A 41,306-nucleotide genomic window follows, 5' to 3' on the forward strand; every position below is an offset into this window, starting at 1 on the left:
CAGTTCTTCGCTTTCGCGTTTCCCTTTCCGGCGAGTCCGACTCTATCAGATCCTTTCGGGCCTGATTCCCAGTCAGCGGGGTTTGTCTTCCGGGCTGTTGGGCCGTTCCGACGCTCAAACTCTAGCGGATTCTCCCGGCGACTCATAATCGAGCCTGCGCATTGAATTCCGGGCATGCCGAAATTCTCCCCGCTGGGAGATCGTGCTGAGTTTGGTTGCCGCATTCGCGGCGGGATCGGCTGCCGCAGAACCGTACCGGCTCCGTGACAACTCGAAGAACCTTACGGAAGCGAGGGAGGCCTGTCAAGCCCCCTCCCCGCCCCGGCAGACCGTCAGTCCAGGTCGGTCAGCCGGCCGCCGGCGTCCGGCTGTTCGTGCTCCACACGGCGCAGGAGCCGGATCAGGATCTCGCCCAGTGCTCCGCGCTCGGCGCCCGAGAGGTCCTGGAGAAGGTCCTCCTCGAAGGTGGTGGCCATCCGCATCGCCTCCAGCCACTTCGTACGGCCTTCGTCGGTGAGCTCCACGATGACGCGCACCCGGTTGTTCTCGTCCCTGTCCCGCGTGACGAGGCCCTCGCCGGCCATGCGGTCGATGCGGTGGGTCATCGCGGCGGGGGTGAGGCCGAGACGCTTGGCGAGCTCACCCGGGCCCAGCCGGTACGGGGTGCCGGAGAGGACCAGGGTCTTCAGCACCTCCCACTCGGCGTTGCTGATGCCGAGGGCGGCGACCTGTCTGCCGTAGGCGACGTTCATCCGGCGGTTCAGCCTCCCCAGCGCGGAGACGATCTGCTCGACCTGTGGATCGAGGTCCCGGAACTCGCGCTGGTAGGCGGCGATCTGCTCGTCGAGGCTCGGCTCCTGGAGCTCGGGCTGCTCGGTGGTGTCAGACATGGCGGGCAGTATCGCACGCTCTCCATCCGTCGAAGTCCTTCAAGGTGAAGAGTTCAGTGTCTAACTTTAGTGTTAAAGTCTACTGGTTCGTGTTCTGGAAAATCGTGTTTTGAGGTAGGTGAGTGTGACCAGGGAGATGGGCGCAGCGCTGCGGCGGATCCAGGTGGGAAGCGCGCTGAGCGCGTTCGGCCTCGGGTTCACCGTCCCGTATCTGTACGTCTACGTGGCGCAGGTGCGGGATCTCGGTGCCGGTACGGCAGGTGTCGTGCTGGCCGTCTTCGCCATGGCGGCGCTGGCTGTGCTGCCGTTCACCGGGCGGGCCATCGACCGGCGCGGCCCCCTGCCGGTGCTGATCGTCGCCGCCGGTGCGGCCGCTGTGGGCGCATGCGCTCTGGGCATCTCGGACGGCGTGACCTCCGCCGTGCTCTCCGCCGCGGTCCTCGGCGCCGGTACCGCCGTCATGCAGCCGGCCCTCGCGACGATGCTGGTGTGGTGCTCGAGCGCCTCGACCCGTACCCGCGCCTTCGCGATGCAGTTCTTCCTGCAGAACCTCGGCCTCGGCATCGGTGGCCTGGTGGGCGGGCAGCTCGTGGACGTCGACCGCCCGTCGAGCTTCACCCTGCTCTTCCTCATCGAGGCCGCGATGTTCGTGGTGCTCGGTGTCGTCGCGGCCACGGTGCGCATGCCGCGTTCTCCCTCCCTCGTGGAAGCGACGCCCGCCGACGGCACGGCACCCAAGGCGGGGCTGCGGGTGCTGCTCTCGCACAGGGCCATGGTGCAGCTGTGCGTGCTGGGCTTCGTGATCTTCTTCGCCTGCTACGGACAGTTCGAGTCCGGTCTCGCGGCCTACGGCACCGAGGCCGCCGGGATCGACCCGTCCACCCTGGGTATCGCGCTGGCCGCCAACACCGCGGTCATCGTCGTCGCGCAGTTCGTCGTGCTCCGTCTCGTGGAACGGCGCCGCCGCAGCAGGGTCATCGCGTGGGTCGGTCTGATCTGGGCCTTCGCCTGGATCGTGGCGGGGTACGCGGGCCTCGGTCACGGCAGCCAGACCATGGCGACGGCCGCGATGATCTCGACGTACGCCCTGTTCGGGCTGGGTGAGTCGATGCTGTCGCCGACGGTGGCGCCGCTCGTCGCGGATCTGGCGCCGGAGGCCATGGTCGGTCAGTACAACTCGGCGTTCGCCCTGGTGAAGCAGCTGGCCCTGGCCGTCGGGCCCGCCGTGGGCGGGCCCATGGGGGCGGCGCTGCACGGGCCGTACATCGTGACCTTCGTACTGTTCTCCCTGGGCATCACCGTGCTGGCCCTCAAGCTGGGCCGTCAGCTCACGCCCGTACAGGACAAGCCGTCGCTCTCGGCGGTGCCGTCCCGGGTGGTCGCCGTGTCGCTGCCGGAGAGCGAGCCGGCCAGCGCGCCCACCGTCGCGCGCTGAGGCGGGTCAGTCCGGGAGCGCGAATTCGCACCAGACGGCCTTGCCGCCTCCGGGGGTGCGACGGCTGCCCCAGGACGTGGCGATGGTCGCCACGATGGAGATGCCGCGTCCCGCCTCGTCGGCCGGTTCGGCGCGGCGGCGGCGCGGCAGGTGGTCGTCCCCGTCCGTCACCTCGATGATCAGGCGGCGGTCCGTCCGGCGCAGGCCCAGGCGCATCGGCGGGGTGCCGTGCTGGAGGGAGTTGGCCACGAGCTCACTCGCGGCGAGGACCCCCAGGTCGCAGAGGGCCACCGGAAAGCGCCAGGAGGTCAGGACGCCTGTCGCGAAGGCGCGGGCTCTGGGGGCGGCCTCGATGCCGCCGTGCAGTTCGAGCGAGGCGTTGTGGAAGAGCTCCGCGCTCGCGCCCGTACGAGCGGGGTGCTGGACGACGAGGACCGCCACGTCGTCGTCGTGCTCCGCGGTGACGCCCAGGGACCGGATGAGCCGGTCGCAGACCACCTGGGGCGACCCCTTGGCGCCCGACAGGGCGCGCTCCAGGGCGGCCACACCCTCGTCGATGTCCTCGCTACGGCGTTCGACCAGGCCGTCCGTGTAGAGCACCGCCGTGGAGCCGGGCGGCAGAGGAATCGTCCCTGAGGTGTGGACCCAGCCGCCGGTGCCGAGCGGCGGCCCTGTCGGGTCCTCGGCGCGGTGGACCGTGCCGTCCTCGTCGCACACGAGGATCGGGAGGTGTCCGGCGGAGGCGTACACGAGGTGGCCCTCGTTGGGGTCGTGGACGGCGTAGGCGCAGGTGGCGATCTGGCTGGCGTCGATCTCGGCGGCGAGCACGTCGAGGAGCTGGAGCACCTCGTGCGGCGGAAGGTCGAGGCGCGCGTAGGCGCGGACGGCGGTGCGCAGCTGGCCCATGACGGCGGCGGCCCGCACGCCGCGCCCCATCACGTCGCCGATGACGAGCGCGGTCCGTCCGGCGCCCAGGGTGATGACGTCGTACCAGTCACCGCCGACGGCCGCGTCCGTGCCGCCCGGCTGATACGTGGCCGCGATGCGCAGGTCGTCCGGCTGTTCGAGGTCCTGCGGGAGCAGGGAGCGCTGGAGGGTGACGGCGGTCTCACGGTGGCGGCGCTCGCTGGCGCGGAGCCTCTCCGCCGCCTCGGCGTGGTCGGTGACATCGGTGGCGTAGACGAGGACGCCCGCCTCCCCGGCAGATCCGTCCGGGTCGCCGAGGGCCACGGGGGTGCAGGTCACCGTGTACGAGCTGCCGGCCAGGACCTTGCGGGACTTGACCGTACGCGGAGTGCCGCTGCGCAGGACCTGGTCCATGAGGGGCAGCACGCCGAGTTCACCCAGCTCGGGCATGGCCTCGACCGCGGGTTCGCCGCAGGCGCGTGGGCCGAAGGCCGCCGTGTAGGCGGCGTTGACGTAGGTGATGCGGTGCTCGGGACCGTGGAGCAGCGCGACGGGGGCCGGGAGCCTGCCGAGGAGTTCGCGTGCCGGCAGGGCTTCCAGCGAGGGGCCCGGGGCGGGGTCGGGGGGTTCCGAGGTGTCCTCCGGCGGGGTGACCGGGGCCTTCGGCCGTACGGACTCGGCGCGGGCGGCGGGTACGGAACTGTGGTCGTCCCGCGCGGCGGCTCGACGCTGCGTTCCGGGAAGGCGGGCGCTCCAGCGCGTGAAGTTCACGGAATTTCTGGCCTCGTGTGTCGGTCTGGTCCGCTCGGGCGAGCTGCTTCTTCTGCTGGTCCTGTGGCCGGTGGACCCCTGTCGGCCCGCATGCCGGGCCGGGGTGCCGGGGCCTGGCTTCCGGGAACGCGCGGCCGGGCCTCTTCGTGCTGGTGGTCTTCGCTTCCGGTCACTGTAGGTGACTGCCCGCCGGGTAACTCTGCGCAGGTGCGAGCCCACCTATGGTCACACGCCCAGTGTGACCGACCGTACTGACAGTTGCCGTACGGCAGTCGGTCCATCCGCTGAATTACGTCCTTCCCCGGGGCGTTCCGGTGCGCGGGAAACCGCGGATCAGCCGGACGTGTCCGGTGGCCTGCTGTTCTTCGGCGGGATGTCTCCGGGAGGTCCCGGGTGCGCGTGTCCCCGGGCCGCGAGGGCGAACTCCGCGCGCGGGTGTTCGAGCGACCCGAGGGAGACGATCTCTCGTTTGAAGAGTCCGGCCAGGGTCCACTCGGCAAGGACGCGCGCCTTCCGGTTGAACGTGGGTACGCGACTGAGGTGGTAGACGCGGTGCATCAGCCAGGCCGGATAGCCCTTGAGCTTGCGCCCGTAGACGTGGGCGACACCTTTGTGCAGTCCGAGCGAGGCGACGGATCCGGCGTACGAGTGCCGGTAGTCCTCGGCCGGCCGGCCGGCGAGCGTCGCCAGGATGTTGTCCGCGAGGACCTTGGCCTGGCGTACCGCGTGCTGGGCGTTCGGCGCGGTGTCCGTGCCGGGCTCGGAGGAGGTGAGGTCCGGGACGGCCGCCGCGTCGCCGGCGGCCCAGGCGTGCTCGGCGCCGTCGACCGCGAGCGTGGCCGTGCAGCGGATCCGGCCGCGCTCGGTGAGCGGGAGGTCGGTGGCGCCGAGGATCGGCGCGGGTTTGACGCCCGCGGTCCACACCAGGGTGCGGGTCGGGAAGCGTGAACCGTCGCTGAGGACGGCGACCCGGCCTTCGCAGCTGTCCAGGCGGGTGTCCAGCCGTACGTCGATGTTGCGGCCCCGCAGCTCCCTGACGGCGTACCTGCCCATCGCCTCGCCGACCTCGGGCAGGATCCGCCCGGTCGCCTCGACCAGGACCCACCGCAGGTCCGAGGGCTTGATGTTGTGGTAGTACCGCGAGGTGTAGCGGGCCATGTCCTCGAGCTCCGCGAGCGCCTCCACGCCGGCGTACCCGCCGCCGACGAAGACGAAGGTGAGCGCGGCGTCGCGGATGGCGGGGTCGCGGGTGGCGGAGGCGATGTCCATCTGTTCGATCACGTGGTTCCGGAGACCGATGGCCTCCTCGACGGTCTTGAAGCCGATGCCGAAGTCGGCGAGGCCGGGGACCGGAAGGGTGCGTGACACGGATCCGGGCGCGAGGACGATCTCGTCGTACGGGATCTCGAGGGCGCCGGTGCCGTCCTCACCGGTGGCGAGCGTCGTGACCGTCACGGTGCGCTTGGCGTGGTCGACGCGTTCGGCCTCACCGATGACGATCGTGCAGTTCTTCAGGACCCGGCGCAGGGGGACGACGACATGGCGCGGCGAGATCGAACCGGCGGCGGCCTCCGGCAGGAAGGGCTGATACGTCATGTAGGGCTCGGGCGTGACCACCACGATCTCGGCCTCGCCGCTTTTCAGTCTCTGTCGCAGCTTCCGCTGGAGACGCAGCGCGGTGTACATCCCGACGTAGCCGCCGCCGACGACGAGAATGCGCACACTTGGCCGGGTGCCGGGGGGTGCCCCCCGGGAATCTGGTGCCATCACCTTCCCATGACGCAACGGAGTCCGGTGTTTGTCCACAGGCCCGGCAAATTGTGTGACCGGAGCTCTTCGATCACCGAGCGGCGCGCTGCCCCTGCCCGTTTGCGGAGTTGCGCAGGTCAGGTACGGCAAAGGGGCGGGTCCGCGGGGGGCGAATCAGGGTCCAACCGGTCCTTGCTCCGATCGGGGGGCGCTCCGTGCGGAACTACCCCCTTCTGAATTGACCCGGGCTCAACTATGTTCGTACCCCGTCGGGGTGTCGGATTCGGACGAAGGTCCACACGCCGGCTGATACGGCGGGGAAGTCTCCGGGGGGAGACGTCATAACCGGGGGAAGTTATGCACATTCAGGATTTGCATGGGCCGAGCGCTGTCACCGCTTCGAGCGCTGTCACCGCTTCTGCCGAGGACCAGGGGCGGCTGAGCCCTGTGGGAGCGGTCGGCACGGTCGCGGGGTCGGGAACGACGGGCGGCACGTCCCGTTCCGCGCCGCTCCGCGTGGACGCACAGCGCAATCTCGAACACGTCCTGCGCGCCGCGCGCGAGGTGTTCGGCGAGCTGGGCTACGGCGCGCCGATGGAGGACGTGGCGCGCCGCGCACGGGTCGGCGTCGGTACGGTCTACCGGCGCTTCCCGAGCAAGGACGTGCTGGTGCGCCGGATAGCCGAGGAGGAGACCGCGCGGCTGACCGATCAGGCGCGCTCGGCCCTGGGCCACGAGGACGAGCCGTGGTCGGCGCTCTCCCGCTTCCTGCGCACCTCGGTGGCGTCGGGCGCGGGACGGCTGCTGCCGCCACAGGTGCTGCGTGTCGGGGCGGAACACGAGGAGGCCGCGATACCGGGCTCCGGTGCGGCCGACAGCGAGACGCGCGTCCCGCATCAGCGACAGGGAGTGGCACAGCCCGGCTTCCAGCCGGCCGGCGGGCACTCCGTCGACGAGGAGGGGCTCGGCGACGACCCCGGGGCGGCCGAGCTGCTCGAGGTCGTGGGCAGGCTGGTCGACCGGGCCCGTGAGTCGGGTGAGCTGCGGGGCGATGTGACGGTGGGCGACGTCCTGCTGGTCATCGCCACGGCGGCTCCGGCTCTGCCGGACCCCGCTCACCAGGCCGCCGCTTCGGCCCGGCTGCTGGACATCCTGCTGGAGGGGCTCCGCTCCCGCCCGGCGTAGACGCTCCTGCACGCGGGTGCGCCGCGCTTCCGGCGCAGGCGCTCCCGCGCGGGTGCGCCGCGCGACCGTCCGGGCAGACGGGTGGCCGCCGCCGGGGGGCGTCGCTCCTTCCGCGTCGGGTCCATGTCACCCCCGGCCGGGGGAAGACACCCCGGACGAGTGGATACTCCCGCTCCGGCCCCGTCGCCGCATGGCTCTGTGGCACTGTTGCCCCGGTATTCGGGTCCGCAGGTGTATTACGGGGGCTTCCGCGATGAGCGGTGAAGCGCAGCAGGAAGAACCGTCCGACGGTATCGGCGCGGCGGGCATGGAGGGCGGCGGCACGGTGCTGCCCGGCCCGTGGCCGTCGGCGTCCGCCGATGACGGGGCGCCGTCGGAACCCGCCGCGGAGACCGGTGCCGCGTACGCCGTCCCTCTGCAGCGCGAGGGGCGCACCGGGTCGGCCGATCTCGGCCCCTCCGACGCGCAGTTGGTCCAGGGCATGCGGGCCGGCGACGACGAGGCGTACGAGGAGCTCTTCCGCAGGCACTCCGGTGCTGTGCGCCGCTACGCCCGCACGTGCTGCCGGGACGCGCACACCGCCGACGACCTGACGGCCGAGGTCTTCGCCAGGACGCTGCAGGCCGTGCGCGGCGGCAAGGGGCCGGAGGAATCCGTCCGGGCCTACCTCATGACGGCTGTCCGTCATGTCGCCGCCGCGTGGACCAGGAGCGCGAAGCGCGAGCATCTCGTCGACGACTTCGCGGTGTTCGCCGCGCAGGCCACCCGTTCCGCCGAGCTGACGGAGGCCGACACTCTCGATCTCGGCGCAGACGTGCTGGCCATGCTCGAGGCGGACCGGTCGATGGCCATGCAGGCGTTCCGCAGCCTGCCGGAGCGCTGGCAGGCCGTGCTGTGGCACACGACGGTGGAGGAGGAGTCGCCGAGCGAGGTCGCCCCCCTCTTCGGCCTGACGGCCAATGCCACCGCGGTGCTGGCAGTCCGGGCCCGTGAAGGGCTCAAGCAGGCCTATCTGCAGGCCCATGTGAGCCAGTCGCTGACAGCCGGCGGCGACTGCGCCCGGTACGCCGACCGGCTCGGCGCCCATGCCCGGGGCGGTCTCAGGACCCGGGCGGAGCGCGGGCTGCGCAAGCATCTGGACGAGTGCGCGAAGTGCCGGCTCGCCGCCGGCGAGCTGGACCGTGTCAACGCGGGCATCCCGGCGCTGCTTCCCGTCGCCGTCATCGGCTGGTTCGCCGCGGGCTTCTCGCTCAAGGCAGCCGGCGTCGTGGCGGGCGGCGCGGCCGGGGCGGCCGGCGCAGGGGCCGCCGCCGCTGCCACGGGCGGCGCGTCCTCCGGGGGAGGAACGGCGGGCGGGGCCGCCGCCTCGGAAGGGATCGGGGCTCCGTTGAAGGCGGGGATCGCGGCGGCTGTCGCCGCGGTGGCCGCCGCCGGTCTCGTATGGGCCCTGGCCGGCGAGGACCGGCCCGCGCCGGAGGAGAAACCGGTGGCCAAGCCGCCGGTCGCGGCACCAGCCGCCCCCGCTCCCCCACCGGAGCCGGCACCGATTGCCGAGCCACCGGCCCCGCCCGCCGCACCGGCGCCCGAGACACCTCCCGCCGCGGAGCCGACCTCGACCCCGACGCCGCCCCCCTCGCCGACGCCGACACCGGCACCGACCCCTTCGGAGAAGCCGGCACCGCCTCCCCCGTCCTCCCCGGCCCCGACCCCGTCCGCCCCGGCGGAACCACCGCCGCCGCCGGCGCCTGAGGTCTACCAGGTCAACCAGCTGGCGTACTCCCTCACCGGCGATCACACGGGTCCGGAGATCCTGCTCGGCCGGAGCACCGGTGTGTTCTGGCAGCGCAACGGGATGTCGATCGCCTCCACGACGTACGCCCACGGGGTGACCGCCCCCTCCACCTCCTCGGTCGCTGTGCAGCTCAACCGGGCGTGCACCCGCTACGAAGCGATGGTGGGGGTCGACGATCTGACGCTGGGGATCGGCGCCGTGCGTTTCTCCGTGCGTGACGACGACGGGACGCCACTGTGGCGGTCCCCGGTGCTGCGGGGCGGCGAGCCCGCCGTTCCGGTGAGCGTCGGCATCGCGGGGCGCCGGACCATCCGGCTCGCCGTGGAGCCGTCGGGGCCGCTCGGCGGGGTTGCGCTGGCCGACTGGGCGCAGTCCCGCATCAGCTGCGGCTGAGCCCCTCGGCGGCCTCGTCCAGAAGTCCGAGTACGTCGTCCGGTCTCAGTCCGAGCCCCAGGGCGCTCTCCTCCTCGTACCGCTGGGGGCCGAGTTCCTCGCGCAGCCGCTCCACCGCCGTGGCCACCTCGCTCTCCTCCACCGCCGAGCGGGGGCCGTTCGCCCGCCAGGTGGAGGACGCCGCGAGGATCCGGGCCGACACCGCGAAGAGGTCCAGGCGCACCAGGACGGTGCCGGCCACTTCCGCCAGGTGGGCGTTGAAGCTGTCCGCGCAGCCGGACGTCACGGCCAGCCGCAGCGCCTCGGTCACCCCGCGCAGACCCACGGCGGGCCCGCCGGACGGTTCGTGCACCCTGATACGCGCCGAGACCCCGAGGACGGCCGCTGCGAACTGTGGGGGCCGCGCGCCGTAGGACCGGCCGTCGAGCGCCGCGTCGGCGTACCCGCGTGCCTGGGGGATGTCGCCCGCCGTCAGTGCGACCGAGGCCCGCAGGAAGTCCACGTAGGCCACTGCGTCCAGCACGTGCTGACGCTCCGCCTCCGCCACGTCCAGGTCCTTCCTCGCGGTGTCCAGGTCCCCGGCGCGGTAGGAGAGTTCGGCGAGGCGGGAGAGCAGGAAAGGCGTCTCCGCAGCCGCGCGCCGCCGACGGGCAGCGCGCCGCCGTGCTCGTCGCGTGCCTCGGTGACGCCCAGGATCAGATACCGCACCTGGCCATCGTGTCCCCGGCCGGCACGGGTGACGTGCGCTCAGGGCTGCAGGGTGCGGCGGGCCGGGACGACTCCGCCCGCCACCGCCCGCTGCCGCGGGGCCGCCGTGCCGGTCCAGCAGGTGCCCCGGCGGGTGACCAGCCGGCGGAGCCAGAGTTCCGTGGACGCCAGCTCGGCCAGGCCGTCCAGGGGGAGCGGCTCACCTTCGGAGGCCGCACGCAGCGCCTTGCGTACGACGCGTGCCTCGATCAGCCCCGCGTCGGCCAGCAGCGGGGCGTCGAAGAGGGCGATCAGATCCGGGAGGGCGGCGCGCAGGCCGATGCGGCCGGCGGCGTTCGAGGTGGCCTGTGACGGCGTGCCCCAGCCGGGCGGCAGGTCGTGGATACCGGCGCCCGCCAGGACCCGGCGCAGGATCGCGGCGCGGGCGCCCGGCTGGACCCGCAGCGATTCCGGGAGGGCGCGGGCGGCCCGTACGACCTGGTTGTCGAGGTAGGGGGCGTGCAGCCGCTGGCTGCGGATCTCCGCGGCCTGTTCCAGGATCCGCTGGTCGGCCGCGTGCCGGGCCAGCGCCGCGCGGGCCCTGGCCTCCCCGGGGCGCTGGACCGAGGCGGGCCGGACGGCCGCCTCCTGGAGGCGAACCGATACTTCCGCGAGCGCCTCCCCGGTGAGCCAGCGCGCGGCCGGCCCCGGCCGTGACCAGGCGAGGGAGGCGAGCGAGGCGTCGGCGGGGGTGTCGAGGTCGGGGGCGTCACGGTTGGCCTCGGGCAGCAGGGACGCCGCCGTCTCGAGCCCGGTGCGGTAGGACGTACGGGCCAGCCTGCGGGCGGCCCGGTACACGGCCAGCGGCACGAACAGGGAGTGTGTGGAAGGCCCTTCGGCCCTGGCGAGCGCGGCGACGGGCCGCAGGAGGTGGCGTCTGCGCCGGTCCATGAGGAGGTCGGCGAGCCGCGCCGGGTGGGCGTCCAGGACCTGACGGGCGCCGTGGCCGACGAAGTGGTCCGCGCTGCCCGCGGCCAGCCGACGGCGGTGACGTTCGGCGACGACCAGGGACGGGGCGGGCTCGTCCGTGAGCGGGCCGCTCTCCAGGGAGGCGTACGGCAGGGCCTCCTCGCCCGCCGCCACGACCACATGGTGCAGACGGGGGTTGGCGGCGATGACCCGGGCGCGCTCCAGCTCGTCCTCGCGGCCCTGCGTGGACAGGTCGTTGAAGGTGACGGCGAGGAGCCGCTCACCCGCCCCCGTGCCATGGCCCAGCACGGTGCCCGGCAGCCCGGGCAGTCCCGCGGCCAGCAGGGCGAGCGTGGCGGAGGCGCTGCCGCCGGAGAGGTCCGCGCCGATGCCCGGTACGGGCGCCCCGCGGGCCGCACGGCGTTCGGCGGGCCCCATGCCGGGGACGGGCCCGGGGTCGGGCGGCATGGTCTCCGGGGCGTGGCGGGGGGCCGTGAGGCGGGCCCGTACGGCGTCGACGAGCGCGTCCCGCACGCCTTCGACGGCGCTCACCGGATCGGTCTCGGCAGCCGCCACGGCGAGCGAGGCCACCGCCTCGTACCCGGTGATCTCGCGCGAGCCCTCGCGGAGGATCAGCGCGTGGCCGGGCGGGATCCGCTTCACTCCCGCGTACGGTGTGCCGTCGCCCAGCGCCTCCGGGGTCTCGGGGCAGGCCAGCAGCGCGGCGAGGTGGCCGATGTCCAGCTGCGCCTCGATGAGGTCGGCGAGCGGGAGGGCGGCGGTGGCGTACGCGGTGCCGTTGGCCCAGGGCGTGTGGAAGACGGGGCGGGCTCCGGCGAGGTCTCCGGCGACGGTGATGCGGCGGCCGATCTGCACGACGGCCGTGTAACTGCCGGACCAGGCCGTGAGATGGCGCAGCGCTCCGCCGCGGGCGGCCAGCAGCCCGACGCGGAGCTGCTCGTCGGTGGCCCCGCAGCAGCCGAGGACGGCGAGGCGGGTGGTGGGTGCCCCCTCGGGGGTCGCGACCGTGATGACGCGGATCTCGTCAGGGCGCCAGTCGCCCACGGCCCAGAGCGGGTCCGGGTCCCCCCACAGGAGCTGGGAGCCGACCGGCTGGACGGTGCGCCCCTCCCCGGCGTGGCCGACCGCGCCCACGGTGCCGAAGCTCGCGGCGATACTGCTCCACCCCACCAACCAACGCATCGCCGCCTCCACAGGCTGTGGACGAACCGGCGTACCAGGACACGGGAACGCCGTCGCGGGACATGCTGCCACGACAACGGCGCCCTGGAGGGGGTACGGGCGGCGCACACCGGATGCGCATGCGCCCCTGGCAAGGGCCTGGCCACGGCTCCGTCCGCCCCTCCACAACGCAAGGGGGTCTCCCGGGAGTTGCGGCGTCCGGCCCCGAACGCGGTCCCCGCCTCGGCCGGGGCGCGGAACAGACGCAATCCGGCCATAGTCGGCCGACTTCGACTCGTCCCGTCCGACCGGCGCTATTCGGCCATTCTCGGATCGCGGAGGAACCGGGTGTTTCGCTCAGGGCAGTGGACCGACGGCACCCACCGCACGACCCTCCCGGGGCCGTGCGCGGGCCTCCCGGGCGTCCACGGCTCCACCCCCCGGGCAGCGCCCGAGGCGCGGCGACGTGCGGGCCGGCGCATCCCCCCGGTGCGCCGGCCCGCACGACCGCTTCTCCGTACCCCGCCCGTGCGGCGCACAGTCCGGGAGGTGTTCGTCACCTCCCGGACCGGTTCGCCGCCCGCGGGGATTGGGGCGGCGGTCTCCCCCAGCCCGCCGAGTCCAGTTCAGCGGGCCGACCCACGCAGGATCCATCGAAGCGCTTGCGCCACGGCCGGACCAGAGCGCACGGCCGGGCGCACGGCCACACATCAGGAGCACGGCGCCCACGCCCCGCACCGCACGGACAACATTCCCGCCATACGGAGGTCTGCCCCTTAACGGTGGGGATGCGGCGAACTACGCTGGGTTTACCGATGTTCTCAGCAGGGCGGCATATTCCACGGGGCCTGGCCAAATGCGTGTGCGGCCGGAGTGCCCAGGACCGTACCTGGGGAGAACACGGTACGAATGCCGCGCGCCTGACGGTGACGCGGCGGCCGTCTGTGTGTCGAGGGGTGGCGCATGTCCAGGGAGCAACGCGGGCCGAACGAGAAGCTCGGCACGGTTCTCGCCCTCGCGGGAATCAGCAACGCCGGGCTCGCCCGGCGGGTCAACGACCTCGGAGCACAGCGCGGTCTGACACTTCGCTACGACAAGACGTCGGTGGCCCGGTGGGTCGCCAAGGGCATGGTGCCGCAGGGCGCCGCGCCCCATCTCATCGCGGCGGCGATAGGGGCCAAACTCGGCCGTCCCGTCCCGCTGCACGAGATCGGGCTGGCCGACGCCGATCCTGCGCCTGAGGTGGGTCTCGCCTTCCCCCGCGACGTGGGGGAGGCGGTCCGCTCGGCGACGGATCTGTACCGGCTGGATCTGGCGGGCCGCCGGGGCGGCGGAGGAATCTGGCAGTCGCTGGCGGGTTCCTTCGCGGTGAGCGCCTATGCGACCCCCGCGTCCCGCTGGCTCATAACCCCCGCCGATCCGTCGGTCGCACGGGACCCGACCGCCGCCCAGGCCGCCATCCTCGGCACGGAGGGCGCAACCGGCGCGCTGCCCGGCGTGCCCGTCCAGCCCGGCCCGGACACCGCCGCCGACGGCGCCCTGCTGCGCGTCGGCCACAACGACGTGACCAAACTGCGCGAGGCGGCCCAGGACGCGCGCCGGTGGGACTCCAAGTACGGCGGCGGCGACTGGCGTTCCTCCATGGTCCCGGAGTGCTTACGGGTCGACGCCGCCCCGCTCCTGCTGGGCTCCTACAGCGACGAGGTGGGCAGGGCGCTCTTCGGCGCCTCCGCCGAGCTGACCAGGCTCGCCGGCTGGATGGCCTTCGACACCGGCCAGCAGGAGGCCGCCCAGCGCTACTACATCCAGGCGCTGCGCCTGGCCCGCGCCGCCGCCGACGTCCCCCTCGGCGGATACGTCCTGGCGTCGATGTCCCTGCAGGCGACCTACCGTGGCTTCGCCGACGAGGGCGTCGACCTCGCGCAGGCCGCGGTCGAGCGCAACCGCGGGCTCGCCACCGCGCGGACCATGAGCTTCTTCCGGCTCGTGGAGGCGCGCGCCCACGCGAAGGCCGGCGACGCACCGGCCGCGGGGGCCGCTCTCCGGGCCGCCGAGAGCTGGCTGGAGCGCTCCCGGGCCGGTGACTCCGACCCGGCGTGGCTCGGGTTCTACTCGTACGACAGGTTCGCCGCCGACGCCGCCGAGTGCTACCGCGACCTCAAGGCGCCCCGGCAGGTGCGGCGCTTCACCGAGCAGGCCCTGTCGAAACCCACCGACGAGTTCGTGCGCTCGCACGGGCTGCGGCTCGTCGTGTCCGCGGTCGCCGAGCTGGAGTCGGGCAACCTCGACGCCGCCTGCGCGGCGGGGACGCGGGCGGTGGAGGTGGCCGGACGCATCTCCTCGGCACGCACCACCGAGTACGTGCGCGACCTGCTGCACCGACTGGAGCCGTACGGGGACGAGCCCCGCGTGGCGGAGCTGCGGGAGCGGGCCCGTCCGCTCCTCGTCGCCCCGGCATAGGGCTGTCCGGCTCCGGGCCGCCGGTACGCCCCGGTTCCGCCGGATCTTCGCCGGATCCAGGGAAGGAACGTCACGCCACGCAGACGCCTTCCCTGGTTTGAGCCGGTTGTCAGTGGGTCAGTGCACTATCGGGGTGGGAGGTGGCGTGATGATGACGCACGCGGCGTACGACTGCGATGTGCTGGTGATCGGTGGCGGAATCGTCGGTCTGTCGACCGCGTACGCGATCACGCGCACCGCGCCCGGCACCCGGGTCACGGTGCTGGAGAAGGAGTGGGGCCCCGCCGAGCACCAGACGGGACGCAACAGCGGAGTGATCCACAGCGGCATCTACTACGCGCCGGGATCGCTCAAGGCGCGCTACGCGGTGCGGGGCGCCGCCGAGCTGGTGGACTTCTGCGCGGAGCACGGGATCGCCCATGCCGTGACGGGCAAGCTGATCGTGGCGACGCGGAGCGCCGAGCTGCCCCGGCTGCACGCCCTGGTGCAGCGCGGCCGGGCGCACGGCCTGCCGGTCCGGGAGCTCGGCCCCGCCCAGATCGCGGAGTACGAACCACGGGTGCGCGGCCTCGCCGCGATCCGGGTGGGGACGACGGGGGTGTGCGACTTCACCGCGGTCGCCGTCCGGTTCGCCGCCGAGGTGAGCGCCTCCGGAGGCCAGATCCGTTACGGCGCGGAGGTCGTCGCCGTCGACCGGCGCCCTTGGGGGGTCGCGGTGCGCACGGCCGACGGCCAGGTGGTCAGGGCCCGTGTGCTGGTCAATTGCGCGGGGCTGCACAGCGACCGGGTGGCGCGGCTCGCGGGTGACGACCCGGGCGCGCGCATCGTGCCGTTCCGCGGGGAGTACTACGAGCTGGCGAGGCCGGAGCTGGTGCGCGGGCTCGTCTATCCGGTGCCGGATCCGGCCTTCCCCTTCCTCGGGGTCCATCTGACCCGGGGCGTCGACGGCACGGTCCACATCGGCCCGAACGCCGTGCCGGCCCTCGCCCGCGAGGGATACGGCCGGGCGGTCGTCAACCCGCGTGAGCTGGCCGCCACCCTGGCGTGGCCCGGCTCCTGGCGGATCGCCCGGCGACACTGGCGGTACGGGGCGGGCGAGGTCCACAGATCCCTGTCGAAGAGTGCGTTCACCCGGGCCGTCCAGCGGCTGCTGCCGGAGGTGACGGAGGCCGATCTGCGGCCCTCCCCGGCCGGGGTCAGGGCCCAGGCGGTCCTGCGGGACGGCACGCTGGTGGACGACTTCCTGATCCGGGACGCCCCGCACACGGTGCATGTGCTGAACGCCCCGTCACCCGCCGCGACCGCGTCCCTGCCCATCGGGAGGGAGGTGGCACGCCGGGCCCTGCTGCGGGCTCGCGCGACGGGGTGGGCGCCTCCCGCCGTAGAATCGGGTCATTGTGTCTGAGCCCCTGAACCCCACCCCAGAGACGCCCGGCCCCGCCACGGAGACGCCCGGCGCCACGCCGGAGACCGGCCCCGACGCCACGCCGGACGCGGACGCCGCGGAGCGGCGGGCCGCCTCCTTCGAGCGGCAGCGCAGGCTGCGCCAGGAGCCCCGCTTCCCCGGCGGCCCGGCGGCCGACCCGGCGGGCTCGCACCACGAGCGCCGCATCCGCAGCTTCCAGCCCCGCCGCAGCCGGGTGACCGCCGGCCAGGAGGAGGCCCTCCAGCGGCTGTGGCCCACCTGGGGCCTGGACATCGACGGCAAGGGCGTCCTCGACCTGCCCACCCTGTTCGACGGTCTCCCGGTGGTCCTGGAGATCGGCTTCGGCATGGGCGAGGCCACGGCGCAGATGGCGGCCGACGACCCCGGCACCGGAATCCTGGCCGTCGACGTCCACACACCCGGCCAGGGCAACCTGCTGGGTCTCGCGGACCGGGCGGGGGTGTCCAACGTCCGTGTCGCCAACGGCGACGCGATCATCCTGCTCCGGGAGATGCTGGAGCCGGCCGCTCTGGACGGGCTCCGGGTGTATTTCCCCGATCCGTGGCCCAAGAAGCGGCACCACAAGAGGCGGCTGATCCAGCCGGAGTTCCTCGACCTGGTGGCGCGGCGGCTGAAGCCGGGCGCGCTCGTCCACTGTGCGACGGACTGGGAGCCGTACGCGGAGCAGATGCTGGAAGTCCTGACGGCCCACCCCCTGTTCGAGAACACCCAGGCGGACGGTGGCTACGCGCCGCGGCCCGCGTTCCGGCCGCTGACCCGCTTCGAGGGCCAGGGCCTGGACAAGGGCCACGTCGTGCACGACGTGCTGTTCACCCGTCGCTGATCAGCCACGGCCCGTCACCGCGGCATGGCCAGGTGTCAGTGGCCCTCGTTAGGGTCGTCGGGTGTACCAGGGGTCCGTGCAGCACCAGCAACCGGACGTCCCGGTTCTCGAGGAGCAGAAGCTCGACGAGTTCCTGGGCGCCGTCCCGGAGCGAGGCCAGTGGCGTTACCGGCCCCGCCGCGTCGGCATGGTCTGGCGCAGCAAGGCGTTCCGCGCCGGTGCGCTGATCACGGTGCTCGCGCTCTGCGGTCTGGTGATCCTGGCCCTGGTGCGCCGGCAGACGGGCACCGAGGGCTTCATGGTGGGCCTGGGTCTCGCCGTGCTGCCCGTGCCGCTGCTGATGGCGGCGTTCCGCTGGCTCGACCGGGTCGAACCGGGCCCCTGGCGGAATCTGCTCTTCGCGTTCTCCTGGGGCGCGTGCGCCGCCGCGCTCGTGGCGATCATCGCCAACTCCTTCGCGACCCGGTGGATAGCGACGGCCACCGCGGATCCGGCGAGCGCCGACACCCTCGGGGCCACGGTCGTCGCCCCGGTCGTCGAGGAGACCGCGAAGGCCGTCGCGGTCCTGCTGATCTTCCTCTTCCGCAGACGGCAGTTCGGCGGGATCGTCGACGGCATCGTGGTCGCCGGCTTCACCGCGACCGGCTTCGCCTTCACCGAGAACATCCTCTACCTGGGCAACGCCTTCGGGGAGGACCAGCAGATGGGGACCACGGGCTTCGCCTCTGTGACGGCGGGGACGTTCTTCGTCCGCGTGGTCATGTCGCCGTTCGCGCACCCCTTGTTCACCGTGCTCTCCGGCATCGGCTTCGGTATCGCGGCCCTCGGCGGCTCGCGCCACCGGGTGCGGCGGGTGGCCCTGCCCCTGCTCGGGCTCGTTCTCGCGATGGGCATGCACGCCCTGTGGAACGGCTCGTCGGCCTTCGGTCCGTACGGCTTCTACGCGGTGTACGGCGCGTTCATGGTGCCGTGCTTCGGACTGGTGACCTGGCTCGCGGTCTGGTCGCGCCAGCGGGAGCTGCGCACGCTCTCCACCGAACTGCCGGTGTACGCGGCGGCCGGCTGGCTGACCCCCGCCGAGCCGCTCGCGCTGGCCTCGATGCGGGCGCGGGGCATGGCCCGCGACATGGCGAGGCACTGGAACAGCACCCCGGACCGAGCCCGGGGCAGGGCCGCCGCCCGCGCCGTCGCGGAGTACGAGTCGTTCGCGGCGTCCCTCGCCATGCTGCGCCGCCGGGCCCGCCATGACGGCGCGGGGCAGGACTTCGCCCTCCGCGAGCAGGAGTTGCTGCACCATCTGTGGCACCGCCGGGAGATCGCGGCGCCGGCTCTGACGTACGCGGCCCACGCGACCGGGCGGCTGCGCACCTTCCGCCCGCAGGCCCCGCCGCCGTTCCCCCGTCAGTTCCCGTACGGCGGCCCGCCGCAGCACCTCCCCGCACCGCACCGGCACTACGGCGGGCCCAACCCGTACCTGGAGGAGGGCGGGCGCCCCGCCGGTCCGGCCTAGGCCGACGCCTCGGTCAGCTCCGCCAGCTCCTGGCCGGTCAGCCGGAGTTCCGACACCGCCATCAGCGCCGGCAGCTGCTCGACCGTCCGCGCGGAGGCGATGGGCGCGGCGACGGTCGGCTGCGAGGCCAGCCAGGCGAGAGCGACGGTGGCGATCTCGGCACCGTGTTCCTGGGCGATCCTGTCGAGCGCCGTGAGCACCTTGCGCCCGCGCTCGGTCTCCAGGTGCTTGGCCGCGCCCTCGGCCCTCGCGCTCTCGACCGACGCCCCCGGCCGGTACTTGCCGGTGAGGAAGCCCGAGGCGAGAGCGAAGTAGGGGACGGCGGCGAGACCGGCGGCGGCCGCCGTGTCCTGGAGCGCGCCCTCGTAGGTGTCGCGCGAGACGAGGTTGTAGTGCGGCTGAAGGGCCACGTAGCGGGCGAGGCCCTCTCGCTCGGAGAAGTCCAGGGAGGCCTGGAGCCGCTCGGGGCTGATGTTGGACGCGGCGATCTCCCGGACCGTGCCCGCCTTCACCAGCTGGTCGAGCGCGGTGATGATCTCCTCGACGGGGACGCTCTCGTCGTCGAAGTGCGTGTAGTAGAGGTCGATGTGGTCGGTGCCGAGCCGGCGCAGGGACGCCTCGGCCCCCTCCTTGATCGTGGTGGGTGAGAGCCCCTTGTACGCGGGATGGGCGCCGACCTTCGTGGCGACGACGACGTCGTCGCGGCGGGAGCGGGCCGCCAGCCACTTGCCGATGAGGGTCTCCGACTCGCCGCCCTCGTTGCCCGGGACCCAGGCGGAGTAGGAATCGGCGGTGTCGATGAAGTTGCCACCGGCCGCCACGTACGCGTCGAGAACGGCGAAGGTGCCGTCCTCGTCGGCCGTCCAGCCGAAGACGTTGCCGCCGAGGGCGAGGGGGAAGACCTGAAGGCTCGATGAACCGAGCGGGCGCAGAGAAGTCATACCCGGGGACAACGAGCCGGCTGAGGCGACTATTCCGTTTGCGCCCCGGACGGCGGCCCCGGACAGACCGGCGGCCCTGACGTCGGGGGGTTGTGCGTCAGGGCCGCCGGGGTTCCGGTGCGCCGCGTGCGGCGTCAGCGTCCGATCCGAGTCAGACCGAGAGGCCCTTGCTGCCCAGCCAGCCCATCGGGTCGATGCCGGTGCCGTCCGGGGTGTGGACCTCCAGATGGAGGTGCGGCCCGGTCACGTTGCCGGTGGCGCCGACACGGCCGATGGTCTCGCCGGTGGTGACCTTCTGTCCGGCGGTGACGTCCATCGAGGACTGGTGGCAGTACCAGATCTCCGTGCCGTCATCGAGCTCCAGGACCGTGCGGTAGCCGTACGAGCCGGACCAGCCGGCCGACTTCACGGTGCCGCTGTGCACGGCCTTGACCGGAGTGCCGGTCGGGGCCGCGAAGTCCAGCCCGGTGTGGTGACCGGACGACCACATGGAGCCGGACTGCCCGTAGGTCGAGGTGATGGTGTACGAGGAGGTCGGGATGGCGTAGCTGGCGGCGAGCTTGGCGAGGCGCTCGGCCTCGGCCTTCTTCTTCGCCGCCTCTTCGGCCGCCTTCTTCTTCGCGGCGGCCTTCGCCTCCGCCTCGCTCTGCTGCTTCGCCGCCTCGGCCGCGGCAGCCTCGGCCGCCGCCTGCTCCTGTGCCGCCTTGGCCTCGGCCTCGGCTCCGGCCTGCTGCTGCTCGGCCTGCTGGAGGATGCGCGCGCGGAGCGCCTCTCCCGCGTCGGTGGCGCCCTGCTCGGCCTCGGAGGCGGTGATGCCCGCGCTGGTCAGGGGGGCGGACGCGGCGACCGTCTCGTGGTCCGAGTCGGAGTCACCGGACATGAACGCGCCCACGCCGGGCAGGGACTTGGCGTCGGGGAGATTGTCCGCGATGGAATCGGGAAGAGAAATGGAGACCGGCGGCTTGCTCTGCGCGGTGGCCATGCCACCCGCTCCGACGGCCGCGATGACGCCGACACCGAGGACGGTGGAGCTACGGGCGAGACCGCGCTGCTTGGCTACGCGGTGCCGACCGCGTACGGGACGGATGGACTCCGCGGTGGGGTTCCATTCATCCCAAGTCCTGTCCTCATCACCGAAGCTGTCGGTCCTGAAGGATGACGGGGCCTCGGGGGCAGGCTGATTGGACGCCACGTGGGCGCACTCCTTTCCTTCCTTCTCGCCTACCGGGTTAGCTGACGGGTTCGGAGCAGGAAGGTCTCCTACGGACCCCTTCGTCTCTCGCGAGACACAGGTGTCCGATTCACCCCATGTAGGTGGTTCCCCGGTTCCCTTGCGGAATTCGGCGCTGCGCACGGTGCCGTCTCTTGCGACGGCGGGTACAACCGCGCTGCGTTATCGAACGTTAATAGACACCCGGGTCCGATTCCAAGCTGTTCCCATAGATCGGTCATCGTCCTGGCCTGGACTTTCAGGGGTCAAACGGGCGCAAACGGGCGACTTGAACACCCCTCATCCGGCCAGCACTTTCTGACGGTGCGTCAACTGTTATGCGGAGCGGGGTCCCTCGACTACCGACGGTCGCGACCGGTCATCCACGGTCCCGCCCCACGATCTTCACCGTCGTCCGCCGCTCCTGCTGGCCCCGCGCCGGACGGCCGACCGCGAGGAGCGCCAGGTCGTCCGTCGACCGGCCACCGGTGTGCAGCCGTACGTCATCGGTGAGCGCGGACAGCAGCTCCTCGGGCCCCGGGAAGAGCCGGCCGCGCAGCCGGGCCGCCGGGTCGTAGAAGACCCCCTTCGCGTCCCGCGCCTCGGAGAGCCCGTCGGTGAACGCCAGGAACATCGACCCGTCCGGCAGCGTCCACTCGTCCGCCCGGTCCGGCCACGCGTCCAGCCCCATCCCGAGCGGCAGCGCGGGCGCCTTCGGCGCCAGCACGTCGAGCGTCCCGTCCGCGTGGAGGACGATCGGCTCGGGGTGTCCGCGGTTGACGATCCGCAGGAGATCGGCGCCTGACGGGATCTCCGCGACGACGGCGGTGACGAACCCCTCCATGGAGTCGAGCCCGCCCCGTCGCGAGCCCTCACGCGCCAGCGCCCGCTCCAGCCGCTGGACGACCCCCTCCAGCGACCTCTCCTGCTCGGCGGCCTCCCGGAACGCCCCGATCACGACGGCCACCGCGGCCACCGCGTCCAGCCCCTTGCCCCGTACGTCCCCGAGGACCAGACGCACCCCGTACGGCGTGTCCGCGACGGCGAAGAGGTCGCCGCCGACGAACTCGTCCGCCTGGGCAGCCTCGTACCGCGCCGCGACCTGCAGCCCGCCGATCCGGTCCTCGGGCGTCGGGAGCACCGCGCGCATCGCGGTCTCCGCGATGACCCTCGCCGAGGCCAGCTGGTCGTTCCTGCGGCGCACGACGCGGTTGATGACGAGGGAGAGCGCGGCGACCGTGACCAGGGTGAGCAGGTCGGTGAGCGGCACGACGTCACCGAGCGCACCGTCCGAGATCCGGATGGCGAGCACCACGAGGATCGCGGTCACGCCGACCCGGACCGTGCCGGCCGGCGAGAAGAACGGAGCGGCGATCAGCGGGGCGGCGGCGAAGAGCGGAACAGCGGTGACCTCGGCCGGCGTCAGGAGGTCGAGGATCACTCCGAAGCCGATCATCAGGGCCGGAAGGACCCGCACGAAAAGCCGGGAACGTGAGTTCCCGGCAGCGCTCCCCCGCCGTCCGTCCCGCTTCCCCACCTGTGCGCTCCTGCCCGGTCCACCCACGGGTGCGGACGGTACCGCGCCCCGCCCGGGCCGGCCGGAGCCGCGCCGAACGGCGACTCGTCATCGGCCGAAGGGAGGAGCGCCCCGGAGCCCCGCCCACCGGTGGTCAGCCGGGGGACCGGTGCTGCGCGTGGATCGTCAGTGCGTCCCGTACGAAGACGGCGGTTCCGTCCCCATGGCGATCGTAGTTCCTTCCGAGACGGGGATCGGCGACGTACACCTCCCCGATGCCCGTGACATACGCACGGATGAGCTTCTGCTCGTACCCGGGTGGCCGAAGCCGTCGAACACCTCCTCGACCGAGCCCACACCTGACAGCCGAGTGACGGCATACGACTGAGGCCCGGATCCTCGAAAGGATCCGGGCCTCAGTCTTCAGTAGCGGGGACAGGATTTGAACCTGCGACCTCTGGGTTATGAGCCCAGCGAGCTACCGAGCTGCTCCACCCCGCGCCGTTGTGATTGCAACTCTACGCCATCCGGGACGGTGCTCCGACCACTTATGCACGCGACCGCCCCTCACCTCTCGCGACCGGGAGCCCCGCGCAGCCGACGCGATACGGCAACAGGGGGCGCGGCCCGGGCAGTTGCCAGGCGCAGTGACGTGCTCAAGGATGTTGCCGCACCCCCCGATCTCGCGTTTCGCCTCTCTGGAGGGCTACCGAATGTCCACACCGCACAGACCCGCCCCGGCCACGCCGTCACCGCTGCGGCTGTCGCTCGTGAGCGGAGTGATCGGCGCCTTGTTCGGCGCGGCGATCAGCGCCGCCGTCAACTACCTGGTCATCGGTGTACCCGACAGCGCCTCGGCCAACGCGCTCAATCACGGGATATCCGGCCTGTTCAGCGGGTTCGCCGCCGGATTCATCGGGCTCATGGTGCATCTGCGCAGGACAACGGCCCCCACGCGGGAGAACACCACGGCAGCTCCGTAGGGCTGAGCCCGCGCCGTGCCCCGGCCGGGACCGGGGCACGGCGCGCGATTGCGGGGTGCCCGGAGCGGCGGGACGCTGGAGGGGCAAAGCCTTTCGGTGTTCGGTCCCGTCCGCGCGGCATCCCAGGTGCCGGCGTCGGCTCAGCTGCCTCACCCGACGCAGGGGAGGCCGGGCGCACGCGTGCGCTAGGAGACGATCATGGACGGCACCCTGCTCGAAACGATGCGAACAGCTCTGCGCGGTCCGGTCATCGGCCCGGACGACCAGGAGTACGGGCGGGCGCGAGCGGTGTACAACGGCATGATCGACAAGCGGCCTGCGGCCGTGGTCCGGTGCCGCGACACGGCGGATGTCATGGCGGCCGTCGACTTCGTCCGCGAGAACGGCTTGGACGTCGCCGTCCAAGGAGGCGGGCACAGCGGTCCCGGCCTCGGCCTCCGGGACGACGCCGTGACCCTCGACCTCTCACCCATGCACGGCGTGCGGGTCGACCCGGCCACCCAGACCGCCCAGGCGGACGGCGGCGCGACGCTGGGCGACCTCGACCACGTCACCCATGCATTCGGCCTCGCCACCCCGTCGGGGATCATGTCCACCACCGGCGTCGGCGGGCTCACCCTCGGCGGCGGGCACGGCTATCTCACCCGGAAGTACGGCCTCTCGGTGGACAACCTGGTCTCCGCGGACGTGGTCCTGGCCGACGGCAGCTTCGTCGCCACGAACCCGAGCGAGCACCCCGACCTGTTCTGGGCGCTGCGTGGCGGCGGCGGCAACTTCGGCATCGTGACGTCGTTCGACTTCGGGCTGCACCCCGTCGACACCGTGGGCGTCGGCATCACCCTCTGGCCCCTGGACCTCTTCCAGGACGTCATGCGCTGGTACCGCGGCTTCCTGCCGCAGGCACCGGACGACCTGTACGGCTTCTTCGCCTCGCTGAGCGTCCCGCCGGGCCCGCCGTTCCCCGAGGAGATACACGGACAGAAGATGTGCGGGGTCATCTGGTCCTCGACGGCCGACCCGGAGGCTCTGGGCGACACCCTCGCCGTCGTGGACGAACCGGGTCCGCCCGCCTTCCACTTCACGGCGCCGATGCCCTACCCGGCGCTGCAGTCGATGTTCGACGCACTGCTGCCGTCCGGCCTCCAGTGGTACTGGCGCGGGGACTTCTTCGACCGGATCACGGACGACGCCGTCGAGGTGCACGCGGCCTTCGCCGGGAAGCTGCCCACCGGCCTGTCGACCATGCACCTGTATCCGGTCGACGGCGCGGCCGCCCGGGTCGGGCCCGACGAGACGGCCTGGGCCTACCGTGACGCGCGCTGGTCGGGCGTCATCGCCGGCATCGATCCCGACCCGGCCAACGCGGCGGCCCTGCGGGAGTGGGCCGTAAGCTACTGGGAGGCGCTGCACCCGCACTCCATGGGCGGCGGCTACGTGAACTTCCTCGGCACGGGCGAGTCCCGGGACCGGGTCCGGGCCACCTACCGCGGCCACCACGACCGGCTCGCGGAGATCAAGCGGTCCTACGACCCGCACAACCTCTTCCACGCAAACCAGAACATCGAGCCCGCCGCGCCGCACTGACCGTCACGCCGGGCTCGCAATACCGGGGGAAAGCCGTGCCGGGAGGGTTACAGTCTGCATGCACCGCATGATGTTCCGGACGCCCCCGGAGCGGCGCGGCACCGGTAGCGGCACCTCGTCGCCCTGCCGGTCAGGACCGGTCCGGCATGCACCGCAGCGATTCGGTCACGGGGCTCTCACCACACACCTACGTACAGGACACCTGAGATGACCGACATGCCTGCCCGCACGAACCGGCGCCACCCCGAGACGGCCTCAGCGGCCTCGACCGCCGACACGGGCGCCTCGGCCCCGCTGCCCACTCCGCAGTACGCGGGCCTGTTCATCGAGCCCGACCTGCCTCCGGTCGCCGACGAGCCCGAATGACCGGGCCCGCGTGACCGGCCCCGCGAGCCCTGCCCCGTGCGGCCGGCCCGAGTGACCGGTACGGCCGCACGGTCGTTGGGTGACCATGCGCATCCGTATCGGCGTGGTCGTCCTCGCAGTGGTCCTGCTGATCGCCGCGTACATCTCGAACATCCCGACAGAGGCCGAGACCGAGGCGGCCTGCCGACGGGCCCTCGACAACACGTCGACGTGGACCTTCCGGCCGGACGTCTGCCTGGACGTGTCCGCGGAGACCTACCGGACGTTCCTCCTGATGTACCAGTTGCGGGAAGAGGGCCTGGACTGAGGGAGGACGGGCCTCCCGCCCGTCAGCCCTGCTGTTCCTTCCACTCCGCCTGGGCCTCGTCGAGGTCCTCGGCGAACGCGTCCAGGAAGTCCTTGGCGCTCGTCTTGCCGAGCAGCACCTTCTGGAAGCCCGATTCGCTGTCGGCCTTGGACAGGGTGTTCCAGTCCGGCAGGTAGTAGGGCAGCTGGACGATCTTCGTGTCGCCCGAGAACAGCGCCTCGGCACCGAGCTTGGTGGTCTCGGCCTCGTCGAGCCAGGGGTCCTCGGCGGCTTCCTTGTTGGCCGGGATCAGGCCCGCGGACTCGCTGAACTTGGAGTTCGAGGCGTGGGACGCGGCGAACTCGATGAACTTCCAGGCCGCCGCCTTGTTCTCGGACGACTTGAGCAGACCGAGCCCGGAGACCGGGTTGGAGACCATCACCCGGGTGCCGTCGGCAAGTTCGGGCTGCGGGATGCCGCGGAACTTGTCGGCGCCGAGCGAGCTGACGTGGTCCTGGTAGGACCCCAGGTTGTGGTTGAGCATGGCGATGCTGCCGGAGTCGAACTGAGCGACCATCTTGGTGAAGTCGTTGTTGAGGTCGGCCTCCGGGGTGGCCTTCTTGTACAGGCCCGCGTACTTCTCCAGGGCCGCCACGTTCTTCGGGTCGTTGACCGTCGTCCTCGTCCCGGACTCGTCCCAGAACGAGTCGATGCCCGACTGCCCGTACATCGAGTCCAGCGCCTGCGCGATCGAGCCCGGGCCTCCCCGGATGGTGTAGCCGAACCGGTTCTTCTCCCGGTCCGTCAGCTTCGCGGCGGACCTGTAGAAGTCGTCCCAGGTGTCCGGCTCGCCCAGCCCCGCCTTCTTGAACAGGTCCGTGCGGTAGTAGAGGACGCCGTTGGTGGCGGAGATCGGCACCGTGTACATCTCGTCCCGGCCGGCGGCGCTCCGTACGTTCTCGATCATCGCCTCGTTGAGCTTGCCCTTGAGGGAGCTCGCCGCGACCCGGTCGTCCAGCGGCTCCAGTGCGTCCTGCGCGGTGATCCCGGCGACCATGGCGGCACCCACGCCCCCGACGTCCGGCAGACCTCCGCCCTGGATGGCGGTGTCGTACTTGGACTGGGCTTCGGTGGACGCGATTCCCACGTACTGCACGTCGATGTCCGGGTTCGCCTTCTCGAAGTCGGCGATGATCTCCTTCCAGATCGCCGTACGGACCCCGCCGTTCTCGTCCCAGAACACGATCTTCCCGGTGCCCGAGCCCTCCGCGCCTTTCGCGCCGGCGATACCGCTGCCGTCGTCACCGCAGGCGGTGGCGGTGAGGGCGAGGGCGGAGGCCAGGGATATCGCGGCGGCGAGACGGCTGTTGCGGGGTGTGATCATCGTCGGCTCTCTTCTCTGGGTGCTCACCTGCGGGGCGCTCGACAACCTGCCACCGCGACGGAGCCGTGGGGGGACGCTCGGATCTCATATCGCGTCTCATATATGACATACGAAGGCAACGCGAAGAACGTAAAGTCGGCCGGCTCCCGGGGTCAATGCCCGTGCATCAGAAAATTGCGTATTGCATCATGCATACGATGTGCCTTATGCATTTTGCCGGAACCATACGATGAAGGCAGCACGCACAACGGCACGACGAGACACCGGCCTCGCCCGGCAGGAAGCAGGAGGTGCCCGAAGCATGAACAGGGCAACGCAAGAGGTCGAGTACGAGCAGATGCTGCTCAGCCGTCACGGCCTGCTGACGCACAGAAAGGGGCGCCGCAAGGACGGCCTCCTGGAGCGGAGCGCGTACGTCCTGCTCAGCCGCATCCGCGTCCAGGGACCGATGTCCGTCGGCGAGCTCAGTGAGGCCTTCGACCTCGACGTCTCCACCCTCAACCGGCAGACCGCCGCGGTCATGCGCGCCGGCTTCGTGGAGCGCATCCCGGATCCGGACGGGGGCATGGCCCGCAAGTTCCGCATCACCGAGGAGGGCGCGAGGACCCTCGACTCGGAACGCGAGGGCATGGTCAGCTCACTGCAGCGGGTCATGGCCGACTGGCCCGAGGAGGACATCGCCGCATTCGCCGGCTATCTGCGCCGCTTCAACACCGACCTCGAACGCCTCGGCGGCCGCCCCTGGCCACGGCCCTGAGCCTCCGCACGGAGACAGGGGTTCCTACGCCTCGCCCCCTCTGCTTGCCGCCGATCGGCGACACCCCGATACCAACCCGCAGGAGCAGGCGAGGCGTAGGACTGCGAACGGTATGCCGGGGCCATTACTGGGGCGTTACACGCTGACCGGTGTGGCCCATCCGGACGTTCGAGGGGCTGTGGCGTGGGCGGTCCCGGCGGACGTTCCGGTGGCTTTCGCGCCAATGCCTGAGCCGGCGAGCCCCCGGTGATGGGGGCCCGCCGGCTCGGAGGGTGCGGGATGTCAGGCGTTGTCGATGGTCAGGGTGATGGCCGAACGGATGGCGGTGTAGGAGCCGGACACCTCGTTGCCGACGAGGCCGGCCGCGCGGTCGGTGCCGTACGCGTCGAACGGCAGGGTGACGATCTCGTCCTTGCCGTCGCCGTCGAGGTCGGCCACGAAGTGCTCGCGCGCCCCCCAGGCGTTGAAGCCGGTGACGGCCGACTGGTGGGACTCGCTGCCTGCCTTCAGGACCTCAGGGTTGTACAGCGCGACGAACGTGTCGCCGCTCCGCACGAGGATGCGGGCGCCGCCGGGGCCCGTGGCGAAGGAACCGCTGCGGATCTCGGCGATGGCACGGGCGTGGCCGTCCACGCCGTCGGCGCCGTAGGTGCGGAGCGAGGCGAGGCTGTTCTCGACCAGGCCCTCGGGACCCGTGGTCCAGTTGGCGAGGGTGGCGTAGCCGCCGGCCTCCGCCTCGTGCAGGAGCTCGCCGGTGCGGCCGTCGCGGATCTGGACCATGTTGGTCAGCTGGTTGGGCGGCAGCTGCTCGGAGTTGCCGCGCACCACGTAGGTGAAGACCACCGCGTGACCGTCGGCGTAGGGGATGCCGGACGAGGCGAACGTCCCGGCGCGCAGCGGCACACCGAGGATGTTGCCCTGGCTGGTGCTGGGTGCCTTCGGGGTGAACGACCAGGCGGCGGAGCCGTTCTTGCCGTTCAGCGCTACGCCGCCCACGGCGACGGGAGCGACGGGGCTCTGGCCGCGGGACTGGTACTGGGCGTAGACCTTGCCGTCGGCGGCCGACAGGTCGGCGAACGCCGGGGTGCCGATCTCCGCCGGGACCGCGTACTCCCACTTCAGGGAGCCGTCGCCCTCGTAGGCGCGGACCTTGTCGGTCGCCACGGTGACCTCGGCGGTGCCGTCGCCGTCGAGGTCGGAGGCGACCACGTTACGGACGTACTCGCCGGCGCCGGCCTCGATGACGGTCCGGACCTTGCCGGTGCGCGCGTCGACGATCGCGGTCGCCGTGCTCGCGGCGACGATCAGCTCGTCGCGGCCGTCACCGGTGGTGTCGGCCTTGATGACCTGGACCACGCGGCCGGGTAGCGTCGCCGTCCACAGCCGCTTCGGCTGCCCGGCGACCATCGACGTGCCGTCGTAGGCGTACAGGCCGTTGGACGAGCCACCGAGGACGACGTCGTTCTTTTTGTCGCCGTTGACGTCCGTGGCGGCGGCGGTGGTGGGAACGCCTTCCAGGGGCTGGACGGCCTTCTGCTTGCCGTTGCCCAGGTTGTAGACGCGTACGTTCTGGTCGGTGTCGACGGTCCGTATCCGCCACGAGCCGTCCTTGAACGGCTCGGTGTACAGCGGCGAGCCGATGACGCCGCTCTTCTCCCATTTCACCGCACCCTTGGCGCCGCTGAGGACGGAGATCCTGGCGTAGTGCGAGCCGTAGCGGTTCTCGGCGGCCTGCGTGTCCGTGTCGTCCAGGTAGGAGGCGACGATCTTGCCGTCGACCGCCTTCAGGCCCCAGGCGGCGGCGACATCACCGCTGTCACCCGTCCGCTTGACGGTGCGCGCCCAGAGCAGGCTCGCGTCGTCGCCGTCCAGCGCGCGGACGCTGTTGCTGTTCATGTCGGGAACCGGGCTGTACGGAGATTCGGAGAGCGTCGACTCGCTGACCGTGTACTCCGGCTCGGAGCCGCCCTGGATGTCACCGATCTCCAGCGCGAGGGGAAGCGCGTTGATCCGCTCGGTGAGGGTGGTCCGGGTGCCGTCGGCGATGTCGTACGCGGCGATCTCGTACTTCACGCCCTCGGTGTAGTCCGACTGCTCCAGCGCCACGACGCGGTCACGCTTGGCGTCCAGGCGCAGCTGCCGTACGTAGAGGCTGCCGGTCTGCGACCACTTGACGCTACCGTCCTCGGTGTCGATCACCAGGGTGTGGCCGCTGGAAGCCTGGTCGGTGGCGTAGTCGCGGTCCTGGTTCCAGGAGGCGGCGATCAGTCCGTCGCCCAGCGGCTGGAGCGAGCCCCACTGGACGCCGGCGTAGAGCTCGGCGTCGTGCGTCCAGGTCTGCTCCGGGGTGAGCTTGCCACCGGCGAAGTCGAAGCGGATGCCGGTCAGGGTGGCCTTGGAGCCGGCCGGGGAGTTCATGTTGGAGAACGCGGAGTCCGCGATCACCAGCGTCTTGCCGACCAGTTTGACGTTGTAGGCGGCCGCGTAGAGCTTCGACCACAGCGTCTTGCCGGTGGCGCCGTCCAGGACTGTGACGAAGGTGCCGTTGGGCAGCGAGGAGCCCGGTGAGGTGAACGGGCGGTACGGGAGTACGCCGTTCTCGGCGGTGAAGACGATGTCGTCCACGCCGTCGCCGGTGAGGTCGCCGGTGGTGACACCGTCGTCGCCGGCCATGGCGAACGGGCTGATCGCGTTGAAGCCCATCACCACGGCGGGCGGGTAGGGCTCCTTGCTGCCGCGGGGGGACGGGGTGATCTGCCAGTCCGCGTCCAGGGACGTCGCGTCGCGCGACCAGAGCTGCTTGCCGTCGGCGTCGACGCGCTGGATCGGGCTGAGCCCGTTGACGCTGAAGTAGTCGCCCTTCGAGCCGCCGACCGGGAAGGTGGCGGCCATGCCCTGGGCGCCCTCGATGCCGGACTTCTTGGTCAGCTTCCAGTTGCCGGCGGCATCGGTCGACGCACCGCTGTCGGCGGCGGTGGCGTCCTCGCCCGCCGCGGAGGCGGCCTTGTCGGCGGTCTCCTTGGCTGCCTCGGCGGTCTGCCGGGCATCGCCCTGGCTCCGCCCGTCGCCGTAGACGTCCGGCATGAGACGGCCGGCCATTTCCGCGGCCTGGCTGTCGGTGAGCTTCAGGATGCCGTTGCTGTCGTCGGCGTGGACCGCCGGGGCGACGCTCAGGGCGAGGCCGGAGGCAACCAGCATGGAGGCCAGGCGCAGGCCCCGTCGTTGCGGGTTTCTCATCAGATGTCCTTCGGGGAGAAGCGGAGGGCGGTGGCGTCGCTCAGGACGGTCTCGTCGAACGAGCTGCCGAGACCGTCGGTGCCGGCCTGGTTCTCGATGCCGGTGGTGGCCGAACCGCCACGCTGGGACGCGGCACTGCCGATGCCCTTGTACTGGAGGGTGACGGCGCCGGTGGCCTCGTCGAAGAGGGCCTCGAAGGAGACGCGCACCGAGGTGTCGGAGGCGAAGGCGGCGTTGTTCCACACGATGGCGAACTGACGGGAACCGGTCTTGCCGGTGACGGCGGTCTGGACGCTCGACTTCTTGTCCAGGGTCAGGTCGTCCCAGAAGGCGGCGACGACGCCGTTGGGCTGGGCGGACGCCGGCAGCGCGGTGTTGGCGTAGTCGCCCAGGCGCGGCTGGAGGAAGTTGACCAGGCCGTTGGTGGTGACGGAGGCGCTGGTGTAGCTCACGCCGTAGTGGCGCACCGGGAACGGCAGGCTGATCTTCGTGGCGTCCTCGTCACCGGTCAGGGCGATGCTCTTCGAGCCCTTGACCCAGGAGGAGGCGACGGGGGCGCAGGAGTAGGTGCCGCCCGCGTCCGTGCGGTTGGGCAGCTTGACGTCCGCCGTCTCGTCGCCGTCGACCTCGAGCGCGCCGGTGTGGACGCCGTTGCACACGACCGGGGCGGCCGGGGTGACCGACAGCGTGTAGGCGCCCTCGGCGACCTTCGGCAGGGTGTACAGGCCCTGGCTGTCGGTGGTGACCGCCGCGACGGGCGTGCCGGTCACGGAGACGGTGGCCTTCGCGAGCGGTCGGCCGGTGACGTCGAGGACCTTGCCGGTCACCTGGTGCGCGGGCACGGCGGTGAGCGCGAGGTCCTGCGTCAGGGGCTGGCCCATGGTCAGTTCGACGCCCGGGACCGTCCGGGTCACATAGCCGTAGGAGCCGGTCGAGAAGCTGTAGGTGCCCGGGAGCAGCGACAGCCGGTAGGAGCCGTCGGCACCGGTGGTCACCGAGCGGTTCGTGGTGGTGTTCGTCGCCTTGACGGTGACGCCCGACAGCGCGGCGCCGCTCGCCTTGTCCGTGATCTTCCCGGACACCGTCACCGCGGTGTGCGGGGCCTTCTCCACGGACGCGAAGATGTCGAGCTTGCCCTCGCCCCACACGTTGTTCATGCCGGCGGTGCCGCCGCAGTGCGTGTCCTCGACGTCGCGCGCGCCCTCGTTCAGGAGTGCGCGGGTGCCCTCGATGTCACCGATGAGCGAGGGGGCCGCGGACCACAGCAGCGCGACCGCGCCCGCGACGTGCGGCGTCGCCATCGACGTACCGCTGATGGTGTTGTACGTCGAGCCGGGCCAGGTGGCCGTGACGTCGACGCCCGGTGCCGAGATGTTCGGCTTCGCGAGGCCGTCGATCGGGGACGGGCCGAATCCGGAGAACTTGGCGATCTTGCCGGCGGAGTCGTACGCGCCCACGCCGTAGGACGCGACCTGCGAGCCCGGCGGGTGCGTGGTGGAGCAGGTGACACCGTCACCGTCGTTGCCGGCCGCGAACGCCTCGAAGATACCCGCGGAGTTCCAGGCCTCGACGATCTCCTTGTAGAAGGTGTTGTCGTCACCGCCCCAGGAGTTGTTGACGATGTTCGGCGCGAGGTCCGGGCGCGGGTTCTGCCCGTTCTGGTCGGTCGGCGCGAGGATCCACTGGCCGGCCTTGAGGAGGTAGTCGTCCGTGCACTTGTCGGACTCGCAGCCCTTGGCCGCGATCCACGTCGCGTCGGGGGCGACACCGATGCCGTTCTTGCCGACCATCGTGCCCATGGTGTGGGTGCCGTGGCCGTTGTTGTCGCACGGCTTGCCGGAGGTGCCGCAAGCCCCGGACGGGTCGTAGAAGTTGTAGTCGTGCGTGAACGAGCCGTCGCCGTTGTTGCCCCGGTACTGCCGCACCAGGTCCGGGTGGTCGTACTGCACGCCCGAGTCGACGTTGGCGATGACGATGCCCTCGCCGCGGTTGTCGTACTGCGACCAGACCTGGTCGGCCTTGATGTCCTTGACGCCCCACTCCGGGGTGTCGTCGCCCGTGGCGGAGGAGTCGGTCCCGGCCGCGGTGCGCGAGGCGGTGACCTTCGCGTCGGACGTCTCGATGTCGTCGAGCTCGTACGTCCGCGCCTTGACGATCCGGGCCACGTCGGACCGCTTCGCCAGCTCGTCCACCAGCGCCTGGTCGCCGGTCACCTGGACCGTGTTGGCGATCCAGTAGTCCTGGTGACCCACCTTCTTCCTGTCGAGGAAGGCGGTGAGCGAGCGCTGGCCCTTGTTCGCGGTGTCGCGCAGCGCCTTGTAGGCGGCCTGGGCCGCCTGGGCGTGGGTCGTCTTGCGCTTGGCGGCCGTGAGGTCGGCCTGGTCCTTGAGCACGACGAAGAAGCGGGCGTCCGCGCCGTTACGCACGGCGGACGCGAGTCCGGCGTCGATCTTGGCCGACGCGGGGCTCGACGGTGCGGAGTCGGCGGAGTCGGCAAGGGCGGGTACGGGGCCGGCCAGCAGCGCGGCAGCCGCGCTGAGCGCGGCCACCGTCCACACGGCGCGTCTACGCCTGGGCGATCGGGTCAGGTGCATCGAGGCACTCCTCGGGGGAAGGCATTCGGGTGCCCGGACCCTAGGAGGCCGCCGTTACTCAGCCATTACAGACCACTTGTTTTCGCCATATCCGTGCCGGCGCGACCCCCGGCAGCGCCGGCACGATCGCCCCGGGCAGCGCCCGGACCGCCCTCCCGCGAGAGCACGACGCGGCCGTCCAAGAGCCCCGGAACGACGAAGCGCCCCGACTGGATGAAGTAAGTCGAGGCGCTACGCAGCAGGTCAGAAGGATCTTTCGTCCCTGCAACAGGTAGGCCGTGTGGGACTCGAACCCACAACCAACGGATTAAGAGTCCCGACAGAGTCCTGCCGGGACTTCCGTGGGCTTCCCCGTTGGTCCGGAAGCAGTGGCTTCTGCTGTCCGATCCGCGGTTGTGCGTGCCGTGTCAGGACGTCCGCGCACGCATCGCTCACGCAGCCAGGGCTTCATCGAAAATGGCTGGGCAACATGTGCAACCCGGGGCCCGCACGGATCGCGAACGACCGACCAGCGACAGAAACGCCATTACCCAACCCGGGGTGTGCGGAGCGATCTTGGTGACACCTCCTCAACCGGGACCGGCAGAACAAGGAACAAAACGCCATGAACGCGGTCTGCCGCGTGCCCGATATTGGCCCCAGCTCGCGGGCCGCTACGAGGCCACTGTCCTCGTAGCGGCCATCAATGAATGGCTGTGACCAGCTCAACGAGGGGCGATGGATGTCTGTGGAGTTGTGGAGGTTCAGGTGTTGATGGCGTGTTCGACGAACTGGCCGCAGGCGCGGAACCCCAAGCGGCGGTACACGGGTTCGCCGTCGGCCGACGCCTGCAGGACCGCGATGTGGTGGTCTCGCTCGCGGGCAGCGTGAAGGGCCGCGAGCGTGACGGCTCCGCCGTAGCCGCGCCGGCGCTGGGCGGCCAGGGTGGAGATGTTGTAGATGCCGGCGACTCCCGCGTGGTGGAACACCTCGGCGGAGCAGACCGGACGGTTCTCCACATAGCCCACCAGGTACCGGGCCGGGCAGGTCGCGGCCAGCGCCTGGGAAGCAGCCCGGGCGAAGAAGCCACGAACGGTTTCGGCGGGTGGATTCCAGTTCGCGGCGAGGACCGTGGCGTAGTCGGCGAGCTGTTCGGGCGTGGTCACCGTTCGGATGTCCAGACCCGGGACTGAGGGACTCGGCAGGGTGTCGTCCAGCTCGGCCCACATCGCCGTCTCACGCTCGGACACCGGCAGACCGGCCGCGGTCAGGCGGGTGGTGAGGTCTGTCGGTGTCGAGGCAGGTCCCACCCACCAGGAGAAGCCGCGGCCGGTGCCGGCCAGCGACCCGACAGTCTCGGAGATGCGGACCGCGGCGTCGCCGACGGTGAAGCGGGCCGCGGCGACGATGTTGAACGTGTCGTCGTCCAGGCCGCTGTCTGCGACCAGGAGGTCATCGGTCTCCGTGACGGTCGCACCGGACGTGCTCCGGTGCAGATGGCAGGCGTGTTCCGCCAGGTTCCGTTCCATCCTGTCCGTCAAGTCGGCTTCATCGAGAAAGTAATCATTCATAGGGATCGATACCAGCACGACCGGGCAGTTCTTCATACGGGCAAAGGTGTGCTCGACGCGGGCGCGGACGCGCCGGTGTTCGGCGTTGTCCTCCTCCTGGCCGTGCAGGAGTGGGCGTCCGGCTCTTCTGCGGTGCGGGACGATCAAGCCGGTTCCCAGGTAGGCGCCGTCTGCGATGACCGTTGTCCCGGCCGCGATGGCGGCTTTTGCGTGCATGTCTACCCGTCGGGCAGTCAGCTTCATGAAAGCGCGAGGCTAGCGTCCGCGCCTCGCGGCCCCAGCTGGCCAGACCACGTCGACCATCATCCCGGCCTGTCGGGCTTGCCCCACAGTGTCGGCAGTTCCGCCGCCCTTGCCCGAAGGAGGTGTGCCGTCCCACACCGCGACGAGGCGATCCGCGCGGCGCAGCAGCTCGGCGTTCGCCGCCTCGTAGGCAGACCGGTTCGCCGTCGTGTGAGGCAGCGTCACCACCTCCCCGGCCGTCTCGACCAGGTGGTCGAAGACGGCGGCGTGGGCCGGCTTGACCTTCGTGGCGCGGTAGTCCTCGGAGGGGATCACGACGACCAGGCGGCCTCCGATCGCGGTCACCTCTTCCGCGAAGAGGCTGTCTGACCCCGCGGCAATGCACGACACCCCGGTCAGGTCACCGCTGTACTTGGCGAGCACGTCTCGCAGGGCGGCCCGTACCAGGGGCACGGTCTCGTCGGTCAGGTCCATGTGCCCGGTCACGGCAAGTGTCGTCATGCGCCCGTTCCTCAGCTCGACAGCAGGTCGCGGATACTATCCCGTGCCTCACGCACCGGGCGTGAAGCGCTGTGTCCCACGGTGTGGGGATACAGCTGCCCAAGCTGTGCACGGACACGCCCCGACTGCGTACCTCGCGCGGCCTGCACCGCCAGGACAGTTTCAGCGGCCGCGCCTTGGACGTCACCGGCAAGGAACTGGCACTCCGCCAGACCGATGCGGTCGAGCGCGTGGGAACGCCCGGCCTCGGCACCCCGGGATACCAGGGCGGCCCGGATTTGGTCCGCCGCCTGGGCGGCGTGGCGGCGTGGGTCAGTGCGGGAGAGGTCAAGTAGCCGCCCCCCGGTGACGCCCGCGAGTTCCGCCTCGTCGAAGTAGGCGATCCAGTACGGCTCGTCGCCATCCGCGCCGGCGTCGGCGAGGGCCTCGGCCGCCTTGGCAGTAGCCCGGTGGAATCCGGCGGTGCGGCCCTGAGCGGCGTAGGCCCACGCCTCGCGAGTGTGGAGCATGGCGCGGACCCGAGGGCCGATCGCGTCGCGGGCCCCCTCCTGGGCGAGGTGGATCAGCTGAAGCGCATCGTCGGCCCGGTCGCGGTAGAGCATCTGGCGGGCCATGCCGGCCAGCACGTTGGCCCCGAACACCACGTCTCCTCCGGCGTGGGCAGCACGAAGGGCGAGACGGTAGTAGTCCTGCGCTCGCCTGTGCAGGCCGGAGTCCCACGCCATGGTGGCGGCGGTGCCGGCCAGCTGCGCCATCACGCGGTACAGGCGGTCTGTCACAGCTGGGGCCTGATGGTCGTCCAGGGCCCCGGAGACCTCGGCGAGCTGGCCGAGGACCGCCTTCCTCCGCAGGCCGCCGCCGTACTGGTGGTCCCACTGGCGGAAGGCCCGCGTGGTGGTCTCCAGTTCTTCGACTTCCCGCATCCCGAGTCGGCCCGGGCGGCGTTGTCCTGGGACGGTGGCGGCCGGGACGAGCCAGCCTTCGAGGCTGTCGAGGAGGGCAGCGCCGGTTACCGCGGCACCGGCGAGTGCGCGAGTGAGGGCGCGTCGGTCCATCACGAGATCACTCCTGGTGAGGTGGGCAGCCAGGTCCACGGTGGCGTCCGGACGCCAGGGGATCTCGTCTGTGTCTGGCCGGGCACCTGACGTTTCTGGCTGGTCCTGCTGTGCTGTCGTGTGTTCGCCCTCCCAGGGGCGTGGCGCGAGCCCGAGCAGGCCGCCCGGGATGCGAATGCCGTCGGCGATCCGGCAGACGACGTCGAACGAGGTGACGCGCTGGGCCCCGCTGATGATCGTGGACACCTTGCCGGGGGTGAGCTGGCAGGCGGACGCGATGCGGTTCTGGGAGAGGCCGCCCCACTTCTTGATCAGGGTGAAGACAGCGGCGAAGTCGTGCTCGGTGAGCGCTGCCCGGACGTCAGCTCTGTCGAGCACGTCGGGGGCGAGCAGGCCAGGGGTAATGGCATCCATGGGCTGACTTCCGTTGCGATCCTATGCACGCGCGGGCGCCTTACTGGAGCGCCAACGAGTGTATTACCGCCTCGGTAACCCCCGTCGGTCATACCGCAGTTACCTCACCAAGACGACGCTGTGGTGGCGACGGAAACCGCAAACGACGCGGAGAGCCCCATGGCGATGACGATGAAGGTGTACGAGGTGAACCGCGACGGCGGTCTCCGGGTGCTGCAACCGGAAGCTGAGGTGGTCCCCCTCGAACGACCCGAGACCACCGACCGGTTCCCGGCCTGCGAGTGCCCACGGTGCAAGGGACGGCCGTGACCGCCACCCGGGAACTCCCCCCACTCGAAACTCTCACGTGGGGCCAGTCCTCCGGCCGGGCCTGCGTCTGGTGCAAGAGGCTGCTCACGACCGGCGCCGTAAGCGCCGGCACCATCCGATGCCGCGACGGCGCCCACGTCCTCGACACCGAGGTCTGGGCCTGCCCCGAGTGCGACGCCGGAGAAACCCCACACACTTCCGCCCGGCCTGCCGGCCAGGCGGGACCGCCCCGGCACCGGGGCACGTCCACCACAGGAGGAAGCACATGACCATCGCGTTGGAGCGTCCCGTGGGCACCACCGACCCGGCGACCCTCGTCGACCCCGAGATGTTGGAGCGGCTCGCCGCCCGCATCACCAAGGACCAGCCCGGCACCGACCTGCCCACCGCCCGCCGCATCGTCGGACAGGCCGCGGCCTTCCTCGCCGCGAGTTCGGCCCTGCCCGACGCCGCGCTGTCGCCGAGCAAAGCCGTGGACGTCGGCTGGCACACATGGATCCTCCACACCGTCGACTACACCGAGTTCTGCGACCGCGTGGCCGGACGGTTCATCCACCACGTCCCCACGCCGGAAGGCGAGAGCGTCGAAGGCGGGTCCGCAGCCCGGCAGCGCACCCTCGGCGCCATGGCGGCCGCGGGGTTCCGGATCGACCACGATCTGTGGCCCGATGCCGCCATGATGGGCGAGTGCTCCCAGTGTCACGCGGGTTGCACCGACAGCCCGAACGGCGGCAAGAAGTCTGCGTAGTACCACCCCTGTAGCCGGCCGCCCGGTACACAACCGGGCGGCCGGCCCCATGAACGGAGCAACAGTGACCGAGACCAAGGCATGGGACACGTACTCACGGCAGAAACCAGAGCGGCGCCCGGTGAACGCGTCGGGCGAGACGACCTGGTTCAACTGGACGCAGTACCCCGACCACGGCCCCGGCGCCGAAGTCCTCGGAGCCCGCCCCGGCTCGGCCGTCCTCGACCTGGGCTGCGGCAAGGGCGGCAACCTCGCCCACCTCGCGACCCTCGGCGCCCACGCGGTAGGGGTCGACGTCTCGCTCGCTCAAATCAAGGCGGCCGGCGCCCGCTGGTCCGACACGCAGATGACACTGCACCGCACCGAGGCGACCCGCTTCCTCGAGGAGTCCGGGGGCGGCTTCGACTCCGTGTTCTCCGTGTTCGGCGCCATCTGGTTCACCGACCCCGCGGTCCTACTGCCCGCGATCCGCCGTCGGCTGCGCCCGGGCGGTGTCCTGGCGTTCTCGCAGCGGCCGCCGATCGAGGGCTGCTACGGGTGCCAGGCGTCGTACATCAACCGCTCCGAGGACGAGGACCCGCTCGTCGTGAAGCGCTGGGACTACGAACCCGACCGGTGGGTGGAGCTCCTCATTGAGCACGGCTTCACCTCGGCAACCGCCCGAGTCCTGCCTGCCCCGCCCGGGCCGAGAAAAGTCGGCACGCTCCTCGTCCGTGCCCACGGGTAGGCGGCAGCGAGACCTGGAAGCCCCGGTCGCACGCGCGGACGGGGCTTCGCTATGTCCTGACGAGGTCGGCAAGCGGTACGCCGATCGCGTCGGCGATGCAGATGAGGGAGTCCGGCACGGGGCTGCTGTACCCCGCTCGATCCGGTTGTAGGCCGCCAGGCCGATGCCCGCCCGGAGGGAGACCTGTTCCTGGGTGAGGTTGGCGTGCAGGCGTACGGCCCTGATCCGGTCGCCGACGGCCCGGCGTCTGGCGATGACGCGGTCGCGGTTCAGCGCTGTCGTGCACCTGCCTACGTTCGCTGGACCTGCAGCCTCCCCCGAGGCCGTAGGGTTCTTCTACTCGAAGAAGTGACGCCGGAGCCCCGATCGCACGCCAGCGGTCGGGGCTCCAGCGTGCCCGCGGCCGGCCCTTCGGGCCAGCAGCGCTCACGCAAGCAGCTCGGAACAGAGAGGAACCCCAGCTCCTATGCGCTCTGAGCTGGGGTTCAGTGGTAGGCCGTGTGGGACTCGAACCCACAACCAACGGATTAAAAGTCCGCTGCTCTGACCAATTGAGCTAACGGCCCCTGATGGATCACCCCCGAGCATAGCTGCCCCGGGCCCGGCAGCCGATCGGGTATCGGGTGCCGGGCCCTGTCAGGGGCGGGGCGGCCCGGTCAGTCCGTGCTCGTGCGCTTGTGATCCGGGGCCTGCGGCTTGAGGAACCAGTGGCGGGCCGAGACCAGCCACCAGACCGCGGCGAAGCCGAGCACCACCAGCACGGCCAGCGGCGCGTAGTTGAAGCTCTCCCAGGTGACCGGGGAGACCTGGGGCAGCATGAAGAGCACCGTGATCACCCCGACCCAGACCACCGCGACGACGCCGATGGGCCGGGACCACCGGCCCAGGTGCCAGGGCCCCCGCACGAAGTCGTCGCCCCGCAGCAGCCTGAGCAGCGTGGGAATGACGTAGGCGATGTAGAGGCCGATGACCGCGATGGACGTCACGGCGGCGTAGGCGGTGACGTTGATGAGGTAGGGCAGGCCGAGGGCCAGGGCGCCGAGAGCGGCCAGCCAGACCGCCGCGACGGGCGTGCGGGTACGGGGGCTGACCGTGTGCCAGACCCGGGAGAAGGGCAGCGCCCCGTCGCGCGAGAAGGCGTAGATCATGCGGCTGTTGGCAGTCACCGAGGCCATCCCGCAGAACAGCTGGGCCCCGATCACCACGAGCAGCAGGAGCTTGCCCGTGGTGGCTCCCAGCGCGTCCAGGAGGATCTGGGCGGGCGGGGCGCCGGTCGGGGAGTTCAGCGCCCCGTCGTACGACTGTATGGCGAAGGTGAAGCCCAGCAGGAGTACGAAGCCGGCGATCCAGGACGTCCAGATCGACCGCACGATGCCGCGCGGACCCGCCACGGCCGCGTCGTGGGTCTCCTCCGTCATGTGGGCGGAGGCGTCGTAACCCGTGAAGGTGTACTGCGCCATCAGCAGGCCGATCATCACGACGTAGAAGCCGCTGCCCCAGCCGGTGTTGTTGACGAACTCGGTGAAGACGTACGACGCCGACCGGTGCGAGTCCGGCACGAAGGTGAGCGCGCCCACGATCACGGCGACCCCGAAGACGTGCCACCACACACTGACGTTGTTGAGGACGGCGACGATGCCGACCCCGAAGGTGTTCAGCAGGCCGTGCAGGATCAGGATCGCCGCGAAGAGCAGGATCGTACGGCCGGGCGTGACCTCGAAACCGAACTGCAGGTTCAGGTACGCCCCGAGGAAGGACGCCGCCCCGAAGTCGATGCCGGCGGTGACGGCCACCTGACCGAGTACGTTGAACCAGCCGGCGAACCAGGCCCACGCCGCGGCCGAACGCGGCGGGGCGAGGCGGTGGGCCCAGAAGTACAGGCCCGCGGACGTCGGGTACGCCGAACAGATCTCGGCCATGGCCAGGCCGACGAACAGCGTCATCAGCCCGACGCCGACCCATCCCCAGGTGATGACCGCGGGACCGCCGGTGTTCATGCCGAACAGATACAGCGTCAGGCAGCCAGAGAGCACCGAGATGATCGTGAACGAGACGGCGTAGTTGGAGAAGGCGGACATCCGGCGCGCGAGCACCTGGGTGTAGCCGAGTTCCGCCAGCCGTTCCTCGTCGGAGGTGGGCGCGGAGGGCTTCGGGAGGGCATCGGGCGGTGGTTCCGCCGCCACGGCTTCGTCGTTTGTCATGCCCCCAGCGATGCCCTGGCACGGACGCCGGAAACGCCGCGGGGCCCGTACGCCACCGAAGTGACGTACGGGCCCCGCGGTCGGTCAGCCTGTCAGCCGGACTCAGCCGTTGCGCTTCCAGCGCGGCTTGTCGTCACGGCGGCCGAAGGTGCCGGTGCCGGTACCCGTGCCGGTGCCACCACGGTGGTCGTCGCGACGGCCGGTCGGGCGGTCGCCGCCGCCGGAGCGGAAGCCGCCCGAGGGGCGGTCGTCACGACGGTCGCGGTTGAACGGACGGTCGCTGCCGCCGGAGCGGAAGCCACCGGAGGGACGGTCGTCACGACGGTCGTTGCTGCGGAACGCCGGGCGGTCGTTGTCACGACGCTCGAACGAACGGCCACCACGGTCGTCCCGACGGTCACCGCCACCGGAGCGGAAGCCACCGGAGGGACGGTCGTCACGACGGTCGTTGCTGCGGAACGCCGGGCGGTCGTTGTCACGACGCTCGAACGAACGGCCACC

At 71.4% G+C, this 41,306-nt stretch carries 29 protein-coding genes, 2 tRNA genes, 4 pseudogenes and 1 riboswitch; of the genes and pseudogenes, 14 read left to right on the plus strand and 21 right to left on the minus strand.

The window, feature by feature from the left end; genetic code table 11:
- Positions 1 to 332: 332 nt before the first annotated feature.
- Complete coding sequence (locus ACZ32T_RS35045) at positions 333 to 890, minus strand: MarR family winged helix-turn-helix transcriptional regulator (protein ID WP_467274396.1); 558 nt, start codon at positions 888 to 890, stop codon at positions 333 to 335.
- A gap of 136 nt (positions 891 to 1,026) precedes the next feature.
- Between ACZ32T_RS35045 and ACZ32T_RS35050 the strand changes: the two genes are divergently transcribed.
- Entirely contained in the window at positions 1,027 to 2,325 is a 1,299-nt protein-coding gene (locus tag ACZ32T_RS35050) for an MFS transporter (protein ID WP_467371507.1), read from the plus strand.
- Between the two features lie 6 nt (positions 2,326 to 2,331).
- Here the strand turns inward: ACZ32T_RS35050 and ACZ32T_RS35055 are convergent, their stop codons facing one another.
- A complete protein-coding gene (locus ACZ32T_RS35055; protein ID WP_467274398.1) occupies positions 2,332 to 4,002 on the minus strand; it encodes an ATP-binding SpoIIE family protein phosphatase in 1,671 nt (556 codons plus the stop codon).
- A 333-nt stretch (positions 4,003 to 4,335) separates the two neighbouring features.
- On the minus strand, positions 4,336 to 5,769 hold the full coding sequence (locus tag ACZ32T_RS35060; protein ID WP_467274400.1) for an NAD(P)/FAD-dependent oxidoreductase: 1,434 nt from the start codon (positions 5,767 to 5,769) through the stop codon (positions 4,336 to 4,338).
- A gap of 339 nt (positions 5,770 to 6,108) precedes the next feature.
- Between ACZ32T_RS35060 and ACZ32T_RS35065 the strand changes: the two genes are divergently transcribed.
- Entirely contained in the window at positions 6,109 to 6,936 is an 828-nt protein-coding gene (locus ACZ32T_RS35065; RefSeq protein WP_467274402.1) for a TetR/AcrR family transcriptional regulator, read from the plus strand.
- 253 nt (positions 6,937 to 7,189) lie between these two features.
- Entirely contained in the window at positions 7,190 to 9,121 is a 1,932-nt protein-coding gene (locus ACZ32T_RS35070) for a sigma-70 family RNA polymerase sigma factor (protein WP_467371450.1), read from the plus strand.
- Here ACZ32T_RS35070 and ACZ32T_RS35075 read toward each other — a convergent pair.
- Together ACZ32T_RS35075 and ACZ32T_RS35080 are read right to left on the minus strand one after the other, a co-directional pair.
- On the minus strand, positions 9,108 to 9,668 hold the full coding sequence (locus ACZ32T_RS35075; RefSeq protein WP_467371452.1) for a hypothetical protein: 561 nt from the start codon (positions 9,666 to 9,668) through the stop codon (positions 9,108 to 9,110). The two genes, ACZ32T_RS35070 and ACZ32T_RS35075, sit on opposite strands and share 14 nt — an antisense overlap.
- Before the next feature lie 200 nt (positions 9,669 to 9,868).
- Positions 9,869 to 11,980 (minus strand): asparagine synthase-related protein, encoded by a 2,112-nt coding sequence (locus ACZ32T_RS35080; RefSeq protein WP_467274407.1) that lies wholly within the window; start codon positions 11,978 to 11,980, stop codon positions 9,869 to 9,871.
- Between the two features lie 942 nt (positions 11,981 to 12,922).
- Here ACZ32T_RS35080 and ACZ32T_RS35085 point away from each other — a divergent pair.
- From ACZ32T_RS35085 to ACZ32T_RS35100, 4 genes are all read left to right on the plus strand, one after another.
- Positions 12,923 to 14,419 carry a sporulation protein gene (locus tag ACZ32T_RS35085; protein ID WP_467371455.1) on the plus strand — a complete coding sequence of 499 codons (1,497 nt, stop codon included), beginning with the start codon at positions 12,923 to 12,925 and terminating at the stop codon, positions 14,417 to 14,419.
- Positions 14,420 to 14,567: 148 nt separating this feature from the next.
- Entirely contained in the window at positions 14,568 to 15,824 is a 1,257-nt protein-coding gene (gene lhgO / locus ACZ32T_RS35090) for an L-2-hydroxyglutarate oxidase (protein WP_467371457.1), read from the plus strand.
- Positions 15,817 to 16,689: a tRNA (guanosine(46)-N7)-methyltransferase TrmB gene (gene trmB, locus ACZ32T_RS35095; protein WP_467371459.1), complete on the plus strand. Its 873-nt coding sequence runs from the start codon at positions 15,817 to 15,819 to the stop codon at positions 16,687 to 16,689. Before lhgO ends, trmB begins: the two co-directional genes overlap by 8 nt.
- A gap of 61 nt (positions 16,690 to 16,750) precedes the next feature.
- The gene (locus tag ACZ32T_RS35100) at positions 16,751 to 18,199 is read left to right on the plus strand and encodes a PrsW family intramembrane metalloprotease (RefSeq protein ID WP_467371462.1); all 1,449 of its coding nucleotides are present in this window, start codon (positions 16,751 to 16,753) and stop codon (positions 18,197 to 18,199) included.
- On the opposite strand, the gene ACZ32T_RS35105 is transcribed toward ACZ32T_RS35100, so the two are convergent.
- The 5 genes and pseudogenes from ACZ32T_RS35105 to ACZ32T_RS35125 all read right to left on the minus strand — a co-directional run bounded on the left by ACZ32T_RS35105 (position 18,196) and on the right by ACZ32T_RS35125 (position 22,367).
- Positions 18,196 to 19,140 carry an aldo/keto reductase gene (locus ACZ32T_RS35105; RefSeq protein ID WP_467274266.1) on the minus strand — a complete coding sequence of 315 codons (945 nt, stop codon included), beginning with the start codon at positions 19,138 to 19,140 and terminating at the stop codon, positions 18,196 to 18,198. The two genes, ACZ32T_RS35100 and ACZ32T_RS35105, sit on opposite strands and share 4 nt — an antisense overlap.
- A gap of 151 nt (positions 19,141 to 19,291) precedes the next feature.
- Entirely contained in the window at positions 19,292 to 20,332 is a 1,041-nt protein-coding gene (locus tag ACZ32T_RS35110) for a M23 family metallopeptidase (protein WP_467371465.1), read from the minus strand.
- A gap of 11 nt (positions 20,333 to 20,343) precedes the next feature.
- Positions 20,344 to 20,496: riboswitch (cyclic di-AMP (ydaO/yuaA leader) on the minus strand.
- 233 nt (positions 20,497 to 20,729) lie between these two features.
- On the minus strand, positions 20,730 to 21,887 hold the full coding sequence (locus ACZ32T_RS35115) for a PP2C family protein-serine/threonine phosphatase (RefSeq protein ID WP_467274262.1): 1,158 nt from the start codon (positions 21,885 to 21,887) through the stop codon (positions 20,730 to 20,732).
- Positions 21,888 to 22,020: 133 nt separating this feature from the next.
- Positions 22,021 to 22,161, minus strand: a pseudogene (locus ACZ32T_RS35120) (TipAS antibiotic-recognition domain-containing protein); the annotation flags it as partial.
- Positions 22,162 to 22,293: 132 nt separating this feature from the next.
- A tRNA-Met gene (locus tag ACZ32T_RS35125) sits at positions 22,294 to 22,367 on the minus strand.
- A gap of 212 nt (positions 22,368 to 22,579) precedes the next feature.
- On the opposite strand from ACZ32T_RS35125, the gene ACZ32T_RS35130 reads away from it, so the two are divergent.
- The 4 genes from ACZ32T_RS35130 to ACZ32T_RS35145 all read left to right on the plus strand — a co-directional run bounded on the left by ACZ32T_RS35130 (position 22,580) and on the right by ACZ32T_RS35145 (position 25,106).
- On the plus strand, positions 22,580 to 22,849 hold the full coding sequence (locus ACZ32T_RS35130; RefSeq protein WP_467274260.1) for a hypothetical protein: 270 nt from the start codon (positions 22,580 to 22,582) through the stop codon (positions 22,847 to 22,849).
- 198 nt (positions 22,850 to 23,047) lie between these two features.
- Positions 23,048 to 24,433, plus strand: a complete 1,386-nt coding sequence (locus ACZ32T_RS35135; protein WP_467274259.1) for an FAD-binding oxidoreductase — start codon at positions 23,048 to 23,050, stop codon at positions 24,431 to 24,433.
- A 207-nt stretch (positions 24,434 to 24,640) separates the two neighbouring features.
- A complete protein-coding gene (locus tag ACZ32T_RS35140; RefSeq protein ID WP_467274257.1) occupies positions 24,641 to 24,799 on the plus strand; it encodes a hypothetical protein in 159 nt (52 codons plus the stop codon).
- Positions 24,800 to 24,884: 85 nt separating this feature from the next.
- Positions 24,885 to 25,106 carry a hypothetical protein gene (locus tag ACZ32T_RS35145; protein ID WP_356714904.1) on the plus strand — a complete coding sequence of 74 codons (222 nt, stop codon included), beginning with the start codon at positions 24,885 to 24,887 and terminating at the stop codon, positions 25,104 to 25,106.
- Between the two features lie 22 nt (positions 25,107 to 25,128).
- Here ACZ32T_RS35145 and ACZ32T_RS35150 read toward each other — a convergent pair whose 3' ends face one another.
- Positions 25,129 to 26,469: an ABC transporter substrate-binding protein gene (locus ACZ32T_RS35150; protein WP_467274255.1), complete on the minus strand. Its 1,341-nt coding sequence runs from the start codon at positions 26,467 to 26,469 to the stop codon at positions 25,129 to 25,131.
- Positions 26,470 to 26,770: 301 nt separating this feature from the next.
- Between ACZ32T_RS35150 and ACZ32T_RS35155 the strand changes: the two genes are divergently transcribed.
- Positions 26,771 to 27,226 (plus strand): MarR family winged helix-turn-helix transcriptional regulator, encoded by a 456-nt coding sequence (locus ACZ32T_RS35155; protein WP_467274253.1) that lies wholly within the window; start codon positions 26,771 to 26,773, stop codon positions 27,224 to 27,226.
- 282 nt (positions 27,227 to 27,508) lie between these two features.
- Here ACZ32T_RS35155 and ACZ32T_RS35160 read toward each other — a convergent pair whose 3' ends face one another.
- From ACZ32T_RS35160 to ACZ32T_RS35185, 6 genes and pseudogenes are all read right to left on the minus strand, one after another.
- Positions 27,509 to 30,463: a PQQ-binding-like beta-propeller repeat protein gene (locus tag ACZ32T_RS35160; protein ID WP_467371467.1), complete on the minus strand. Its 2,955-nt coding sequence runs from the start codon at positions 30,461 to 30,463 to the stop codon at positions 27,509 to 27,511.
- Positions 30,463 to 33,057 carry a S8 family serine peptidase gene (locus ACZ32T_RS35165; protein ID WP_467371469.1) on the minus strand — a complete coding sequence of 865 codons (2,595 nt, stop codon included), beginning with the start codon at positions 33,055 to 33,057 and terminating at the stop codon, positions 30,463 to 30,465. The genes ACZ32T_RS35160 and ACZ32T_RS35165 overlap by 1 nt, the downstream gene beginning before the upstream one ends.
- 743 nt (positions 33,058 to 33,800) lie before the next feature.
- Positions 33,801 to 34,565, minus strand: coding sequence for a GNAT family N-acetyltransferase (locus ACZ32T_RS35170; protein ID WP_467371509.1), 765 nt, complete (start codon positions 34,563 to 34,565; stop codon positions 33,801 to 33,803).
- Between the two features lie 57 nt (positions 34,566 to 34,622).
- Positions 34,623 to 34,805, minus strand: a pseudogene (locus ACZ32T_RS35175) (transposase family protein); the annotation flags it as partial.
- A 57-nt stretch (positions 34,806 to 34,862) separates the two neighbouring features.
- A complete protein-coding gene (locus ACZ32T_RS35180) occupies positions 34,863 to 35,351 on the minus strand; it encodes a hypothetical protein (protein ID WP_467371471.1) in 489 nt (162 codons plus the stop codon).
- A gap of 11 nt (positions 35,352 to 35,362) precedes the next feature.
- A complete protein-coding gene (locus ACZ32T_RS35185; RefSeq protein ID WP_467371472.1) occupies positions 35,363 to 36,820 on the minus strand; it encodes a hypothetical protein in 1,458 nt (485 codons plus the stop codon).
- Positions 36,821 to 37,394: 574 nt separating this feature from the next.
- On the opposite strand from ACZ32T_RS35185, the gene ACZ32T_RS35190 reads away from it, so the two are divergent.
- Both ACZ32T_RS35190 and ACZ32T_RS35195 read left to right on the plus strand, forming a co-directional pair.
- On the plus strand, positions 37,395 to 37,877 hold the full coding sequence (locus ACZ32T_RS35190) for a glycine-rich domain-containing protein (protein WP_467371474.1): 483 nt from the start codon (positions 37,395 to 37,397) through the stop codon (positions 37,875 to 37,877).
- A gap of 64 nt (positions 37,878 to 37,941) precedes the next feature.
- Entirely contained in the window at positions 37,942 to 38,604 is a 663-nt protein-coding gene (locus ACZ32T_RS35195) for a class I SAM-dependent methyltransferase (RefSeq protein ID WP_467371476.1), read from the plus strand.
- A 168-nt stretch (positions 38,605 to 38,772) separates the two neighbouring features.
- Here the strand turns inward: ACZ32T_RS35195 and ACZ32T_RS35200 are convergent.
- From ACZ32T_RS35200 to ACZ32T_RS35215, 4 genes and pseudogenes are all read right to left on the minus strand, one after another.
- Positions 38,773 to 38,877, minus strand: a pseudogene (locus tag ACZ32T_RS35200) (helix-turn-helix domain-containing protein); the annotation flags it as partial.
- 216 nt (positions 38,878 to 39,093) lie between these two features.
- A tRNA-Lys gene (locus ACZ32T_RS35205) sits at positions 39,094 to 39,170 on the minus strand.
- 90 nt (positions 39,171 to 39,260) lie between these two features.
- A complete protein-coding gene (locus ACZ32T_RS35210; RefSeq protein WP_467371478.1) occupies positions 39,261 to 40,805 on the minus strand; it encodes an amino acid permease in 1,545 nt (514 codons plus the stop codon).
- Between the two features lie 102 nt (positions 40,806 to 40,907).
- A pseudogene (locus ACZ32T_RS35215) lies at positions 40,908 to 41,306 on the minus strand (DEAD/DEAH box helicase); the annotation flags it as partial.

It is taken from the genome of Streptomyces sp. NPDC023573 (assembly GCF_055559735.1).

Coding starts and splice junctions, on each gene's coding strand:
- ACZ32T_RS35070 (WP_467371450.1), top strand. CDS start 7,190: ATGAGCGGTGAAGCGCAGCAGGAAGAACCGTCCGACGGTATCGGCGCG.
- ACZ32T_RS35180 (WP_467371471.1), bottom strand. CDS start 35,351: ATGACGACACTTGCCGTGACCGGGCACATGGACCTGACCGACGAGACC.
- ACZ32T_RS35165 (WP_467371469.1), bottom strand. CDS start 33,057: ATGCACCTGACCCGATCGCCCAGGCGTAGACGCGCCGTGTGGACGGTG.
- ACZ32T_RS35160 (WP_467371467.1), bottom strand. CDS start 30,463: ATGAGAAACCCGCAACGACGGGGCCTGCGCCTGGCCTCCATGCTGGTT.
- ACZ32T_RS35185 (WP_467371472.1), bottom strand. CDS start 36,820: ATGGATGCCATTACCCCTGGCCTGCTCGCCCCCGACGTGCTCGACAGA.
- ACZ32T_RS35135 (WP_467274259.1), top strand. CDS start 23,048: ATGGACGGCACCCTGCTCGAAACGATGCGAACAGCTCTGCGCGGTCCG.
- ACZ32T_RS35060 (WP_467274400.1), bottom strand. CDS start 5,769: ATGGCACCAGATTCCCGGGGGGCACCCCCCGGCACCCGGCCAAGTGTG.
- ACZ32T_RS35045 (WP_467274396.1), bottom strand. CDS start 890: ATGTCTGACACCACCGAGCAGCCCGAGCTCCAGGAGCCGAGCCTCGAC.
- ACZ32T_RS35140 (WP_467274257.1), top strand. CDS start 24,641: ATGACCGACATGCCTGCCCGCACGAACCGGCGCCACCCCGAGACGGCC.
- ACZ32T_RS35105 (WP_467274266.1), bottom strand. CDS start 19,140: ATGACTTCTCTGCGCCCGCTCGGTTCATCGAGCCTTCAGGTCTTCCCC.
- ACZ32T_RS35210 (WP_467371478.1), bottom strand. CDS start 40,805: ATGACAAACGACGAAGCCGTGGCGGCGGAACCACCGCCCGATGCCCTC.
- ACZ32T_RS35085 (WP_467371455.1), top strand. CDS start 12,923: ATGTCCAGGGAGCAACGCGGGCCGAACGAGAAGCTCGGCACGGTTCTC.
- ACZ32T_RS35170 (WP_467371509.1), bottom strand. CDS start 34,565: ATGGAACGGAACCTGGCGGAACACGCCTGCCATCTGCACCGGAGCACG.
- ACZ32T_RS35190 (WP_467371474.1), top strand. CDS start 37,395: ATGACCATCGCGTTGGAGCGTCCCGTGGGCACCACCGACCCGGCGACC.
- lhgO (WP_467371457.1), top strand. CDS start 14,568: ATGATGACGCACGCGGCGTACGACTGCGATGTGCTGGTGATCGGTGGC.
- ACZ32T_RS35065 (WP_467274402.1), top strand. CDS start 6,109: ATGCACATTCAGGATTTGCATGGGCCGAGCGCTGTCACCGCTTCGAGC.
- ACZ32T_RS35155 (WP_467274253.1), top strand. CDS start 26,771: ATGAACAGGGCAACGCAAGAGGTCGAGTACGAGCAGATGCTGCTCAGC.
- ACZ32T_RS35150 (WP_467274255.1), bottom strand. CDS start 26,469: ATGATCACACCCCGCAACAGCCGTCTCGCCGCCGCGATATCCCTGGCC.
- ACZ32T_RS35080 (WP_467274407.1), bottom strand. CDS start 11,980: ATGCGTTGGTTGGTGGGGTGGAGCAGTATCGCCGCGAGCTTCGGCACC.
- ACZ32T_RS35050 (WP_467371507.1), top strand. CDS start 1,027: ATGGGCGCAGCGCTGCGGCGGATCCAGGTGGGAAGCGCGCTGAGCGCG.
- ACZ32T_RS35130 (WP_467274260.1), top strand. CDS start 22,580: ATGTCCACACCGCACAGACCCGCCCCGGCCACGCCGTCACCGCTGCGG.
- ACZ32T_RS35145 (WP_356714904.1), top strand. CDS start 24,885: ATGCGCATCCGTATCGGCGTGGTCGTCCTCGCAGTGGTCCTGCTGATC.